Annotated in this window: 54 protein-coding genes and 1 tRNA gene (2 of these 55 only partly in view); 17 read left to right on the plus strand and 38 right to left on the minus strand. The window is 62.0% G+C overall.

Translation table 11 applies throughout. From position 1 onward, the window contains the following. From fumC to pgi, 4 genes are all read left to right on the plus strand, one after another. Positions 1–1,187, plus strand: partial view of a class II fumarate hydratase gene (gene fumC, locus WNY80_RS15920; protein WP_342888383.1) — the 3' portion only. 205 nt of this gene lie to the left of the window's left edge; 1,187 of the gene's 1,392 nt are visible here — the last part of the coding sequence; its start codon lies beyond the left edge, outside the window; its stop codon occupies positions 1,185–1,187. A 55-nt stretch (positions 1,188–1,242) separates the two neighbouring features. Next, a complete protein-coding gene (gene ppk2 / locus WNY80_RS15925) occupies positions 1,243–2,127 on the plus strand; it encodes a polyphosphate kinase 2 (protein ID WP_342888384.1) in 885 nt (294 codons plus the stop codon). A 211-nt stretch (positions 2,128–2,338) separates the two neighbouring features. Continuing rightward, on the plus strand, positions 2,339–4,021 hold the full coding sequence (locus WNY80_RS15930) for a long-chain fatty acid--CoA ligase (RefSeq protein ID WP_342888385.1): 1,683 nt from the start codon (positions 2,339–2,341) through the stop codon (positions 4,019–4,021). Positions 4,022–4,131: 110 nt separating this feature from the next. Then, a complete protein-coding gene (gene pgi / locus WNY80_RS15935) occupies positions 4,132–5,763 on the plus strand; it encodes a glucose-6-phosphate isomerase (RefSeq protein WP_342888459.1) in 1,632 nt (543 codons plus the stop codon). Here pgi and WNY80_RS15940 read toward each other — a convergent pair whose 3' ends face one another. From WNY80_RS15940 to pyrC, 3 genes are all read right to left on the minus strand, one after another. After that, positions 5,764–6,687 (minus strand): carbohydrate kinase, encoded by a 924-nt coding sequence (locus WNY80_RS15940; RefSeq protein ID WP_342888386.1) that lies wholly within the window; start codon positions 6,685–6,687, stop codon positions 5,764–5,766. A gap of 45 nt (positions 6,688–6,732) precedes the next feature. Beyond that, the gene (locus tag WNY80_RS15945; RefSeq protein ID WP_342888387.1) at positions 6,733–7,428 is read right to left on the minus strand and encodes an orotate phosphoribosyltransferase; all 696 of its coding nucleotides are present in this window, start codon (positions 7,426–7,428) and stop codon (positions 6,733–6,735) included. Positions 7,429–7,520: 92 nt separating this feature from the next. Continuing rightward, positions 7,521–8,558, minus strand: coding sequence for a dihydroorotase (gene pyrC, locus WNY80_RS15950; protein ID WP_342888388.1), 1,038 nt, complete (start codon positions 8,556–8,558; stop codon positions 7,521–7,523). 124 nt (positions 8,559–8,682) lie between these two features. On the opposite strand from pyrC, the gene WNY80_RS15955 reads away from it, so the two are divergent. After that, positions 8,683–9,471: an SDR family oxidoreductase gene (locus tag WNY80_RS15955; RefSeq protein ID WP_342888389.1), complete on the plus strand. Its 789-nt coding sequence runs from the start codon at positions 8,683–8,685 to the stop codon at positions 9,469–9,471. Between the two features lie 41 nt (positions 9,472–9,512). On the opposite strand, the gene WNY80_RS15960 is transcribed toward WNY80_RS15955, so the two are convergent. From WNY80_RS15960 to rfbF, 6 genes are all read right to left on the minus strand, one after another. Further along, positions 9,513–10,367: a D-amino-acid transaminase gene (locus tag WNY80_RS15960; RefSeq protein ID WP_342888390.1), complete on the minus strand. Its 855-nt coding sequence runs from the start codon at positions 10,365–10,367 to the stop codon at positions 9,513–9,515. A 139-nt stretch (positions 10,368–10,506) separates the two neighbouring features. Beyond that, positions 10,507–11,010, minus strand: a complete 504-nt coding sequence (locus tag WNY80_RS15965; protein WP_342888460.1) for an ATP-binding protein — start codon at positions 11,008–11,010, stop codon at positions 10,507–10,509. A gap of 319 nt (positions 11,011–11,329) precedes the next feature. Next, complete coding sequence (locus tag WNY80_RS15970; RefSeq protein ID WP_342888461.1) at positions 11,330–12,559, minus strand: class I SAM-dependent methyltransferase; 1,230 nt, start codon at positions 12,557–12,559, stop codon at positions 11,330–11,332. Further along, positions 12,559–13,128: a dTDP-4-dehydrorhamnose 3,5-epimerase gene (gene rfbC, locus WNY80_RS15975; RefSeq protein WP_342888391.1), complete on the minus strand. Its 570-nt coding sequence runs from the start codon at positions 13,126–13,128 to the stop codon at positions 12,559–12,561. Before rfbC ends, WNY80_RS15970 begins: the two co-directional genes overlap by 1 nt. Continuing rightward, the gene (gene rfbG / locus WNY80_RS15980; RefSeq protein WP_342888392.1) at positions 13,125–14,225 is read right to left on the minus strand and encodes a CDP-glucose 4,6-dehydratase; all 1,101 of its coding nucleotides are present in this window, start codon (positions 14,223–14,225) and stop codon (positions 13,125–13,127) included. Before rfbG ends, rfbC begins: the two co-directional genes overlap by 4 nt. Beyond that, positions 14,210–14,980, minus strand: coding sequence for a glucose-1-phosphate cytidylyltransferase (gene rfbF / locus WNY80_RS15985; RefSeq protein WP_342888393.1), 771 nt, complete (start codon positions 14,978–14,980; stop codon positions 14,210–14,212). Before rfbF ends, rfbG begins: the two co-directional genes overlap by 16 nt. 345 nt (positions 14,981–15,325) lie before the next feature. Between rfbF and WNY80_RS15990 the strand changes: the two genes are divergently transcribed. Next, a complete protein-coding gene (locus tag WNY80_RS15990) occupies positions 15,326–16,915 on the plus strand; it encodes a helicase HerA-like C-terminal domain-containing protein (RefSeq protein WP_342888394.1) in 1,590 nt (529 codons plus the stop codon). Between the two features lie 39 nt (positions 16,916–16,954). On the opposite strand, the gene WNY80_RS15995 is transcribed toward WNY80_RS15990, so the two are convergent. The 5 genes from WNY80_RS15995 to WNY80_RS16015 form a co-directional block, all read right to left on the minus strand. Further along, entirely contained in the window at positions 16,955–17,572 is a 618-nt protein-coding gene (locus tag WNY80_RS15995) for a M23 family metallopeptidase (RefSeq protein WP_342888395.1), read from the minus strand. Between the two features lie 172 nt (positions 17,573–17,744). After that, positions 17,745–18,515 carry a L,D-transpeptidase gene (locus WNY80_RS16000; protein ID WP_342888396.1) on the minus strand — a complete coding sequence of 257 codons (771 nt, stop codon included), beginning with the start codon at positions 18,513–18,515 and terminating at the stop codon, positions 17,745–17,747. A 196-nt stretch (positions 18,516–18,711) separates the two neighbouring features. Further along, entirely contained in the window at positions 18,712–20,121 is a 1,410-nt protein-coding gene (locus WNY80_RS16005; RefSeq protein ID WP_342888397.1) for a trehalose-6-phosphate synthase, read from the minus strand. Between the two features lie 2 nt (positions 20,122–20,123). Next, positions 20,124–20,927 (minus strand): trehalose-phosphatase, encoded by an 804-nt coding sequence (gene otsB / locus WNY80_RS16010; protein WP_342888398.1) that lies wholly within the window; start codon positions 20,925–20,927, stop codon positions 20,124–20,126. 170 nt (positions 20,928–21,097) lie between these two features. Continuing rightward, positions 21,098–21,751: a haloacid dehalogenase type II gene (locus WNY80_RS16015; RefSeq protein WP_342888399.1), complete on the minus strand. Its 654-nt coding sequence runs from the start codon at positions 21,749–21,751 to the stop codon at positions 21,098–21,100. Positions 21,752–21,991: 240 nt separating this feature from the next. Here WNY80_RS16015 and WNY80_RS16020 point away from each other — a divergent pair, with 240 nt between their 5' ends. Further along, positions 21,992–22,858 (plus strand): branched-chain amino acid aminotransferase, encoded by an 867-nt coding sequence (locus WNY80_RS16020; RefSeq protein ID WP_342888400.1) that lies wholly within the window; start codon positions 21,992–21,994, stop codon positions 22,856–22,858. Between the two features lie 30 nt (positions 22,859–22,888). Then, positions 22,889–23,272: a RidA family protein gene (locus WNY80_RS16025; RefSeq protein WP_342888401.1), complete on the plus strand. Its 384-nt coding sequence runs from the start codon at positions 22,889–22,891 to the stop codon at positions 23,270–23,272. A 13-nt stretch (positions 23,273–23,285) separates the two neighbouring features. Here the strand turns inward: WNY80_RS16025 and denD are convergent, their stop codons facing one another. Continuing rightward, positions 23,286–24,275, minus strand: a complete 990-nt coding sequence (gene denD, locus WNY80_RS16030; RefSeq protein ID WP_342888402.1) for a D-erythronate dehydrogenase — start codon at positions 24,273–24,275, stop codon at positions 23,286–23,288. 395 nt (positions 24,276–24,670) lie between these two features. Here denD and WNY80_RS16035 point away from each other — a divergent pair, with 395 nt between their 5' ends. Next, positions 24,671–25,555 (plus strand): DMT family transporter, encoded by an 885-nt coding sequence (locus tag WNY80_RS16035; RefSeq protein WP_342888403.1) that lies wholly within the window; start codon positions 24,671–24,673, stop codon positions 25,553–25,555. Between the two features lie 30 nt (positions 25,556–25,585). Here the strand turns inward: WNY80_RS16035 and WNY80_RS16040 are convergent. The 3 genes from WNY80_RS16040 to WNY80_RS16050 form a co-directional block, all read right to left on the minus strand. After that, positions 25,586–25,661 (minus strand) — tRNA-Thr (locus WNY80_RS16040). Positions 25,662–25,859: 198 nt separating this feature from the next. Continuing rightward, positions 25,860–26,240: a DUF805 domain-containing protein gene (locus WNY80_RS16045; RefSeq protein WP_342888404.1), complete on the minus strand. Its 381-nt coding sequence runs from the start codon at positions 26,238–26,240 to the stop codon at positions 25,860–25,862. 155 nt (positions 26,241–26,395) lie between these two features. After that, positions 26,396–27,355 carry a nitronate monooxygenase family protein gene (locus WNY80_RS16050; RefSeq protein WP_342888405.1) on the minus strand — a complete coding sequence of 320 codons (960 nt, stop codon included), beginning with the start codon at positions 27,353–27,355 and terminating at the stop codon, positions 26,396–26,398. A gap of 293 nt (positions 27,356–27,648) precedes the next feature. On the opposite strand from WNY80_RS16050, the gene WNY80_RS16055 reads away from it, so the two are divergent. Continuing rightward, positions 27,649–28,959, plus strand: a complete 1,311-nt coding sequence (locus WNY80_RS16055) for a hypothetical protein (RefSeq protein ID WP_342888406.1) — start codon at positions 27,649–27,651, stop codon at positions 28,957–28,959. Positions 28,960–29,050: 91 nt separating this feature from the next. Here the strand turns inward: WNY80_RS16055 and WNY80_RS16060 are convergent, their stop codons facing one another. The 9 genes from WNY80_RS16060 to WNY80_RS16100 form a co-directional block, all read right to left on the minus strand. Beyond that, positions 29,051–29,680 (minus strand): peroxiredoxin, encoded by a 630-nt coding sequence (locus WNY80_RS16060; protein WP_342888407.1) that lies wholly within the window; start codon positions 29,678–29,680, stop codon positions 29,051–29,053. Next, a complete protein-coding gene (gene sulP, locus WNY80_RS16065; protein WP_342888408.1) occupies positions 29,677–31,464 on the minus strand; it encodes a sulfate permease in 1,788 nt (595 codons plus the stop codon). The genes WNY80_RS16060 and sulP overlap by 4 nt, the downstream gene beginning before the upstream one ends. A gap of 193 nt (positions 31,465–31,657) precedes the next feature. Beyond that, entirely contained in the window at positions 31,658–32,542 is an 885-nt protein-coding gene (locus WNY80_RS16070) for an MBL fold metallo-hydrolase (RefSeq protein ID WP_342888409.1), read from the minus strand. 102 nt (positions 32,543–32,644) lie between these two features. Further along, entirely contained in the window at positions 32,645–33,085 is a 441-nt protein-coding gene (locus WNY80_RS16075; RefSeq protein ID WP_342888410.1) for a DUF6691 family protein, read from the minus strand. A 3-nt stretch (positions 33,086–33,088) separates the two neighbouring features. Further along, positions 33,089–33,514 carry a YeeE/YedE family protein gene (locus tag WNY80_RS16080; RefSeq protein ID WP_342888411.1) on the minus strand — a complete coding sequence of 142 codons (426 nt, stop codon included), beginning with the start codon at positions 33,512–33,514 and terminating at the stop codon, positions 33,089–33,091. 157 nt (positions 33,515–33,671) lie between these two features. Further along, positions 33,672–34,676 carry a polyphosphate kinase 2 gene (gene ppk2 / locus WNY80_RS16085; protein ID WP_342888412.1) on the minus strand — a complete coding sequence of 335 codons (1,005 nt, stop codon included), beginning with the start codon at positions 34,674–34,676 and terminating at the stop codon, positions 33,672–33,674. A 109-nt stretch (positions 34,677–34,785) separates the two neighbouring features. Beyond that, a complete protein-coding gene (locus WNY80_RS16090) occupies positions 34,786–35,931 on the minus strand; it encodes a benzoate/H(+) symporter BenE family transporter (protein ID WP_342888413.1) in 1,146 nt (381 codons plus the stop codon). A 58-nt stretch (positions 35,932–35,989) separates the two neighbouring features. Continuing rightward, complete coding sequence (aroQ, locus tag WNY80_RS16095; protein WP_342888414.1) at positions 35,990–36,436, minus strand: type II 3-dehydroquinate dehydratase; 447 nt, start codon at positions 36,434–36,436, stop codon at positions 35,990–35,992. 101 nt (positions 36,437–36,537) lie between these two features. Further along, entirely contained in the window at positions 36,538–37,980 is a 1,443-nt protein-coding gene (locus WNY80_RS16100; protein ID WP_342888415.1) for a short-chain fatty acyl-CoA regulator family protein, read from the minus strand. A gap of 134 nt (positions 37,981–38,114) precedes the next feature. Between WNY80_RS16100 and WNY80_RS16105 the strand changes: the two genes are divergently transcribed. The 7 genes from WNY80_RS16105 to scpA all read left to right on the plus strand — a co-directional run bounded on the left by WNY80_RS16105 (position 38,115) and on the right by scpA (position 46,352). After that, positions 38,115–38,693, plus strand: a complete 579-nt coding sequence (locus WNY80_RS16105; protein ID WP_342888416.1) for a biotin transporter BioY — start codon at positions 38,115–38,117, stop codon at positions 38,691–38,693. Further along, positions 38,693–40,225, plus strand: coding sequence for an acyl-CoA carboxylase subunit beta (locus WNY80_RS16110; RefSeq protein ID WP_342888417.1), 1,533 nt, complete (start codon positions 38,693–38,695; stop codon positions 40,223–40,225). The genes WNY80_RS16105 and WNY80_RS16110 overlap by 1 nt, the downstream gene beginning before the upstream one ends. Positions 40,226–40,253: 28 nt before the next feature. Then, positions 40,254–40,649: a cupin domain-containing protein gene (locus WNY80_RS16115; protein ID WP_342888418.1), complete on the plus strand. Its 396-nt coding sequence runs from the start codon at positions 40,254–40,256 to the stop codon at positions 40,647–40,649. A 125-nt stretch (positions 40,650–40,774) separates the two neighbouring features. Then, entirely contained in the window at positions 40,775–41,695 is a 921-nt protein-coding gene (gene yghU / locus WNY80_RS16120) for a glutathione-dependent disulfide-bond oxidoreductase (protein ID WP_342888419.1), read from the plus strand. Further along, positions 41,695–42,072, plus strand: a complete 378-nt coding sequence (locus WNY80_RS16125) for a hypothetical protein (protein WP_342888420.1) — start codon at positions 41,695–41,697, stop codon at positions 42,070–42,072. Before yghU ends, WNY80_RS16125 begins: the two co-directional genes overlap by 1 nt. A gap of 138 nt (positions 42,073–42,210) precedes the next feature. Continuing rightward, positions 42,211–44,217: an acetyl/propionyl/methylcrotonyl-CoA carboxylase subunit alpha gene (locus WNY80_RS16130; protein WP_342888421.1), complete on the plus strand. Its 2,007-nt coding sequence runs from the start codon at positions 42,211–42,213 to the stop codon at positions 44,215–44,217. Then, positions 44,214–46,352: a methylmalonyl-CoA mutase gene (scpA, locus tag WNY80_RS16135; protein WP_342888422.1), complete on the plus strand. Its 2,139-nt coding sequence runs from the start codon at positions 44,214–44,216 to the stop codon at positions 46,350–46,352. The genes WNY80_RS16130 and scpA overlap by 4 nt, the downstream gene beginning before the upstream one ends. Before the next feature lie 92 nt (positions 46,353–46,444). Here the strand turns inward: scpA and WNY80_RS16140 are convergent, their stop codons facing one another. The 11 genes from WNY80_RS16140 to WNY80_RS16190 form a co-directional block, all read right to left on the minus strand. Beyond that, positions 46,445–47,509 (minus strand): dipeptidase, encoded by a 1,065-nt coding sequence (locus WNY80_RS16140; RefSeq protein WP_342888423.1) that lies wholly within the window; start codon positions 47,507–47,509, stop codon positions 46,445–46,447. An 11-nt stretch (positions 47,510–47,520) separates the two neighbouring features. Further along, the gene (locus WNY80_RS16145; protein ID WP_342888424.1) at positions 47,521–48,291 is read right to left on the minus strand and encodes an ABC transporter ATP-binding protein; all 771 of its coding nucleotides are present in this window, start codon (positions 48,289–48,291) and stop codon (positions 47,521–47,523) included. Between the two features lie 10 nt (positions 48,292–48,301). Continuing rightward, positions 48,302–49,129, minus strand: coding sequence for an ABC transporter ATP-binding protein (locus WNY80_RS16150; RefSeq protein ID WP_342888425.1), 828 nt, complete (start codon positions 49,127–49,129; stop codon positions 48,302–48,304). After that, positions 49,126–50,049, minus strand: a complete 924-nt coding sequence (locus WNY80_RS16155) for an ABC transporter permease (RefSeq protein WP_342888426.1) — start codon at positions 50,047–50,049, stop codon at positions 49,126–49,128. Before WNY80_RS16155 ends, WNY80_RS16150 begins: the two co-directional genes overlap by 4 nt. Then, the gene (locus WNY80_RS16160; RefSeq protein WP_342888462.1) at positions 50,046–51,038 is read right to left on the minus strand and encodes an ABC transporter permease; all 993 of its coding nucleotides are present in this window, start codon (positions 51,036–51,038) and stop codon (positions 50,046–50,048) included. The genes WNY80_RS16155 and WNY80_RS16160 overlap by 4 nt, the downstream gene beginning before the upstream one ends. A 72-nt stretch (positions 51,039–51,110) precedes the next feature. Next, positions 51,111–52,706, minus strand: coding sequence for an ABC transporter substrate-binding protein (locus tag WNY80_RS16165; RefSeq protein ID WP_342888427.1), 1,596 nt, complete (start codon positions 52,704–52,706; stop codon positions 51,111–51,113). A gap of 264 nt (positions 52,707–52,970) precedes the next feature. Next, positions 52,971–53,975 carry a putative sulfate exporter family transporter gene (locus WNY80_RS16170; RefSeq protein WP_342888428.1) on the minus strand — a complete coding sequence of 335 codons (1,005 nt, stop codon included), beginning with the start codon at positions 53,973–53,975 and terminating at the stop codon, positions 52,971–52,973. Between the two features lie 207 nt (positions 53,976–54,182). Then, positions 54,183–55,178: an alcohol dehydrogenase catalytic domain-containing protein gene (locus tag WNY80_RS16175; protein WP_342888429.1), complete on the minus strand. Its 996-nt coding sequence runs from the start codon at positions 55,176–55,178 to the stop codon at positions 54,183–54,185. After that, complete coding sequence (locus tag WNY80_RS16180) at positions 55,175–55,933, minus strand: SDR family oxidoreductase (protein WP_342888430.1); 759 nt, start codon at positions 55,931–55,933, stop codon at positions 55,175–55,177. The genes WNY80_RS16175 and WNY80_RS16180 overlap by 4 nt, the downstream gene beginning before the upstream one ends. A gap of 10 nt (positions 55,934–55,943) precedes the next feature. Then, positions 55,944–57,251 carry a histidinol dehydrogenase gene (hisD, locus tag WNY80_RS16185; protein WP_342888431.1) on the minus strand — a complete coding sequence of 436 codons (1,308 nt, stop codon included), beginning with the start codon at positions 57,249–57,251 and terminating at the stop codon, positions 55,944–55,946. A gap of 13 nt (positions 57,252–57,264) precedes the next feature. Next, positions 57,265–57,671 carry the 3' portion of a TRAP transporter large permease gene (locus WNY80_RS16190; RefSeq protein ID WP_342888432.1) on the minus strand. Its footprint extends 922 nt past the window's final position, so the window shows 407 of its 1,329 coding nt (coding positions 923–1,329); its start codon lies beyond the right edge, outside the window; it ends in the stop codon at positions 57,265–57,267.

The raw sequence follows: 57,671 nt of genomic DNA on the forward strand, positions 1-57,671 counted from the left end.
TCGGCGCCGCCATCGTGGCCGCGGCGCAGGAAGTGATCGACGGCAAGCTCGATGCGCATTTTCCGCTGGTTGTCTGGCAGACAGGATCGGGCACCCAGTCCAACATGAATGCCAACGAGGTGATCTCCAACCGCGCGATCGAGATGATGGGGGGCGAAATGGGATCGAAGAAACCGGTCCACCCCAACGACCACGTCAATATGAGCCAGTCGTCCAACGACACCTATCCGACGGCCATGCACATCGCCTGCGCCGAACAGATTGTCCGCGTGCTGTTGCCGGCGTTGAAGCATTTGCACGAAGCGCTCGACAACAAGGCAAAATCGTTTGCCAAGATCATCAAGATCGGCCGGACCCACACGCAGGACGCGACGCCGCTGACGCTGGGCCAGGAGTTCAGCGGTTACGCCGCGCAGGTGGCCTCATCGATCAAGCGGATCGAAACGACGTTGCCCGGCCTTTACGAACTGGCGCAGGGCGGCACAGCGGTCGGCACCGGCCTGAATGCGCCTGTCGGGTTTGCCGAGAAGGTTGCCAAGCATATTGCCGGGATCACCGAGTTGCCCTTTGTCACGGCTCCGAACAAGTTCGAGGCGCTTGCAGCCCATGACGCGATGGTGTTTTCGCATGGCGCCATCAATGCTGCCGCGGCGGCGCTGTTCAAGATTGCCAACGACATCCGCTTCCTCGGGTCAGGCCCGCGATCCGGTCTGGGCGAGCTGGCCCTGCCCGAAAACGAGCCGGGCTCCTCGATCATGCCGGGCAAGGTCAACCCGACCCAGTGCGAGGCGATGACGCAGGTCTGCGTACAGGTGTTCGGCAACAATGCGGCCTTGAGCTTCGCCGGCAGCCAGGGACATTTCGAGCTCAATGTCTACAACCCGGTGATGGCCTACAATTTCCTGCAATCGGTGCAATTGCTGGCCGACGCCTCGATCTCGTTTACCGACAATTGCGTTGCCGGCATCGAGGCCCGCGAGGACAACATCAAGGCGGCACTGAACCGCTCGCTGATGCTGGTGACGGCGCTTGCGCCGACCATCGGGTATGACAACGCCGCGGCGATTGCCAAGAAGGCGCACACGAACGGCACCACCTTGCGCGAAGAGGCGCTGAAGAGCGGCCTCGTGACAGCAGAGGATTACGACCGTATTGTCCGTCCTGAAGAGATGACCCATCCCGGTTGAACTGTCGTGACAGCGGGCATTCTTGAGATGAAGACAGTATCCAGAGGACATGATGATGGACACCGATAAAACCAGCCGGGCTGTCGAGCTTGACGTCAACGGCAAGCTGAGAACCTTCGACATTGACGATCCCAAGCTCCCCGACTGGGTGGATGACAATGCCTTCACGTCGGACAACTACCCCTACAAGAAGAAGCTCGACCGCGACGACTACGAGGACACGCTCAAAGCGCTGCAGGTCGAACTGGTCAAGGTCCAGACATGGCTTGGCGAGACCGGCAATCGTGTGATCTCGGTGTTCGAAGGCCGGGATGCCGCCGGCAAGGGCGGATCAATCGGCGCCACACGGGCTTACATGAACCCGCGGTCGGCCCGCATCGTGGCCTTGCCCAAGCCAACCGAGACCGAGCGCGGGCAATGGTACTATCAGCGCTATGTCGATCATTTCCCGACCTCCGGCGAGTTCGTGATGTTCGACCGGTCCTGGTACAATCGTGCCGGGGTCGAACCGGTGATGGGATTTTGCACGCCGGAACAGCATGCGCATTTTCTCGAGGAGACACCGCACTTCGAGCGCATGCCGGTGAAGGCCGGCATCCACCTGTTCAAGTTCTGGCTCAATATCGGCCGCGAAATGCAGTTCAAGCGGTTCCACGACCGCCGGCACAGCAAGCTCAAATCCTGGAAACTGTCGCCGATGGATATCGCCAGCCTGAACAAATGGGACGACTACACCGAAATGCGTGACCTGATGCTTGAGGAAACCCATACCGACCATGCGCCGTGGACGGTGGTGCGCGCCAACGACAAGCGCCGCGCCCGGATCAATGTTATCCGGACGATACTGACGGAACTGCCCTACACCGGCAAGGACAAGGGGGCGATCGGTGAAATCGACGAGGCCATCGTCGGCATGGGCGCCGATGCAATCCGCAAGTGAATTCGACTGCTGCCGGTGCAGGAATCCGGCACAGCGCCAGTATCGACCAGCCGCGACGAAATAATGCAGGGAATTTTGACGTTTACGTCAAGGGAAGGCATTGCAACCGACATCGCGGCAAACTAAATCTTGGAGAGGCCGGGTGAGGGAGAGGGGAAGTGCCAGTTCAAAGCGTGCACCCGCATCCGGAAAGAAAAGGGAGTGAGACATCATGAATACGACTGCTGCCAATGACCGCATCTGGCTGGCGTCCTACCCGCCAAACACTGCCGCTGATATCGGCCCGCTGCCACATTCGTCGGTCGCAGGCTTGCTCGAGGATTCATTCAAGCGCTTTGCCGACCGGCCGGCTTACACCTGCATGGGCAAGACCATCACCTATGGGGAGACGGAACGCCTGTCATCGGCCATCGGCGCCTGGCTGCAGTCGCTCGGACTTCAAAAGGGTGACCGGGTTGCGGTGATGATGCCGAACATCCTGCAGATGCCGGTGACAATGGCCGCCGTGCTGCGCGCCGGCTATACGGTCGTCAACGTCAACCCGCTCTACACTCCTCGCGAACTTGAACACCAGCTCAAGGATTCAGGCGCGAAAGCGATCATCATTCTCGAGAACTTTGCCGTCACCTTGCAGCAGGTCGTTGCCCGCACCGACGTCAAGCACGTCTGTGTCGCGAGCATGGGCGACCTCATGGGGTTGAAGGGGCACCTGGTCAACTTCGTCGTCCGCAAGGTCAAGAAAATGGTTCCGGCCTGGTCGCTGCCCGGCCATGTCAGCTTCAAGGCTGCGCTGTCTGCCGGACAGGGCATGACGCTCAAGGCCACGGACATCAAACCCGATGACGTGGCGTTCCTGCAATATACCGGCGGCACCACCGGCGTATCGAAGGGCGCAACGCTAACCAATTCGAACGTGCTCTCGAACGTCGCGCAAAACGACCTCTGGCTTCCTGCCGCCTTCATCAAGAAGCAGAAGCCCGAGGTTCTGCTCTATGTCTGCGCGCTGCCGCTTTATCATATCTTTGCACTGACGGTGAACGCGCTGATGGGGATGTCACAGGGCGCGCACAATCTGCTGATCCCCAACCCGCGTGACATTCCGGGCTTCGTCAAGGAACTGGGCAAGTACGAATTCCACGTCTTCCCGGGGCTGAATACGCTTTTCAACGCGCTGCTGAACAATGAAGACTTCCAGAAGCTGAACTTCAAGCCGCTGCTGTTGTCGCTCGGTGGCGGAATGGCGGTACAGCGGCCGGTGGCGGAACGCTGGAAGGAACTGACCGGCTGCGTGATTTCGGAAGGTTACGGCCTGTCGGAAACATCTCCGGTGGCCACAGCCAACCGGTTTGACGCCGACGAGTTTTCCGGAACCATCGGCCTGCCGCTGCCCTCAACCTTCATCGACATCCGCGACGAGGATGGCAAGTCGATGCCATTGGGCGAAGTCGGCGAGATCTGCATCAAGGGCCCGCAGGTGATGGCGGGATACTGGAACCGATCCGACGAGACGGCCAAGGTGATGACCGAGGACGGCTATTTCCGCTCCGGCGACATGGGCATCATGGACGAGGCGGGATACACCAAGATCGTCGACCGCAAGAAGGACATGATCCTGGTCTCGGGCTTCAATGTCTATCCCAACGAGGTCGAGGAATTCGCAGTCTCGCATCCGGGAATTGTTGAAGCGGCAGCGGTTGCGATGCCGGATGAACATTCGGGTGAAGCGGTGAAGCTGTTCGTGGTGCGCAAGGACCCCAACCTCACCGAGGCCGACGTCAAGGCGCACTGCGCCACCGGACTGACCAACTACAAGCGGCCCAAGGTGGTTGTGTTCAAGGACGAGTTGCCGAAGACAAATGTCGGCAAGATCCTGCGCCGCGAGTTGCGCGACTAGAGCCTTGCAGCCAGATTGAACCAGAGAGGCCCGCGGAAAACTTGATTTCCCGCGGGCCTCTCTGCATAGGTGGGTATCCCAACACGGAGGCCCATACCTTGTCGAAGACCATTCCCCAGGCTTTGTCAGATCTCAAATCCCATCGGGACAGCGGCGCTGTCGGCTCGCTTCGGGCCGCCTTTGCCGCCGATTCCGCTCGCGCCGGCCGCTATACAGCGGCACTTGAAGACCTGAAAATGGATTTCTCCAAGTGTGCGGTGAATGACGAGACGCTGGCGCTGCTTTCCGGACTGGCAACGGCCGCAAGCGTCGAGACCCAACGTGACCGGATGTTTGCCGGTGAGGCAATCAACACCACCGAAGGCCGGGCAGTCCTGCACACCGCTTTGCGGGCAGCAGCGGACGCCGACATTCGTGTCGATGGAGAGAACGTGGTACCGCAGGTTCACGCGGTGCTTGACGCCATGGGCGCGTTTTCGGACGGGCTGCGCGACGGATCGATTTGCGGCGCGACCGGCAAGGCCTTCACCGATGTGGTCAATATTGGCATCGGTGGCTCGGACCTCGGCCCGGTGATGGCGACACTGGCGCTGGCGCCCTACCATGACGGACCGCGGCTGCATTTCGTTTCCAATGTCGATGGCGCCCATATTTCCGATACGCTGTCAGGGCTTGATCCGGAAACCACGCTGATCATCGTCGCTTCGAAGACCTTCACCACGATCGAGACGATGACCAACGCCGCAACCGCGCGGGATTTCATTGTCTCGAAGCTGGGGGAAGCCGCGGTAGCGCAACATTTCGCGGCACTTTCCACGGCGCTCGACAAGGTGGCCAAGTTCGGTCTCGACGAGAACCGCGTCTTCGGTTTCTGGGACTGGGTTGGTGGCCGCTATTCGCTGTGGTCGGCCATCGGGCTGCCGCTGATGATTGCCATTGGCAAGACGAATTTCGCGGAGTTTCTTGCCGGCGCGCGCGCCATGGACGACCATTTCAAGTCCGCGCCCGTCGCGCAGAACCTGCCCATGCTGCTGGGGCTGCTGGGCATCTGGCACCGGCTGGTGTGCGGATACCCGAGCCGGGCGATCATTCCCTATGACCAGCGGCTGTCGCGGTTTCCGGCCTATCTGCAACAGCTCGACATGGAATCAAACGGCAAGTCGGTCGGCCTGGATGGCAAGCCGCTGAACACCGCATCGGGGCCGATCGTCTGGGGCGAGCCGGGCACCAATGGCCAGCACGCCTTCTTCCAGCTCTTGCACCAGGGCACCGACGTGATCCCGGTCGAGTTCATGATCGCCGCCAACGGGCATGAACCGCATCTGGCGCATCAGCATCAGCTGCTGATCGCCAATTGCCTGGCGCAGTCGGAAGCGCTGATGCGCGGCCGCACTACGGAAGAAGCACGGGCGCAGTTGATCGCCGCGGGTGCTTCGGAAGCTGAAGCCGACCGGCTTGCGCCGCACAAGACATTTCCGGGCAACCGGCCGTCGATCACCCTGGTTTATGACAAGCTGACGCCGTTTGCGCTCGGGCGGCTGATTGCGCTTTACGAGCACCGGGTGTTCGTCGAGGCGCAGATTTTCGGCATCAACGCGTTTGACCAGTGGGGCGTGGAACTGGGCAAGGAACTGGCGACCGCGCTGTTGCCGGTGGTCAAGGGCGAGAACAGTGGCGAAGGCCATGACAGCTCGACGCTGATGCTGGCCGGAACGATCCGCCAGATGCGCGGCGAGAGCTGATCAGAAGCCGATTTCGCTGGCCCAGGGCGGATTGGCGCCGGGCCGCGAGACGGTGACGGCGGCCGCCTTGGCGCCAAGCCGCAACGCATTGCCGACGGCATCCGCCGACAGGGTCTTCATCGCCTCTTTGGTCAGCAGATTGTCCCGCTTCAGCGAGGCGAGAATGCCGGCATTGAAGGTGTCGCCTGCGCCCACCGTATCGGCGACCGTGACAGGCACGCCGTCAACCTCGACCGTGTGATCGGCGGTAAAACCGATGGCACCCTTTGCGCCGCGGGTGAACACCACCAGGCTGGGGCCCTGCGCGAGCCAGGTTCGGGCAGCGGTTTCCATGTCGGGCTGGCCAAACCACTCGAGGTCTTCGTCCGACATCTTGACGATATCGCTCATGGCGATCATCCGGTCGATGCGGGCGCGGTGCTTTGCGGTATCGGTGATAAAGCTGGGGCGGATATTGGGATCGAGCGAGATCACCCGCGAGGCATGTTCGCGCCGCATCAGGCTTTCATAGGTGGCGCCACAGGGATCGGGAATCAGGCTGATCGCACCGAAGTGCAAGGCTTCCACATCGTCGCCGAGATCCGGCAGATGTTCTTCTGTGATCATCCGGCCTGCGGTGTTCTCGTCGAAGAATGCGTAACTTGCCTGACCATTGACCAGCCGGACGAAAGCCAGCGTGGTGTTGAGATCAAGCGTTGCGCAAGGGCTGTGGTCGACGCCGCTGGCGGTCAGCGCCTCACGCAGAATATCGCCGAACATGTCGCTCGACAGGCCGGTGAAAAAGCTGGTGTCCAGTCCGAGACGGCCAAGCGCCAGAGCCGTGTTGAACACCGCACCACCGGCATAGGGCGCGAACGCATCCTCGCCCGCGGTCGTGGTGCGCGGCAGCATGTCGATCAGCGCTTCGCCACAACAGATGATCATCGGGTGTCCTCCACTTGCTGCCCAAGCGGACAGGATTGCCTGATATTATGCCGGAAGTTCGGAAACGCCACCATGCTGTGCCGACCATTGCAGCGGCGCATCGAGAAATGCCTCCACCGATTTGAGGGTCGCCGGATCGAAGGCCTGCTGCCGGGTTGCCGCGGCCAGCACATCGCGCCAGGTGGCGAGATAATGCAATTCGACATTGCCGTTGGCGAAGCGCTTTCCGGCCTCTTCAAAAATGCCGTAGTAGAACAGCGCGATGCCATGATCGACTGTGCATCCGGCTTCGCGGATGGCGTCGATGAAGGTGAACATCGATCCGCCCGCGGTGGTCAGATCCTCGATGACCAGCACCCGCGAACCTTCCGGCAATTCGCCCTCGATCTGGGCGTTGCGGCCGTGGCCCTTGGGCTTCTTGCGCACATAGATCATCGGCAGGCCAAGGCGTTCTGCCAGAAATGCCGCGAAGGGAATGCCGGCCGTCTCGCCACCGGCGATGCAGTCGAACTGCTCGAAGCCGGCTTCCGACAGGATCGTGGCGGCTGCGAAGTCCATCACGGCAGAGCGGATGCGCGGATAGGAGATCAGCTTGCGGCAATCGATGTAGACCGGGCTCATCATCCCGGAGGCAAGCTTGTAAGGCTCGGTGGCATTGAAATGCACCGCCTTGATTTCGAGAAGCTGGCTGGCGACAAGTTCGGCGATCTTCGCCTTGTCGGGAAACGTGTTGGAAAACATCGGCGTCGCCTCCGGGGGCTGGCCCGGACAATTTGCCCGGCAAGGGTTTCGCGGACCCGAATACCAGTTCGGCCCCGCGGATTAAAGAGCGCTCAGGCAACTTCCCAGTGGATGGGCACCAGCGGGTCAAACACCGTCACCGGTCCGTCACCGGTCTCGATCCTTTCAGGCCAGGCCACCGGTTCGTCGCGCCGCACCAGCGTCACCGTCTCTGTGTTGACCGGCAATCCATACCAGGCCGGCCCGTTCAGGCTGGCAAATCCGGCGAGCTTGTCGAGTGCGCCGTCCTGCTCGAAGACATGAGCGAGACATGCCAGCGTGTTGATCGAGGTGAAAATGCCGGCGCAGCCGCAAGCGCATTCCTTCAACGGGTCAACATGGGGGGCAGAATCGGTGCCGAGAAAGAACCGCCTGTCGCCGGACGTTGCCGCCTTGCGCAGCGCCAGCCGGTGGCTTTCGCGCTTGGCAACCGGCAGGCAGTAGTAATGCGGCTTGATGCCGCCGGCGAGAATGGCGTTGCGGTTGATCATCAAATGATGCGTGGTGATGCTACCAGCCAGGTTGGAGTCCGCATCCATGACGTAATCGATGCCATTGGAGGTCGTGACATGCTCAAGCGTGATCTTGAGTTCAGGCAACCTGCGGCGCAGCGGATCGAGCACGGTTTCGATGAAGACGGCTTCGCGGTCGAAGATATCCACTGCCGGATCGGTGACTTCGCCGTGGATGCACAGCGGCATGCCGATCCCGGCCATCTTTTCCAGTACCGGCATGACCTTGGAAAGATCGCGCACACCGGAATGGGAATTTGTGGTGGCACCGGCGGGATAAAGCTTCACCGCCGTTACCAGCCCCGAGGCATGGGCGCTGACGACATCGGCAGGATCGGTGCCTTCAGTCAGATAAAGCGTCATCAAGGGGGTAAAATCCAGGCCGGTGGGCAAGGCCGCCATGATGCGGTCGCGATAGGCTTTCGCATCGGCACTGGTGACCACCGGCGGCACCAGATTGGGCATGATGATGGCACGGGCGAAATCACGCGCACTATAGGGCAGAACACCTTCGAGCATTGCGCCATCGCGCAAATGCAGGTGCCAATCATCAGGCTTCGGAATGGTAATCTCGACCACGCTGGGGTTCTCCCTGGATTAGGCCGCCCTATCTGCCGCGATTGCGGGGTTGACCTTTTCGGCCTCGGGCGGCAACTGATATGGCAAGCCTTTAGCAGGCAACAGGCAAACAGGGAAAGACTTCATGGATCTCGGATTGACAGGAAAACGGGCTTTGGTGCTGGCGTCATCGCGCGGACTGGGCCTCGGCATTGCAGAAGCGATTGCCGCAGAGGGCGGAGATGTGCTGATCACCGGGCGCGATGGCGCCCGTCTTGAAGCCGCAGTTCAGGCCATCAATGCGCGCGGTGCGGGCAAGGCGCGGTTCGTGGTCTCCGACCTGTCGGACAAGGACACGCCGGCGCTGCTTGAGGAAACCGTCAAGCGCGAATTCGGCGGCCTCGACATTCTGGTCAACAACACGGGCGGGCCGCCCCCCGGCCTGATGAGCGAGGCCGATCTGTCGGTCGTTCACCGCCAGTTCGAAATCATGGTGATGAGCGTGATGGACATCACCGCGCGCTTCCTGCCGGGAATGCGGGCGCAGGGTTGGGGCCGGGTGCTGACGGTGGCCTCTTCCGGGGTGATCCAGCCGATCCCGAACCTGGGGCTTTCCAATGCGCTGCGGGCCACGCTCGTCGGCTGGTCGAAATCGATGGCCAACGAAGTCGCCGGCGATGGCGTCACCTTCAACATGCTGCTGCCGGGCAGGATCGACACCGATCGGCTGAAGCAGCTCGACGCCGCGAACGCAAAGCGCTCAGGCCGGGATGTTGCCGATGTCGCCAAGGCAGCGCAGAAGGATATCCCGGTCGGACGCTACGGTGCGGTTGAAGAGTTTGCCAACACGGCTGCGTTCATCGTCAGCGCCCGGGCGAGCTATATCAACGGATCGATGATCCGTTGCGATGGCGGCGCGATCAAGTCTGTCTGAGACGGACGTTGCGAACCGGGCCTTTGCGGCCCGGTTCAGCTTCAAACAGCGCGCTTGAGACTTTCCTCGATATAGGTCTTGCGCAAGCCGAGTGTCACCGGTCCGGGCTTGCCGCCCGAAAGCTCGACGCCATCAATCGAGACCACCGGGCCGACGAAGACAGAGGCCGAGGTGATGAAGGCCTCGGCAGCGTCCCTGGCTTCCTCGATGGTGAATTCGCGCTCCTCGATCTTCGTGCCGTTGGCTTCCGTATAGGCCATCAGGGCTGCGCGGGTGATACCGGGCAGGATCGAGTGCGACAAGGGCCGGGTGACAATCGCGCCGTCGCGGGTGACGATGAAGGCATTGTTCGACGTGCCTTCCGTGACCACGCCATCGCGCACCAGCCAGGCATCATCGGCACCGCGGGACTTGGCTTCCATCTTGCCAAGCGAGGGATAAAGCAGCTGCACCGTCTTGATGTCACAGCGGCCCCAGCGCAGATCCGGGATCGAGACAATCTTCATGCCGTTTTTTGCCACGCCCGTATCGATCAGCGGGCGGCTCTGGGTGAACAGAACCAGTGTCGGCGTCAGCTTTTCGGTGTCGAACAGGAAATCGCGGTCGACGGCGCCGCGGGTCATCTGCAGATAGACCACACCCTCTTCGACATTGTTGCGGGCCACCAGTTCGCGGTGGATCGCCAGCAGATCATCATCGCTGACAGTAAAGCGCATGCCCAGTTCGTTGGCAGAACGATGCAGCCGGGCGATGTGGGCAGGAAAATCAATCAGCTTGCCACCAAGCACAGAGGCAACTTCATAGATGCCGTCACCGAACAGGAAACCCCGGTCAAACACCGAGACCTTGGCCTCGTTTTCCGGCACATAGCTTCCGTTGACATAAACCGTACGCATGGCAAACCTCTCAATTATGGACCTTAGTCTCATGCCAAATTTGCTGCAGTCCGCCAACAGCTATTTTGTCCGAACGCTATTCCCGACACGGCAGAGCAGCTGCGCGTGGACTGGCAATGCACCGGTGATACGGGCCTGACTAGGCTTCATCATCCAGACGGTGCGTCACGATGTTGAAGCCCTCTTCGGCCGTCGGAGCAACAAAATGCCGAGAGATTTGCAGGAATTGTTCGTCTGTTAACGCAAACGGATGCTCGCCGCTTTCATTTCGGGCGCGCAATCTCGCTTTGCAAACCTCGTCCGGGACATCGAGAAAATGCAGCCTGTGGGTCGCATTCGTTACATCGATGATGGCGCGCATCCACATTCGGTTGGCGACCGTGTTTGCCGGAAAATCCAGCACCACAGACACACCTGCATTCAACAAAGAGACGATATGAGGCCCCATGATCGCCTGCAGTTTTGCCGAACACCGAACGTAATCGGAGATCGAGGCCATTTCGTCGGAGTAAAGCGTGGCCAGCCAGTCATCCTCGGCAAGGACAACCGTTTTCGGCATGTCGCCAAGTTTGGCAGTCAGCGTGGATTTTCCGGAGGCTATTTTGCCGCATACGAGATGCAGCGTTGGTGATGTCGATGGCATGGGAACAACTTTGATGTGCGCGGGCCGCGCTTGTTTCGTCGAGATACCAGCTACCCGGCCCGGCAAATCAGGCCGGGCAGATAATTCGGGCTCTCTTGCTGCCACCGAGCTTTTCAACGAACGTGTTCATGGACAATTTGTGGCACGGACATGCATTGAAATCCATGACCGGCATGGAAAATGCGGGTGCGCTGTGATGCCGTTGTCGCGCGGCGCGAAAACGCATTGGTCAAAACGTACAATCAAGCGTTTGATTTTCGGGCCGTGTCAGGCTTGACCCGGCCTTTCTTGCCGGTCAGCTCGATCTCGACCGTGTCGCCTACGCCCTGATCCGCAGCTTCGGGATCGCGGTCACGAACTGTCCACCCCAATCGCTGATACAGGTAAGCTGGGTCCTGATTTCTGTCTCGATGTTCCATGGCAGTATTACCACCCTGTGTGGTTGGTCGGAGGCAAGTCGGTCCTCGCTGACGATCGGAATGTGCGAGCCGGGCATGTAACGCCCCTGCTTGGCCGGGTTCCGGTCAACAACGAAGGCGATATCACCGGCATCGGCGCCGGCGAAATTGAGAAGCGTGTTGCCCTTGGCGGCGGCGCCATAGGCAGCCACTTTCAGGCCGTTGGCGCGACAATCGGCAAGGAAGGCCCGAAAATCGTCGCGGGCGGTCTCGGCGGTGACCTGAAAACCGGCATAGAAGGCCTGGCTGTTCATTCCGGCGCGCCGCTCGGTTTCGAGCATGGCGCCCACCGCCGGAGTTATGCGATGCGCAGCCTGGTCGCTGCGGCAGGCAAACACCCTGAGGCTGCCGCCGTGGTGCGGCGTGGTTTCGATATCGAAGACCGTCAGACCGTTGGCGCTGAAAATGCGGTCGACGGCAAGCAGCGAGAGGTAGGAATAGTGCTCGTGATAGGCGGTGTCGAACTGGTTGCCCCGAACCATTTCATAAAGATGCGGAAACTCGAAGGTGGCAACGCCCGACGGTTTGAGGAGCCGTGCGAAACCGCCAACGAAATCGTTGATGTCGGGGACGTGGGCCAGCACATTGTTCGCGGCGATGAGGTCCGCCTGCTGTCCCTCTGCCGCCAGTTTGCCGGCCAGGTCCCGACCGAAAAAATCCTCGACGATCTCGATGCCTTTCGACCGCGCCGCTTCGGCGGTGCTGCGCGTCGGCTCGATGCCGTAGCAGGGAATGCCAAGCTCTTTGACATATTGCAGCAGGTAGCCGTCATTGGCAGCGACCTCGGCGACCAGACTGCCGGCGCCAAGGCCAAACCGGTCGCGCATTGCCCCGACATAGGATCTGGCATGATCGAGCCAGGTTCTGGAAAATGACGAGAAATAGGCATAGTCGCCGGAAAAGAATTCCTCCCGGTCGGCAAAATCCTCGGTCTGGGTCAGCCAGCATTCCGTGCAGGTGCGGATGACCAGCGGATAGCGCTTTTCCGGCCGCGACAGGTCAGCCTCGTCGAGATAGGAATTGGATGGTGGCGCCTCGCCCAGATCGAGGAAGGGAATGAATTCGGTTCCGCCGCAATGTCTGCAATGCATCATGAGAGCGGCCTCCCGGCATCGATCATCGGATGGGCGGCATCGCGTGCGGAAAGCCCGGTGACGGGCAAGGGCCAGGCAATGCCGAGCACCGGATCATCGTGCCGCAGCCCGGCTTCGTGTTCCCTGTTATAGGCGACGGAATGAATGTAGATGAGTTCCACCTCGTCGGTGAGTGCCTGAAACCCGTGCGCAAAACCTTCGGGAATATAGATGGCAGTGCCGGCTTCCGCTGACAGCTCGACGCCGACATGTGCGTGCTGCGACGAGCTGTCCTGGCGGACGTCGACGGCAACATCATGGACCGCGCCGCGGATACAGACGACGAGCTTGGCTTCTGCGTGGGGCGGGCGCTGATAATGCATGCCGCGCAGTGTGCCTGCCTTTTCGGTGCGGCTGTGATTGATCTGCGCCACCGGCCCGGGCCAGCCGATTCCGGCGAGCGCTTCGGCGCAGAAAATGCGTGCGAAAGCGCCGCGCTCGTCGGCAAACGGTGCGCGCCGCACCAGCACCGGGCCATCGTTCCGGCCCGGCATCAGCGGCGTCAATTCAAACGGAGAAGCACTCACCGGACGCACGCCATGGATGCGCGCTTGACGGCGTCGAGATAGGCGCAGCAATCAGCCTCGCACAATTCCCGCGCCCGGCTGCCGGCCAGGAAATTGCGATACCATTGCGCGGTCAGCGTCACTGTCCGGTCCAGACCCCAAAGACCCGAGACCCCGAGACCGGTTTCGGCCAGCGTGGGATCGAGGGCCAGGGCCTGTGCCTCGGCAGGGCCTTCCGGGGTATCGGCAAATTCGGTTCGCACATCGCCAAATTCGGCAGCTGCAAGCGACAGCACCTTGCGCACGGTCGCACTTTCGGTCCGCGGGCCGAAATTGTAGGCCGGAGCCACATCGGCGCCGGATGCAAGCCTTTCAGCAAGCAGCAGATATCCGCGCAGCGGTTCGAGAACATGTTGCCAGGGCCGCGTTGCCTCCGGCCGCCGGACCTTGAGCACCTCACCCGACGACCAGGCCTTGACCGCGTCGGGAACCAGACGGTCTTCCGCCCAGTCTCCGCCGCCAATCACATTTCCGGCCCGCGCCGTTGCAATGCCGCATCCCTCGGCCGCAAACCGGCTGCGCCATCCGTCAACCACCATTTCGCAGGCCGCCTTGCTGGCGGAATAGGGATCGTGACCGCCGAGCGGATCGGTCTCGACGAATGCGCGACCGTCATCCGAATTCCGGTACACCTTGTCGGTGGTCGTGACGACAATGGCGAGAGCGGTGTTCACCTGCGCCAGGGCCTGCAGGAGATTGTTGGTTCCGTGAACATTGGTGGCAAACGTGCCATGCGGATCGCTGTATCCGCGGCGCACCAGCGACTGGGCCGCGAGGTGGAAAACGATTTCGGGCCGCGCGCGGGCGACCAGGCCGGCGACATCTTCCGGATTGCGGATATCGACAAGTTCGCTCGCCAGCCGTTCCGGTGCATGCAGGTGCGAAAACAGCGCTTGAGGCTGCTCCGGCGCCAGCGAGCACCCGGTGACCCGCGCCCCCATGGCTTCGAGCCAGAACAGCATCCAGGCGCCCTTGAACCCGGTATGACCGGTGAGAAGCACCCTGCGCCCGCGCCAGAAATCGCGATTGGGAAGTCCCTGGATCACCAGCTTTTCCAAGGCGCGTTCCCTTCCGTCCAGAGCGCCTCGAGCATGGTCTTGTCGCGCAATGTGTCCATTGGCCGCCAGAAGCCACGGTGAAAGAAGGCGCGCAGTTCGCCTGTCTCGGCGAGTTGTGTCAGCGGCTCGCCCTCGAAACTGGTCTGATCGTTCTCGATGAGATCAAGCACCGGGTTGGAGAGCACGAAAAAACCGCCATTGATAAAACCGCCCTCGCCTTCCGGTTTCTCGATAAACCCCTGAACCTTGTCGCCATCGAGCTTGAGCGCGCCAAAGCGCGCCGGCGGCCGCACAGCCGTGACGGTGGCATGCCGGCCATGTGATTTGTGAAAGTCGATAGTCGCCGAAATATCAACGTCCGACAGCCCGTCCCCATAGGTGCAGCAGAAACTTTCTTCGCCCTCGAGATAAGGCGCCACGCGTTTCAGCCGGCCACCGGTCTGGGTGTTTTCGCCGGTATCGACAAGCGTCACCCGCCAGTCCTCGGCGCTCTGGCGATGGAAATGGACGGTGTTGTCGGACATGTCGAACGACAGGTCCGACATGTGGAGCGCATAGTTGGCGAAATATTCCTTGATCACGTAGCCGCGAAAGCCGCAGCAGATGATGAAGTCACGCAAGCCGTGGGTATGGTAGAGCTTCATGATGTGCCAGAGGATCGGCCGGCCGCCAATCTCCACCATGGGCTTGGGCCGCAGGTGGGTTTCCTCCGAGAGCCGTGAGCCCAGTCCGCCGGCGAGAATCACAACCTTCATGGCGTTACTCCCCGGCTCATCCGGCCACAGCCGCGACCATCCGCCAGCCCCGACGGCAAGCAGATGGTTTCAGGCTTCATTGTTGCCCCATGCTTCATGGTGCCCGATATTCCCCTGACAATCAGCCTCTGAAAGCTAGCGGCACAAGCTTTCCCGAGGCTGTAGCAAGACCGGACTGTAAGACGAGATGGACAGATATGGAAAGCCTGTAGCTTCCAGCCTCCCGTATGAAGCTGATCAGAAGCATTGTTCCGGGGACAGGGCTTGCCTATAAGTGGTCGGTGATGCTTGCGCGCTGCGCATGCGAAAGCCCAACCGCCATGACCGGCGCAGCACGAGGACGTTATGCTAGAAGAAGGCAAGCTTTATGTCGGCACCAGCCGCAATCCCGACGACAGCATCAACAAGGGTGAATATCTCGACCTCAAATATGCCAACCGCCACGGGCTGATTACCGGCGCCACCGGCACCGGCAAGACCGTGACGCTGCAGATTCTGGCCGAGAGTTTCTCCAATGCCGGCGTTCCGGTGTTCTGCGCCGATGTCAAAGGCGACCTTTCAGGCATCGCCGCGATCGGCGAATACAAGGATTTCCTGGAAAAACGAGCCACAACGATCGGGCTGGATCCATACGAGTTCCAGGAATTCCCGGTCATCTTCTGGGACCTGTTCGGGGAAAAGGGCCACCGTGTCCGCACCACGATTTCGGAGATGGGGCCGCTGCTTCTGGCGCGGCTGATGGACATGTCGGATGCGCAGGAAGGCGTGCTCAACATCGCCTTCAAGCTGGCCGACGAAAACGGACTGCCGCTGCTCGATCTCAAGGATTTGCGCTCGTTGCTGAATTACATGGCAGGCGAGACGGAAAAGCTCTCGGCGATGTACGGCAACATCACCAAGCAGTCGCTGTCCACGATCCAGCGCGGGCTGCTGGTGCTTGAGCAGCAGGGCGCGGAAAACTTCTTCGGCGAACCGGCGCTGAAAATCTCAGACATCATGCGCACCACCAATGACGGTCGCGGCGCGATCTCGGTGCTGGCCGCCGACAAGCTGATGATGAACCCGCGGCTTTATGGCACGTTCCTGTTGTGGCTGTTGTCGGAGCTGTTCGAAGAACTTCCCGAAGTCGGCGATTCCGACAAGCCGCGGCTGGTGTTCTTCTTCGACGAGGCGCATCTGTTGTTCGATGAGGCACCGAAGATCCTGATCGACCGCGTCGAGCAGGTGGTCCGGCTGATCCGCTCCAAGGGCGTCGGGGTGTATTTCGTCACCCAGAACCCGCTTGACGTTCCAGAATCAGTGCTCTCGCAACTCGGCAACCGCATCCAGCACGCGCTCCGGGCCTATACGCCGCGCGAACAAAAGGCGGTGAAGGTGGCGGCGGAAACATTCCGGCCCAACCCCGCCTTCGATTGCTTCGAAGCGATCACGCAGCTTGGTGTCGGCGAGGCGCTGGTTTCCACACTGGGCGCAAAGGGCGTGCCCTCGATGGTCGAACGGACGCTGGTCCGCCCACCCGCCTCGCGGCTTGGCCCGATCACCGAGCCCGAGCGGCAAAAGGTGATGGCGGTCAGCCCGGTGGCCGGGCAGTACGATACCGATCTTGACCGCGACAGCGCCTTCGAGATGCTGGCACGGCGTGCCGAGGAAGCGGCGAAGGCGGAAGAGGACGAGCGCCGCCGCGAGGAAGAGAAGGAACAGGAGCGGCCCGAAAGCAGGCGCTGGACCCTGCCCGGATATGGCGACGATGATGACGAGGACGAGCGCGGCCGCGCCAAATCCTCCAGGCGCAAGAAATCAAGCCGGTCACGCCCGGGCTACCAGCGTCAGACGGTCACTGAAACCGTGATCAAATCTGTTGCGAGGTCAGCGGCGACCTCGCTCGGCCGTGCGCTGGTGCGGGGCATTCTCGGCTCGCTCAAAAAGGGCTTCTGAGCAAACAGATCCATCTGGTCCGGTTTGCCCGTGCCGCCTTTAGCGGCAGGGCACCGGATAGGTGGTGCCAAAGCCATCCGGCTCGTCCGCTGTGGCGGGATCAAAGCAGCTGACCTGCCCAACACCGCCGGCCCAGACCTTGTGCGGGTCGATTGCCCTGAAGACCTTCGGCCTGACTTCCCGGCGCACTTCGAAATGCAGATGCGGAATGCCGCCGGCCAGTGCGCCGGTGTTGCCCAGCGTTGCGATCTGCTGGCCGCGCTCGACGCGGTCGCCTGACGACACTGCCCGGCTGTTGAGGTGCTTGTAGACGGTGGTGGTCCTCAAGCCGTTGGAACTCAACCCGTGGTCGATGGTGATCCGGTTGCCATAGGCCGGTTCGAAATAGGAATCGGTCACCTGGCCACCGGCCGCAGCAAGAACCGGCGTTCCGATCCCGTTGATGACATCGATGCCGAGATGGCCCGACCCGGCCGGGTCGCGGTAGAATTGCTGCGAGATCGACGGGGCACCCTGCGGCATTGCCACAACGAGTTTGTCTTCGTGCTTCGGCAGGTAGGACGAAGCCCAACCGGATTCATGCTGCACGCAACCTGCAGAGAGCAAAAGCCCCGACACGGCTGCGATTGCTGAGAGCATGCGAATACCGTGTCGCATTCCTGTTTCCCGGGCCAGCGCACCGGGGTCATTGGCCCCGGCGCAGATTTAGTCGTCATTGGCGATACCACGGACGGCCTGTCGTTCTCAACTGCCGGTGTTCAGCTCCCTGCCACGGGGTTGAAAAGGAAACAGCCCTGCGTGCCCGGATCATTCTGACCGGGTTCAGCGGTTAGATCACCAGAATCGGTGTGCGGGTTGGCACCCGATCATAGAGGTCGCAGATATCCTGATTGATCAGCCTTACGCAGCCCGACGACACAGCCTTGCCGATGGACTTGTATTCGGGGCTGCCATGCAGGCGGTAAAGCGTGTCTTCGCCATTCTGGAAAATGTAGAGCGCACGGGCGCCAAGCGGATTGTCGAGACCGGGCGGCATGCCGCCATTTGCGGCCGAATAGCGTTCAAGCTCCGGCTGCCGCGCGATCATTTCCTGAGGCGGAGTCCATTTGGGCCATTTCTGCTTCCACTGCACGATGGCGCGGCCTGACCAGGAAAACCCGTCCCGGCCGATGCCGACGCCGTAGCGCATGGCCCTGCCATTTTCCCGCACCAGGTAGAGAAAACGCTGAGAGGTGTCGACAACCAGTGTTCCCGGCCGCTCGCCCGTCGGATCAGCAACCTCCTGGCGCAGAAACGCCGGATCAATTTCCTGATACGGAATGGCCGGCAACGGGAATGGCTCGTCGAGCTTGGGGCCGTACATGGTGTCGTAATAGGACGAAGTGGCAGCCAGACCGGAGCCGCGGTTGTCCGTGGCACGGAAGACCGGCGCGGTCTCGGCCATGAATTGGCGGGTGGTCTGCGGTGCGGCGCAGCCGGCCAGCGTGGCGGTCGCCGCAGAGCCAAGCGCCAGGAAACTGCGCCGCGAAAGGGTGCCTGATGTCCGTTCACGTCCCGCAATGCCGGTCGAGTTCAGATCTTTGTGATTTGGTCCGGTCATGTCGCGGAAAGTCCTCAAGTCTCAAGAATATGGAAGTCGTCGCCGATATCCGTCCGGTAAAGTCCCCGGCCCGACTCAACGCGCTGGGGCACATTTGAGTTCCGATTGTGACTTTCCCACGCCTGGCTTGTGGCGAACTTGCCACAGGCTCTGCTTATGGTGTGACAATGTCGTGATCAGGCGCCCGGTAACCGGTTCAGCCGGCTTTCGCCCTCATTTGCAGTTCGGGAAAAAGCGCCAGCCATTCCGGGCCGATTTTCTCCACCGACCCGAGCCGCTTGAGGAAAGTCGAGCTCCAGTGGGCGATATCGTGCTTATCCAGATGAGCGTAGAGCGCGCGGTGCCGTTCGACACGCTCGCCCAAGGGCATTTCGAGCGCGGTCCTGATCGCTTCCGCGACATCCTGCGGATCATGCGGATTGACGATCAGCGCCTGTGACATTTCCTCGGCCGCGCCTGCAAACTGGGACAGGACCAGCACCCCCGGATCGTTTTGATCCTGGGCTGCGACATATTCCTTTGCCACCAGGTTCATGCCGTCAAACAACGGGGTCACCAGACCGACCCTGGAAAGACGGAACAGTACCGCCAGTTCGTCGCGCGGCAACGCGCGGTGGATATATTGCACAGGGGTCCAGTCGACGGTGCCGAAACGGCCGTTGATGCGACCAGCCAGTTGTTCAAGCTCCGACCGTATCGCCCTGTAGGCCTCGACATCATCCCGGGTCGGCGGGGCGATCTGCAGCAGGCCAACCTTGTTGTGGAACCCGGGGTACCTGCTCAGGAATGTCTCATAGCCTGCGAGCCGTTGCGGCAGGCCCTTGGAGTAATCCAGCCGGTCAACGCCAATCAACCGCGGCAGGGCTGGCGGCGGAACATTGACCGAGCCTTCCTCGGCCAACCGCCGGAAGCCCTTGACGTCAATGGAGATCGGGAAACACCCTATCACCACCTCACGGCCGTCGATCCCCATATTGCCGTTGGCGCGCAGTTCGCCGCGCAGGATGTGGCGGAAAATGTTGATCATGTGACCGAGATCACGCTGCGTCTGCACGCCGACGAGATCATATTCGGCCAGACAGCCTGCAAGGTCCTGCCAATCCGGAATGGCCTTGAAGGTTTGCAGGTCGGGGAGTGGAACGTGCAGGAAGAAGCCGATGCGGCTCATCACTCCCAGCGCCTTGAGTTCGTGCGCAAGCGGGATGAGGTGGTAATCGTGCACCCAGATCATGTCATCGGCGGAGACTTCATCGGCGATCAGCCGGGCCAGCCGCCGGACAACCTTGCGGTAAGCCTTGGCATAGCGGGGCTGCACATCGATCAGGTCGACCCGGCCGTGCAGCGCCGGCCAGAGCACAGAATTCGAGTAGCCCAGGTAGTAGTCACGGTAGAGATTGGGCTCCAGCTCGAACAGGGCGATGTCGAATTCCGGCCGATGATGAAACACAAGAGATGCGGCAGGAGTGTCGGTCTGTTCCGGCGCACAGCCGATCCACAGGCCACCGTTCCTGGCCAGCGCATCCTTGAGCGCCACAACGAGTCCGCCGGAGTCGTTCGCCCCGTCAACGGACGGCGCCCTGTTTGAAACAATGACAAGACGCCCCATCCCTAGGACTCCATCATCTTGGTCTGGGTGCGGAGCCAGTCCTTGAAAGCGGAGGGGCTGTGGGTCCTGTAGTGCGCACAGGTCGGCCCCTCGCCTATCTTGATGGTGATGCCGTCCTGTTCATTGACCCAGGAAAAGGCAGATTCGTCGGTCTCGTCGTCACCTGCGAAAAGAATGCGGCGGCCTGCGAATTCATCAAACCCGGTGATCCGCTTTACCGCATCAGCCTTGGAGATGCCCTTTGGCTTGATCTCAACCGCCATTTTTGCGGACTGAAGTTCGAATTCATCATCACTGCCGATCAGGCTGGAGAGGAATTCGCGTACCTTGCTTTCCATATCCGGGTGCTGACGAAAGTGCAGCACGACCCCGAACCTCTTGTCCTCGGCAATCACGCGCGGCTCCAGCACGGCGAATTCCCTTGCCGCTTTCTTGATGTGACCGAGGCGCGCGAGGTCACATTCGATGACCGGCAGATGCCCCGACGCGTGCCGGATTTCCGCTCCGTGTCCTCCGGAAATCGTCCCGGCAAAGCCGTCAAGACGGTCGGAGATCTCCTGCAGGTTGCGCCCGGAGACAATCGAGACCGCACCCTTGTGCTCCCGTACCAGATCATTGAGCAATGACCTCACGGACGCATCGACCTTTATCGTGTCGGGGGTCGGCGCGATATCGACGAGTGTCCCGTCGAAATCAAGAAACAGAGCGGTTTCATCTGCGTTGATGGACAGCCGCTCAAGGTCTTCGGGCGGATCTGTTTCGGGCACAAACCCGACCATACTGTAGTAGTCCCACTGGTTTGACATGGCTGAAAAGCTCTCTCCAGATATGCTTTACAACGGTAAAATCTGACAAAACAACGGCAAAACCGGACGAATGTTCCACTTCATTCCAAAAACTGCATCCGGTCGCGCATCGACAGGCAGTTGTACAACTCAGGCTCTTCCGGCTTGCGGAAGAACATCCATGACCGCCGCTATTCGACGCCATTGAGATCCGGCAGAATCAGTGACGGAGACAGGTCGCGATACTCATCGGGCATCCTGGCCCGGTTGATCCAGACCGTGCGAAATCCGAACTTGGTGGCGCCGGCGACATCCCAGCGGTTGGACGACTGGAACGACACCGCGCCCGGGTAGAGCCGGTAGGCGGTCGTGACCATGTCATAGACTGCCGGGTCGGTCTTGAAAGTCTGGAGTTCGTCGACGGAGAAGACATCGTCGATGACGGTGTCGAGCGCGGCGTTCCTGACAGCCGAATCCAGCATCTTCACGGACCCGTTGGACAGAATTGCCACGCGCGCACCGGTGGCTTTCAGCGCCTTCAGCACGGCAGGAACCTCCGGATAACAATCAAGCTTGAAATAGGCGTCGAGCAATTGCGGCCTGAGGCTCTTGTCGGCACTCGGGACCCGTTCGAAAGCATGATCGAGCGCTTCTTCGGTCAAGGCCCAGAAGTCGCGCCACTGCCCCATCAGCGCCCGCGTCCAGGAATATTCCAGCTGTTTGGCACGCCAGATCTCCGACAGGAGCTGGCCGTCCGGCCCGACAGCCTCCGCATGGCGACGCACCGCGGAGTGGACATCAAACAGGGTTCCATAGGCATCAAAAACGTATGCGGCATAGGACATGTCATTATTCCTCTTGCAAGGTCCCTACGATGCCCGTGTTGCACTGCAACAGTCAAGCATCAACCGGCTGCTTCGGGCTGAACAACTGCCGGGTCCAAAAATTTCCTGCCGCGGCCACCATGCGCAAGGATCGTGCGATTGACCGCACGCTGCCTGCTTGTCGCGCGGCGATGACTTGACGGCAGGGGCAGCGGCGGTCGAATGTCGGTTCATACATAACGTCACCGGCAGGAGGAAATCATGGCCGTCAACACACAAGCCCGCACCAAGACCTGGACCTATGTCGATGGCGAGTGGCTTGAAGGCAATCCGCCGCTGATCGGGCCTGTCAGCCATGCCATGTGGCTGGGTTCGACGGTGTTTGACGGTGCACGCTGGTTTGATGGCGTTGCTCCCGATCTCGACCTGCACTGTGCGCGGGTCAACCGCTCGGCCAATGCGCTGGGAATGCGCGCCACCATGGAAGCCGACGCGATCGAAGCGCTGGCACGTGAAGGGCTGAAAAAATTCGACGGCAAGACTGCCGTCTACATCAAGCCGATGTACTGGGCCGAACACGGCGGCTACATGTCGGTACCGGCCGATCCGGACTCGACGCGGTTCTGCCTGTGCCTGTTCGAAAGCCCGATGATCGCCTCCTCCGGATTTTCGGTGACTGTCTCGCCGTTCCGGCGGCCGACCTACGAGACCGCACCGACCAATGCCAAGGCGGGCTGCCTCTACCCCAACAACGGCCGGGCGGTGATGGAAGCCAAGTCACGCGGCTTCGACAATGCGCTGGTGCTCGACATGCTGGGCAATGTTGCCGAGACCGGCACATCCAACATCTTCATGGTCAAGGACGGCGTGGTGTTCACGCCGGCGCCGAACGGCACGTTCCTGACCGGCATCACCCGGTCGCGCACCATGAACCTTCTGCGCGAGGCAGGCACGGAAGTGATCGAGAAAACGCTCAGCGTTGCCGATTTCATGGATGCCGACGAGATCTTTACGACCGGCAACCACTCCAAGGTGGTTCCGGTGATCCGTATCGAGGATCGCGAACTGCAAGCCGGACCGACCGGCCGCAAGGCCAGGGAACTCTACATGGACTGGGCCCACGGCTGAGACGCCGGGCCGGAAGACAGGAAGATCAGCATGAGCGACAGACGCAAGCATTCCACCGGATCGCCGTTCGAGAAGGCGGCGGCCTATTCCCGCGCTGTCAGGCAGGGGCCGTTCATTCACGTGGCGGGCACCACTGGCTATGATTACGAGGCGATGGAGATGCCGGCCAATGTCGCCGACCAGGCGCGCAACTGCTTTACCACCATCGCCGCATCGCTGGCGGCTCTCGATGCCAGCCTGAGCGATGTGGTCCGGGTGAGATACTATGTCACCAAGCCCGAATATTTCGAAGCGGTAGCGCCGGTGCTGGCCGAACATCTGGGCGGCATCGACCCGGCGGCAACGATGATTGTCTGCCAGTTGATCCGTCCGGAAATGCTGATCGAGATCGAGGTCACCGCGCAGGTGGCGTGAGAGCGGGAGCGGGTCAGACCCGGATCTCGCCGCCCATCTCGTCCTCGATATGAATACGAATGATCTCGTCGAATGAGGATTCGGCCCTGAACCCGAGTGCCAGGGCCCTTTCCGCTGCAAAGCCGCGCGGCCAGTTGGAGACAATGCGCAGGATTTCGGGGGCAGGCTCGTGGCGAATGAGCGCCACCGCCTTGTCGCCGGCAATCGCCCGCAGCGCCTCGATCTGTTCTGCCACGGTGGCGGATATTCCGGGCATGTTGAGCGCCCGCCGGTGGCCGACGGGGCCGGTGTCCATGGTTGCTGCGTGGGTGAGGAAGCCCACTGCCGCGCGCGGACTTGCATGCCAGTGACGGACGGTATCGGGAACCGGCAAGATTGCGGGCTTGCCGGCCAGCGGTTCGCGCAGGATGCCGGAGAAAAAGCCGGATGCCGCCGCGTTGGGCAGGCCCGGACGGATGCAAATGGTCGGCAGGCGGATTGCCATGCCGTCGAAAAAACCGCGGCGGGTATAGTCCTGCAGCAACAGCTCGCCGATTACCTTCTGCGTCCCATAACTGGTCAGCGGCGCATTCAGGAACGTGTCGTCAATCTCGTCGGGCAGCGGCGCGCCAAAGGCGGCAACCGAGGAGGCAAACACCAGCCGCGGGCGATAGGCGCTTGTCTGTGAAAGATGCCGGACGGCATCGAACAGGTAGCGGGTGCCATCGAGGTTGATCCGGTAGCCCTTGTCGAAATCCTGCTCCGCCTCACCCGAGACGATGGCTGCCAGGTGGACGATCACATCAGGCCGTCCGGAAACCAGTTGCGGGGCCGAACGGGGATCGGAAATGTCGAGCGCCAGGCTCGCAACCTCGCCGGAGAAGCCGGCCGGGGTTTCCGGTTCAACCGTGTCGGCCAGCGTCAGCTTGCTCACGTTGTGAGCGCCCAACGCTCCCGAGCGCGCGATCGCATCCGTAAATTTGCGGCCAATCATTCCTGCCGCACCGATTACCAGGACATGCATTCAAACTCTCCCCCACGGCTTGCTGCGGCCGGAACGGTAGGGCTTCAAGCAGCCGAGCGCAAATGCAGAAATCAGCATGACAGCAAGCCGCACAAAGGCAGGCGCGGCTCGACCGGGATTGCCCGTCACCACGGACGGCTGGAAATGCGGTCGCGATCGAGGCAACGCCAGAGACCACGTGGCGGCCACGCCGGGGGAGCATACCCGGCATGCTGCAGGGCATGCAGCCACCCGGGCGGGTGAAACCTTGCGAGCCGGTTGCATTGCCTGAGCGAATCCCGTTGATTGCGGTCCGGGGTAATTGTCGCCATGGCGAAGTTGACCTCGCCCACTCCCTGATCAGACAGGCTTCCACGCAGGTCTGAGCCTGCCTGACTCAATGGAGAGCCGCGCACATGCCCCAAACCTACCGGCCGCTCCAGGCAGCACTTTGGATGTGCGGCTCGATCACATCGTTTTCGGCGATGGCGGTTGCGGGCCGCTATGTCTCCCAGGTTCACTCGACTTTCGAGATCATGGCATTCCGGTCGCTTGTCGGCCTTTTCATTGTGCTGGCGCTCGGCGCGGCCAGCCGCAGGCTTGGCGAGATCCGGCGCGAGCGGCTGAAGCAGCATTTCTTCAGGAACCTGTTCCACTTCACCGGACAGAACCTCTGGTTCTTCGCCCTGGCGTCAATTCCGCTGGCGCAAGTGTTCGCGCTTGAATTCACCACGCCGATCTGGGTGATCGTTCTGAGTTTCGTCTTTCTCGGCGAGAGGCTGACCGGCTCGAGAATCCTTGCCGCCGGCCTGGGCTTCCTCGGCATCCTGGTGGTCGCCAGACCGGACTTCGGCGCACTGGAGCCCGGATTGATCACGGCGGCAATCGCGGCGGTGTTCTTTGCCGCGACCATCATCATGACCAAGGCCCTGACCCGGCACGAAAGCATCGTGTCGATCCTGTTCTGGCTGACCGGCTTTCAGCTTTGCTTCGGTGTTGTCGCCCTGGTGCTGGCGGGATCGGTGACCTGGCCGACGGTGACCACCCTTCCCTGGCTCATGGTGATCGGCGCCACGGGCCTGATGGCGCATTACTGCCTGACCACTGCGCTGTCGCTGGCGCCGGCGAGCTTCGTCATGCCGATCGACTTTGCCCGGCTGCCGCTGATTGTCATCGTCGGCGCAATCCTGTTCGGCGAAAAGGCCGACGCCTTCATCCTGCTCGGCGGCGGCATCATCATCCTGGCCAACTGGATCAACCTGCGCCGCGGAAAGCCCGTGGCGGCAGCGACGACGACATAGAAGCTGGAAGCTGCGGGAAAAGGTGGGAAATGGTGCCGCTTACGTGACTCGAACACGTGACCCCGTCATTACGAATGACGTGCTCTACCAACTGAGCTAAAGCGGCATACCAGTTCACTGCGGGATTGGCGGTTGAGGTCCGTTCCCGCGGAATGGTGCGCAGATACCGTGATTGCCGCGCGATTTCAAGTCGGCATGACCATCGCGGTGTTCTTTTTGATGCTCAGGGGTAACGCGGGCTTTCGGCCCCGTCCTTGATCAGGCCGCAAAACCTCGTTTCCCCATCACCTGTACGGTTCGCTGCTTAACGCGGCACCGGGGCAGGCTCACCCGCCAGCGGGTCGGGGCCGAACTCGTTGCTGCCATCCGTGCCTTTCTGGACAAACCACCAGAGCAGGACCAGAAAGCCGATCAGCGGGATAACAATCAGCAGCAGCCACCAGGCCGAACGGCCGGTGTCGTGAAGCCGCCGGCCCGCGACACAGACGGACGGGACAAGCGTGGCGAGACCGAAGATCCCGGAAAGGACCTGAGCGGATCCGAACACGATCTGGTCAACCAGTCCGAGAACAACGTTTCCGGCAAAGATGAACAGGACGAACCACCAGTACTCCGACCGCCGGGCGCGGCCCGCGATCGTTGCGTATTTCTGGAAGCAGGTTCTGACGGCGGTTTGAAAATCCATGGCGGCCCCCTTCGGCAATCTCAACATCCGGAGTTGAAACCAAAGTGCCGCTTCTGTCCAGTCACCGGGCGCCGGTCACTGGACACAGGGCAAGACCGGATGCCGCCATTCGACGACGGAAGCATCCGGGAACCCGTTACAAGACCGGGCGCAGGCTAGAGTGCCAGGCGCTTGCGGGTTGCCTGGTATTCGCTTTCGAGCCGGTCGACGAGATCGGACACCGGGCCGATCTTCTTGACTGCGCCGATGCCCTGGCCGCAGCCCCAAATTTCCTTCCAGGCCTTGGGGCCGGAGGTGGCGCTGTCGAAATTCATCTTGCTCGGATCGGCTTCCGGCAGATTGTCCGGGTCCAGACCGGATGCGGCGATGGAGGGCTTGAGGTAGTTGCCGTGAATGCCGGTGAAATAGTTGGAGTAGACAATGTCCTTGGCGGCGCTGTCGACGATCATCTGCTTGTACTCGTCGACCGCACGGGCCTCTTCGGTGGCGATGAAGGGCGAGCCGATATAGGCCATGTCGGCCCCCATGGCCTGGGCAGCAAGCACCGCGCCGCCGGTCGCGATCGATCCCGACAGCAGCAACGGGCCATCGAACCACTCGCGGATTTCCTGGACCAGCGCAAACGGCGAAAGCGGGCCGGCATGGCCGCCGGCGCCGGCGGCAACAGCGATCAGGCCATCGGCGCCCTTGTTGATGGCCGAATGGGCGTGACGGTTGTTGATGATGTCATGCAGCACGATGCCGCCATAGGAGTGGATCGCGGCGTTGACCTCGGGCACGGCACCGAGCGAGGAAATCACCACCGGCACCTTGTATTTGACGCACATCGACAGATCGTGCTCGAGCCGGGTGTTGGAGCGGTGAACAATCTGGTTGACGGCAAAAGGGGCCGCCGGGCGGTCCGGGTTCTTGGCGTTGTGATCGGCAAGACCTTCGGTGATCTCGGCCAGCCATTCGTCCAGCTGGGCTTCGGGGCGGGCGTTGAGCGCGGGAAACGACCCCATGATGCCCGCCTTGCACTGGGCCATGACCAGCGGAGGATGGGAAATGATGAACAGAGGGGCGGCAACGACTGGAAGCCGGAAATTGTTCTGGAGAACGGCAGGAAGGGTCATAAGGCCTCGCAAATCACAATGACGTTTACGCAAACGTCAATTTTCATAGCAGAGCGACGGTAACCTGAAAAGACTTGACTTGCGGCTCCAATTCCACACACGGACAGCCCCTGCTTCTGCAGCAAGCTTGAGTTTTACCGGCTTAGCGGATACGCACAGGTTAACGGCACGGGCCGGCGGCTTGCCGCCTGACGGCTGCATCCTGCCAGGTTGCAGCCAGATTGGCCCGAGAGCGCCAGAACCGACAGATCCGGACAGGTGACAACCAGTCCACGCGGCACGGAGACAGACCATTGACCGGCATGGAAGCGGCTATTCGCGGGGCCTTGGACAAGGCCGGGATTCCGGGTGCGCAGGCCCGTCGCCGGATCTATGATTCCGCCCGTGCCGCGCTCGACCGCAGCCTCGAGCGTCAAGGCATCATCGAGCCCGAACGGGTTGACGAGCACCGGCACAAGCTCGAAGTCCTGATCGCCAGCATCGAGGCAGAGTGGACCCCGCCAAGCGAGGAGCAACCTGCACCTGTTGCCGCAGCTCCGGCTGTCAGCCCAACACCGCCGGTCGCAGCTCCCCGCGAGCCCGCACCGGTCGAGCCCGAAGCACAGGCGCCGTTGCGGCCTGTCTATGACGTGCAGGCAGCACTGGGGCCTGAACATGACATTCCTTCCGGCCATGCCCCGTCGCTCGACGAGATGGCGCGGCCGGCGAAAACGCCCCACCAGCCGGCTCCGGCTGTTACCGCGGTCCCGCAGGACACCCCCGCCCGGGCAGCTTTCGTTGCAGGCGCAGACCTTGATTTCGCCCCGGACGCGGGCGACCACACTGCAGCACAGGCCCCTGTCCCGGACATGGCGGGCGAACGGCCACCGCACATCGAAGCCCCCGTCGCCGCATCGTCAAAGCCTGCCAAACCGGCGAAAAAGGCGAAGACCTCGAAGCCGCGCAAGCAAAAGCGCCGGCGCGGCGTTTTTGCCTCGATGTTCTCGGCTGCGGTGATGCTGTCGTTTCTCGGCATCGGCGTCTGGTGGCTGATTGATAGCGGCGCACTCAAGAGTGCGGCGGAACGCGACACCAGCGTGCCCAATCCGCCGCCTTCGCTCAGCCGCGACGATTTTGCCGGCGGGCCGCAGCAGCTCGCTCCCGGCTCCGGATTTTCCGGGGAATGGTCGAATGTGTTCACGCCGGGGCGCGACGGCACGGCCGAGGCTCGCGGCAACGCCAGCGCCGAGGTGATCGAGGAGGCCGAAGGCAATGTGCTGCGGATCACGTCAGGCACCGGCGGCACCGACGGCGAGGTTCTGGTCCCGCTTGGCGCGGAAGTCATGCAGGCGCTGGCCGGACGAAAATCCGTGATGGCGCTTACCGTCCGCTCGGCGTCGCCTGAACCAACGCAGATCTATGTCAAATGCGAATTCTCGGTTCTCGGCGATTGCGGCCGCCGCCGCTTTGACGTGACCTATGACACCACCGACATCCTGTTCAGCCTTGATTACGACCGGGCGCTGGCGCCCAATGATGGCGGCTACCTGGTGATCAACAGCGACATTTCCGGCGCGGGAAAAGGCATCGATCTGCTCGCCGTGCGGATCCGGCCACTGAGCTGATCCTGGCGGGACAGACCTGCGCCCGAATTGCTTGAGCTGATAAAAAGCCGCCCGCTGCAAAGCGGGCGGTTTTCATTATCATGCGGACCGGTCAGTTGACGTCGGTCACGCGCAGGTAGGGGCGGATTTCTTCCCACCCCTGCGGGAAGATGCCCTTGGCCTCTTCATCGGAGATCGACGGCGGGATGATGACCTTGCCGCCCGGACGCCAGTCGGCCGGGGTGGCAACCTTCTTGGCGTCAGCCAGCTGCAGCGCATCGATAACCCGCAGGATTTCGTCGAAGTTGCGTCCGACATTCATCGGGTAGGTCATCGTCAGGCGGATTTTCTTGTTCGGGTCGATGATGAAGACCGAACGCACGGCCGCGGTGGTGCTTTCGTTGGGATGGATCATCTCGTAAAGCTGAGCCACCTTGAGATCCTTGTCGGCAACGATCGGAAAGGTCAGGTTGGTGTGTTGGGTGTCGTTGACATCCTTGATCCAGGCCATGTGCTCTTCGACGCCATCAGTCGACAGGCCGATCGGCTTGACGTTGCGGGCGGCGAACTGATCGGACAGCTGCGAGGTGCGGCCCATTTCGGTGGTGCAGACCGGGGTAAAATCGGCCGGATGGCTGAAGAAGAACGCCCAGGACGAGCCGATCCACTCGTGGAAATCAATCGGACCGTTGGTGGTTTCGGCCTTGAAGTTCGGGGCGGTATCACCGATGCGAATACTCATAGGGAAGTCCTTTCCTGGGGTTGTAAACTTGAGACTCTTATGTGTGGATTTTCTCCGCTGAGTTCAACGGCTGCCTGGTGCTGGCTGAGGAATACCTTGCCGCTGAGATGGCTGAGAAAATCGCCCCGGCGAAGCCTGTCCATCACCGGACCTTTGACCTCGCTGAGATTGAATGTGACACCCATCGCCTTGAGCCGCTCATTGATCGCCTCAAGCGATTCCAGCGCACTCATGTCGATTTCGTTGACCGCCGGGCACATCAGCACCACGTGCTTGAGCTTTGGCCGGGCGGCAACCATGTCGTAGAGGCTGTCCTCGAGATAGCGCGCGTTGGCAAAATAGAGGCTCTCGTCGACACGCAGCGTGAGCACCGTGTCGTCGATCTCGACCTTGTGACGCTTGACGTTGCGGAAATGCTCGGTGCCCGGAACCCGGCCGACCACGGCCATGTGCGGACGGGAGGACTTGTAGAGATGAATGAGGATCGAGATCAGTACGCCTGCGGTGACGCCGACCTCGACGCCGAAACCGAGCGTCAGCAGGATGGTGACGCAGACCGCAATGAAATCGGCGCGGGAATAGACCCAGGTCTTTTTGAGAATCGAGAAATCCACCAGTGACAGCACGGCCACGATGATGGTGGCTGCCAGCGTTGCCTGCGGCAAATGATAGATCAGCGGCGTCAGCAGCAGCGCTGCCAGCATCAGGCCAACGGCGGTGTAGGCGCCTGCGGCAGGGGTTTCCGCGCCGGCGTCAAAATTGACCACGGAGCGGGCAAAGCCGCCGGTCACCGGATAGCCGCCGGTGAATGCCGCGCCGACATTGGCAGCACCCAGGCCGATGAGTTCCTGGTCGGGGACGATCCGCTGGCGCTTGCGCGCGGCAAGCGTCTGGGCGACCGACACCGATTCGACAAAACCGATGATCGAAATCAGCACTGCCGGGCCGATCAGCATGCCCAGGAGATCGGGAGAGAAGGAAGGCATGGTCAGCGGCGGCAGGCCTTGCGGCACATCGCCGACCACCCGCACACCAGCCGTTTCGCTCAGATTGAATATCCAGGTGACAAAGGTGGTGAGAACCACGGCCGCCACCGGCCCGGCCTTGGCGAGTACACCGGCCAGCTTGGGTTTCATGCCGGTCGACAGCAGCAACGGCATAAGTCCCTTGCGCACCCAGAACAGGAACGCCGTGGCGCTTGCACCGATGGCAAACGTGATCCAGTTGACCTCGCCCAGATGCTCGAACAATGACCGCAGCAATTCCGGCAGGTTGGCGCCGCCGGCGGAAATTCCGAGCACATGGCGCAACTGGCTCATGGCGATGAGAATGCCCGACGCGGTGATGAAACCGGCAATCACCGGGTGCGACAGGAAGTTGGCGAGAAAACCAAGCCGGAAGATGCCGAGCAGGATCAGAAAGGCCCCGGACAGGAAGGCCAGGGTGACGGCGGCAACGAGCAGTTCTGGCGATCCGGGCTCGGCCAGATTGCCGATTGCAGCTGCGGTCATCAGCGATACAACCGCGACCGGACCGACGGCCAGCACACGGCTGGTGCCGAAGATGGCATACAGAATGATCGGTGCGATCGAGGCGTAGATCCCGGTCTCGGCAGGCAGGCCGGCGAGAAGCGCATAGGCCAGCGACTGCGGGATCAGCATGATGGTGACGATCACGGCGGCGACAAGATCATTGCCGAACGCATCGCGATCGTAACGGCGGCCCCAGTCGAAGACCGGCATGACGCGGGCGAGACGATTGATGAGGACGGGGGCTTTCAGCATGTCGATGTCCTTACCGCGCAAACAGCGTCAGCGTCTTGATATACCGCAAACCGCGAACGCCCATTCCGGCGCGCCAGCCCGATATTGTCTCAGAAAATTATCGTCAGCTCGGCCGACGATTTCAGGCCCGGTCATCCGGAGGCGGGATCTCCCCCGCCTTCCCGGCAAATGCCCCGGGGCAACCCACCGGCACTCAAAGTGCGTTGATGGGGACCTTCAGCATTGCACGCCCGTCCTTGTCGGTCGGGATGTCGCCGGCGCGCATGTTGACCTGCAGCGACGGGATGATCAGCCTTGGCATGGCCAGCTGGGCATCACGCTCGGTGCGGAACTTGATGAAATCCGCACGGGTCTTGCCGCCGCCGACATGGATGTTGTGCGCCTTCTCGTCGCCAACGGTGGTTTCCCACTGGATGTCGCGACCGTTCGGGCCGTAATCGTGGCACATGAACAGGCGCATATCGTCGGGCAGCGCCAGCACCTTCTGGATGGAATCGTAGAGCGTGCCGGCATCGCCGCCGGGGAAATCGGCGCGGGCCGATCCGCCATCGGGCATGAACAAGGTGTCGCCGGTAAAGGCGGCATTGCCCATCACGTGGACCATGCAGGCGGGCGTGTGGCCGGGCGTGTACATGGCGAAGCCCTGCATCGTGCCGATCTGGTAGGTGTCACCATCCTTGAACAGGGCATCGAACTGCGACCCGTCGCGCTGGAACTCGGTGCCTTCATTGAAGATCTTGCCGAAGGTGTCCTGCACGACCATGATCTTGTCACCGATGCCGATCTTGCCGCCGAGCTTGTCCTGAATATAGGGGGCGGCGGAGAGATGGTCGGCATGGACATGGGTCTCGATGATCCATTCGAGCGTCAGGCCGTTCTGCTTGATGTACTCGATCATCTTGTCGGCATGGCCGTAGGTAATCCGGCCGGCCGCATAATCGATGTCCATGACGGAATCGACGACAGCGCAAGACTTCGAGGCAGGGTCCTTGACCACATAGCTGATGGTGTTGGTGTCGGGATCAAAGAAGGCTTTGACTTCGGGTGTGACCGACATGTCCACTGGATAGTTCGACATTGTATCATCTCCTCTTTTCGCAAGGTCTGCTTTGCGCGCCGCCTTGCATTGCGACGATTGGGTTAAAATGTCCGGGCCATTTTTCATGGCCCGGAGCTTCATTCAGAATGCCTTGGCAGGCTTGTGGCGCAGTCCGTCGAGCGTACGGGCCAGAACGATGCCGATGACCATGGCGCCGACGAAGGCCAAGACGTGCAAGCCACCGAAACCGAGCGCGGGGATGGCGCCACCGGGACAGAAGCCGGCAATGCCCCAGCCAATCCCGAACAAGGCCGAACCGCCAAGCAATCTCGCGTCGACGGTCTTGTTGATCGGCAGGTGGAATTCCGCGTCGAATACCGGTTTCCGGCGTGCCCCGAACACCACCATGTAGCCGATCGCCGTGGTGATCAGTGCGCCGCCCATGACAAAGATCAGGCTTGGATCCCAGCTGCCGGCGACGTCGAAGAAATTGAGAACCTTGGCCGGGTTGGCCATGCCGGAAATGGCAATGCCAAGACCGAAGACCGCGCCTATCAGGCCGGAGACAATGAGTTTCTGCATGGCTCAGATCTCCGCGATGTGGCGGACGACATAGACTGTCAGCCCGGTGAAAATCATGAAGGTGAGCGTTGCCGCAATCGACCGCGGCGACAGCCGCGCCATGCCGCAGACGCCATGGCCCGAGGTGCAGCCGGCGCCGTAATAGACGCCAACACCGACAATCAGGCCGCCAAGCGCCAGCAAGGGCAGTGACACGGGAACCGCATAGGGGATCGTCCCGCCAAATGCCAGGAACAGCACCGGGCCGATCACTGCGCCGGCCAGAAAGGCAATGCGCCAGGCCCAATCGCTCGACACCGGCGGTATGATGCCGGTGACAATTCCGGTCATGCCGGCGATGCGGCCATTGAACATCATCAGCAGGATTGCCGAGAGGCCTATGAGGATACCGCCTGCCAGCGACATCCAAGGCGTGAATTCTGTTTCCATCGTTGCTTCCCTCCTGGATCAGACCGACTTCCGGCCGCGGCGTCGTTGCGCCTGACCTACATATATATAAGCGATAATCCATATTCAATAGGTTATATGTATCTGCAGGTCCTGAATGTCCAGGCAAGGAAGCAAGGCAAATGGCTGCCGCTCCGGCTCAGCCCGCAGGCAACTTCGGCTTGCGGATGTCGGGGTGCAGGGTCTTGCCAAGAATGTGGTCATCGGCGCCGATGACATGGCTGCTCGAACCAACAATCAGCTTGTCGGGGTGATGCACGATCAGATGGTCCTTGTTGGGATAGGGCAGGCTCGACAGGAAATGCTTCATGCAGTTGATCCGGGCGCGCTTCTTGCAGTCGGACTTGACGATGGTCCAGGGCGCATCGGCGGTGTCGGTGTAGAAGAACATCGCCTCCTTGGCCTCGGTGTAATCATCCCACTTGTCGAGCGACGCCTTGTCGATGGGAGACAGTTTCCACTGCTTGAGCGGATCCTTCTCGCGCTGGCCGAAACGCTTGAGCTGCTCGCCTTGCGTGACCGAAAACCAGTATTTGAACAAAAGGATACCGGAGCGGGTGAGCATGCGCTCGATCTCCGGCGCTTCTCGCATGAATTCGAGATACTCGGTGGGTGTGCAGAAGCCCATGACCCGTTCGACACCGGCGCGATTGTACCAGGAGCGGTCAAACAGCACCATTTCCCCGGAGGCCGGCAGATGCTCGATATAGCGCTGGAAGTACCATTGCGAGCGCTCGCGATCGGTTGGCTTGGAGAGGGCCACGACGCGGGCCATGCGCGGGTTGAGGTGTTCCATGAAGCGCTTGATGGTGCCGCCCTTGCCGGCCGCGTCACGGCCTTCAAACAGCAGCACCACTTTCTGGCCGGTCTCCTCGATCCAGCGCTGGGCCTTCAGCAGTTCGACCTGCAGCTTGGCCTTTTCATGCTCGTAAGCGGCACGGCGCATCCTGGTCTTGTAGGGATAAACGCCCTGCTCGAACAATTGCGCAATCGCCGCATCATCCTTGCGGATTTCCGCCGTGTTCAATTGTTCAGGTCTTGCAGCCTCGCCGGTCTGCCCGGCGTCGTCATTGCCATCGGCCACGTCCGGGCCGGTTGTTGCGCCATTGGATTTCGTCTCGAGTTCGCTCTCGGCATCAGCCATTGCAGCCCCTTTCCGGTTAGGGGAACAGTCTGATCCCAAAACCCTCTGCCGGCTTTGACTCGTGTCAATTCTGCGCAAACAAACATCCTGGCGGTGACGGCGATACGGATCAGCGGGGCTTGATGTGGTCCATAACATGGATCGCAAGGCCAGCAAGCAGGCCCCAGAACGCAGCCCCGATGCCGAAGGCCGAAACACCGGAAGCGGTGACGGCGAAAGTGGCCGCAGCGGCGAAGCGTGTTGCAGGCAGTTCAAAAGCGGAGACCAGCGCGCCGATCAATGGCGGGATCAGGGCAAGGCCCGCGACCACGGCGATGATTTCAGGCGGCATGGCGAGGATGGCCGGAACGATAACCGGACCGGACAAGCCGAGCATGATCCAGACCAGCGCGTAGGCAAGCCCCACCTTCCAGCGCCGGCTCCTGTCAGGATGAACATCATCGCCAAGACAGATGGCGGCGGTGATTGCGGCCATGTTGATGGTGTGGGCGCCGAAGAGCGCGAAAAAGGCGGAGAGCAAACCGGTGACGCCGAGTGCCTCGGTCACCGGCGGCTCGTATCCGTTGGCGCGCAGTACGGCGAAACCGGGAAGGTTCTGCGAGGCCATGGTGACAAGATAGAGCGGCACGCCAAGGCCGAGAAGCACGGCGGGATCAAATTCGGGCCGGATGAAGGTCAGCGAGGTCCAGTCGACATCGGTGGAAGGAAGCGGTGCCCCGCCAACGGTAAACGCGATCACCAGACCGGCGATCAGTGCGGCCAGAACCGCCATCAGCGGATTGAAAAGGCGCACGATCAGAAACACCGCGATCAGCGGCAGCACCAGCGCCGCCTCGCTGGCCGCATGAAGAGCCACCGCCATGGTGAACGGCAGCAGCACGCCCGCCAGCATGCCCGACGCAACACCGGTGGGAATGGCGTTGACGGCGCGGTTGAGCGGGCGGATGGCCGCGGTCAGCGCGATCAACAGACCGGCAAAGACAAAGGCGCCGACCGCCTGGTGGATGTCGACCCCGGTGGACGCGGCAATCAGTGCCGCACCCGGGGTTGACCAGGCCAGCACCACCGGCACCTTTTTCCAGGAACTCAGCAGCGCCGAACCGATGGCCTTGGAAAAACACACGGCCGCCACCCAGGAGGCGGTCTGGCCGGCATCCGCGCCGACGGCTGCGGCTGCGGCGAGCACCAGCGCGATGGTCGAGCCATACCCAACAAGAGCTGCCACCAGGGCCGCAGAGATCATCGAAACAGGCACTTGAGCACTCCGTGACATCGAGGGCAGAAGACTGGTTCAGACCGGCTTCGGGAGCCGGTCAGTTGGCGGCGGCTGTCAGACGAGCGACGCGGTCGATCGCCAGCAGGTAGCCTTGCGTGCCGCAGCCGGCGATGACGCCATCGGCGCGCAGCGAGACGAAGGAATGCTGACGGAATTCCTCGCGCTTGTGCACGTTGGAAATATGGACCTCGATCACCGGGCCCTCGAAGGTATTGAGCGCATCAAGGATTGCCACCGAGGTGTGGGTATAGGCGGCAGGATTGATGACGATGGCCGCAGCCTCTTCGCGGGCTTCATGGATCCAGTCGATGAGCTGATACTCGGCGTTGGATTGCAGGAAGCGGACCGCGAGGCCGTAGCTTTCCGCCTGGCTCATGCATGCCGCTTCGACATCGGCGAGAGTTTCCCTGCCGTAGATTTCCGGCTGGCGCTTGCCCAGAAGATTGAGGTTCGGTCCGTTGAGAACATAGATCGTGCCGGTCACCGGGTCTGCCTTTCGCTGAGAGTCAGGTCACTTGGCCCCGAGAACCGGGGCGATGCAAATTCCTAGCCTGACAGCATGGTTCCGGCAAGTGTCGGCAAGGCTTACTCGAGACCGTAGGGCACCGTCCTGCGGGTATTGGGATCGACCACCAGGCGGCGCTTGAGCGGCGGCACCGCGCGCTGATGGCAGTTGCGGCGTTCACAGATCCGACAAGACACACCGATCGGCTCGAAGGCCTCGGCGCGGGCAACATCCAGGTCATCGGCATAGACCAGTTCACCGGCATGGGCGACTTCGCAACCGAGCGCCAGCGCATAGGACTGCACCGGATCGCGCCAGCCGCCCGACGGTTTGGAAACAGCGGTGGCAAGACAGAGATAGCGCACGCCGTCCGGCGTTTCGGCCAGTTGCCTTATGATCCGGTTCGGGGTCTCGAAGGCCGAGTGGGCGTTCCACAATGGACAGGCCGAACCGAAACGGGCGAACTGCAGCTTGGTGGCCGAGTGGCGCTTGGTGATATTGCCGGCCTTGTCGACGCGGGCGAAAAAGAACGGCACACCCTTCTGGCCCGGCCGCTGCAGGGTCGACAGCCGGTGCGCCACCTGCTCGAGGCTGGTCGAGAAGCGGTCGGCCAGAAGCACCAGATCATGGCGCAGTTCACGCGCTGCGGCAGAGAAAGCCCCGTAGGGCAGAATCGCAGCGCCGGCGAAATAATTGGCAAGGCCGATGCGGCAGATACCGGCTGCGTCGGCGGAGCGGAAGCGCGCCTCCTCGATGATCCGGGTCATCGCCGCATCATGCTCGATCAGCGCGATCTGGCAGGCAATCTGGAAAGCTTGCGTCGAGGCGGGCGTGCGCGGATTGAGCCAGAGCACGCGGGAGACCGGATCGAAACGGCGCAGGCCGCCGCGATCGCTATCGCCCTGCCCTGATCCCGGCTCACCGCCATCGCCAATCGCCACGCGCACCCGGTGGCGGCGTTCGATGTGGTCGGCCAGCGCCTTCAAGCTGACGCCGCGGCTTTTCGCCAGATCCCTGCTCAGCGCCTCGCCGGCGAGATCGAGCTCGTGGATGTAGTTGTCGACATAATGGAAGAAATCGCGGACCTCTTCATAAGGCGTCGGCTCGTTCAGGGCGCCTGAGCGTTCGAGCGTCTCGTCAAGCTCGGCCAGCTGGTCGCCGGAGCGGCGCATGGCCTGGTGCAGCGACAGGAAGGCGCGGGCGAAGGATGGCGCGTTCTGCACCACCAGCTTGACGTCGGTCAGCGACGGCTGGGCGCCCCCCGAGACCGGATCGGCCAGCGCTTCGGCGACATCGGCGAGCAGCCGGTCGGTGTCCTGATCCGACAGCGTTGTGATGTCGACCGAGAAGGCTTCGGCCAGCGCCAGCAGCACCGAGGCACTGACATGGCGCTGGTTGTTCTCGATCTGGTTGAGATAGCTGGTCGAAATACCAAGCTTCTGGGCGAAGCCGGCCTGGGTCAGGCCGTGCTCGCCACGGATGGCGCGGATCTTGCCGCCGACGAAGAGTTTGCGTGTTCGCATGAATGTTCGCAATTTTGCAAATATGCAGTTGCAAACATTGCTAGTGCAACATGCTTACCTTTTCAACCCTGTTGCGGAAGCTCCATTCGCGCTACCACCGGTCAATCAATTCCCGGTTTCATGGAGTGCCCGCCTTGACCCTTTATGCCGCCCTGACCGCTTCCCGGCCCGAAAAGCTGGCCATTGCCACGCTAGTCACCATTGCCGGATCGATCCTGCTGACGCTGTCGGCCAGGATCTCCATTCCGTTCTACCCGGTGCCGCTGACCATGACGACCTTCGTGGTTATCGGGCTTGGCCTTGCGCTGGGTCCCCGGCTCGGCACTGCCGCGGTGGCGCTGTACCTGGTTCATGGCGCACTGGGCCTGCCGGTGTTTGCCGGTACGCCTGAGAAGGGCATCGGGTTTGCCTACATGATGGGACCGACCGGCGGCTACCTGCTCGGCTATCTGCTGGCAGCTTTCGTGGCAGGCACATTGGCTGAACGCGGCATGGACCGCTCACCGCTGACCGCGTTCGTTGCAGCACTCATCGCCAGCGCCGTCATCTACGTGCCCGGCGTCCTGTGGCTCGGGGCACTGTTTGGCTGGGATCAGCCGATCCTGGCCTGGGGGCTGACGCCTTTCATTCTGGGGGATGCGACCAAAGCAGCCTTGGCAGCGATCGTATTTCCGGCAACATGGGCGATGATTGCCAAAAAGGGAGGCCTGTGATGCGCGATATTATCGAAGAGGTTGAACACAAGCGCGAACAGGCGCGGCTCGGCGGCGGCCAGCACCGGATCGATGCGCAGCATGCCAAGGGCAAGCTGACGGCGCGCGAGCGGCTGGAAGTGCTGCTCGACGAAGGCTCGTTCGAAGAATACGACATGTACAAGACCCACCGCTGCACCGATTTCGGCATGGAAGCCCAGGTGTTTCCCGGCGACGGCGTGATCACCGGCTGGGGCACCATCAATGGCCGCCCGGTCTACGTCTTCTCCCAGGACTTCACCGTTTTCGGCGGTTCGCTGTCGGAGACGCACGCGGAGAAGATCTGCAAGGTGATGGATCTGGCAGTACAGAACGGTGCCCCGCTGATCGGGCTGAATGATTCCGGCGGCGCCCGCATCCAGGAGGGCGTGGCCTCGCTCGGCGGCTATGCCGAAGTGTTCTGGCGCAACGTGCAGGCCTCGGGCGTGATCCCGCAGATCTCGGTGATCATGGGACCGTGCGCGGGCGGCGCGGTCTACTCGCCGGCGATGACCGACTTCATCTTCATGGTGAAAGACACGAGCTACATGTTTGTCACTGGCCCGGACGTGGTCAAAACCGTGACCAACGAGATCGTGACGGCGGAAGAACTCGGCGGCGCCTCGACCCACACCAAGAAATCCTCCGTCGCCGACGGCGCTTACGACAATGATGTCGAGGCCCTGATCGAAATTCGCCGCATGTTCGATTTCCTGCCGCTGTCGAGCCGCGAGACCCCGCCGGTGATCCCCACCGCTGATGCTCCGGACCGGATCGAGAATGCGCTCGACACGCTGATCCCGGACAATCCGAACAAGCCCTACGACATGCGCGAAGTCATCGCCCGGGTCGGCGACGAGGGCGACTTCTTCGAGATCCAGGGCAATCACGCCAAGAACATTCTCTGCGGCTTCATCCGCCTGAACGGCTCGACCGTCGGCGTTGTCGCCAACCAGCCGATGGTGCTGGCCGGCTGCCTCGATATCGACTCATCGAAGAAGGCCGCGCGGTTCGTGCGCTTCTGCGACGCCTTCAACATTCCGATCCTGACGCTGGTCGACGTGCCGGGCTTCCTGCCGGGTGTCAGCCAGGAATACAACGGCATCATCAAGCACGGCGCCAAGCTGTTGTTTGCCTATGCCGAAGCCACCGTTCCGAAGGTGACGGTGATCACCCGGAAGGCCTATGGCGGCGCCTACGACGTGATGGCGTCGAAACACATCCGCGCCGATGTCAATTATGCCTGGCCGACGGCGCAGATCGCGGTGATGGGCGCCAAGGGCGCGACCGAGATCCTCTACCGCTCCGAACTTGGCGATCCGGACAAGATCGCACAGCGCACCGCCGATTACGAAGACCGCTTCGCCAACCCGTTCGTCGCTGCCCAGCGCGGCTTCATCGACGAGGTGATCATGCCGCATTCAACCCGGCGGCGCGTGGTGCGGGCGTTCGAGATGCTGAAGACCAAGAAAGTGACCCAGCCCTTGCGCAAGCACGACAACATTCCGTTGTGAGCCGTTCCGTCACCCAAAGGACCACACCATGAAGATTACACGCGCGGGCGCGACGCCTTCAGCCAAAGGGCCGGAAGATTATTTCTCCGGCACGGTGCGGCTTGACAAGCTGTTTGCGGCCGAGGAACCCGGGCGGGTTCAGGGCGCGTCGGTGACGTTCGAGCCGGGCGCGCGGACCGCATGGCACACGCATCCGCTGGGGCAGACCATCATCGTTACCTCCGGCGTTGGCCGGGCACAGCGCGTGGGTGGGCCGGTGGAGGAAATCCGGCCAGGTGATGTGGTCTGGTTCGCAGCAGATGAGAAGCACTGGCATGGGGCTTCACCTGAGGTGGCGATGACGCATATTGCCATTCAGGAAGCGCTTGATGGCGTGGCGGTGGACTGGCTCGAGAAGGTGGAAGATGCCGATTATCTTGGCTGAAGCAACAGATGGCGCGCACTCACGTCATTTTGACCGGATGTCCGGGACGGGGAGCGGCTGCAATTGTCCGACTTTCGGCCTATATGCTGCGGTGAGACATTTCTCGCCAACAAGGACCAGATTTAATGACTGATGACACCACATTCCCGCCCGAGAAGAATTTTCCCGCCGGCTATCAGCCTGCCAAGGTGTGGGAATGGAAGAAGGGCAATGGCGGCCGTTTCGCCAATATCAACCGGCCTGTCTCCGGCCCGACCCATGACAAGGAACTGCCGGTCGGCAAGCATCCGCTGCAGCTTTACTCGCTGGCGACACCGAACGGCGTCAAGGTGACCGTGATGCTCGAGGAACTGCTGGCGGCCGGTCATTCCGGCGCGGAGTATGACGCTTGGCTGATCAATATCGGCGAAGGCGACCAGTTCGGATCGGGCTTTGTCGAGATCAATCCGAACTCGAAGATCCCGGCAATGGTCGACCATTCGACACCGAAGCCGACGCGGCTGTTCGAAAGCGGCTCGATCCTGCTCTATCTGGCCGAGAAATTCGGCGCATTCCTGCCCAAGGAGCACCATGCGCGCACCGAAGCGCTGAACTGGCTGTTCTGGCAGATGGGTTCCGGCCCGTTCCTCGGCGGCGGTTTCGGGCATTTCTATGCCTATGCGCCGATGAAGATCGAATATGCCATCGACCGCTTCGCCATGGAGGTCAAGCGCCAGCTGGACGTGCTCGACAAGCGCCTGGCCGACAATGAATTCATGGCCGGCGACGAGTACTCGATTGCCGACATGGCGATCTGGCCCTGGTACGGCACGCTGATGCAGGGCAACGTCTACAACGACGCAGCGACCTATCTCGACACCGCGAGTTACACCAACCTGAAGCGCTGGACCGACCAGATCGCCGCTCGCCCCGCTGTCAAGCGTGGCCGCATGGTCAACCGCGCCTTCGGCGAACCGTCCGAGCAGCTGCGCGAGCGTCATGACGCCAGCGACTTCGAGCTCAGGACCCAGGACAAGCTCGACGCACAGAACGAAAGCAAGGACTGATGGCAAAACTGCCTGAAATGACCAAGCACCGCGGAATCCCGTCCGGCCTGCCCGGCACGGGGTTCCAGTTCACCATCCGCCGCGCGAATCCGCGCGGCGTGACGGCGATCATCAACCGCCGCCGGATGGCGGACAGGACACCAACGGAAAAGCTCGCCGACGCGGCATTCCTGCATGCATTGTGGCACCGGTTCGGCGACGAGCCGTTCGAGCGCGGCAATCTCGATGCGGGGCGGATCAGCTGGCTGTTCGGACGCGAAATCGTGCCGGCGGAAGAGCCTTTTGACACGCAGTCCTACCAGGCGTTGCTCAGGATTGACGAGCGCGTGGGGCGGGCAAGCTACCCCGCCGCATTCGAGGATGTGCTGGAAGTGTGAGGATTGGCTCTCCCCTTTTGCGAGGGGAGAGCCGCCAACAGGCAACCGGACAGCGGATGCCTGCAATACCCCGGGTACGGCCCGGGCGAAACGACTGGAAGCCATGGACCTGAGGTCCGTCAGTGGGGGTAGAAGTGCATGTTTTCCAAGATCCTGATCGCCAATCGCGGTGAAATTGCCTGCCGGGTCATCAAGTCCGCACGGGCCATGGGCATCAAGACCGTGGCCGTCTATTCCGACGCTGACCGCGATGCGGTGCATGTGGCGATGGCCGACGAGGCCGTGCATATCGGCCCGCCGCCTGCCAACCAGTCCTACCTGATCCCCGAAAAGATCATCGAGGCCTGCAAGCAGACCGGCGCTCAGGCCGTGCATCCGGGTTACGGGTTCCTGTCCGAGCGGGCCTCGTTCTGCGAGGCGCTGGAGAAGGAAGGCATCGCCTTCATCGGGCCGAAGGTCAAAGCCATCGAGGCGATGGGCGACAAGATCACTTCGAAGAAGATTGCAGCCGAAGCTGGCGTCTCGACAGTGCCCGGTCATATGGGCCTGATCGATGACGAGGCGCACGCGGCCAAGATCGCCGCCGAGATCGGCTACCCGGTGATGATCAAGGCTTCCGCCGGCGGCGGTGGCAAGGGCATGCGGATTGCCTGGAACGACGCCGAGGCGCGCGAAGGGTTTTCCCGCTCGAAATCGGAAGCGGCGAGCTCGTTTGGCGATGACCGGATCTTCATCGAGAAATTCATCGAGGAACCGCGGCATATCGAGATCCAGCTGATCGGCGACAGCCACGGCAATGTCATCTACCTGGGCGAACGCGAATGCTCGATCCAACGGCGGAACCAGAAGGTGGTGGAGGAAGCGCCCTCGCCTTTCCTCGACGCTGAAACCCGCAAGGCCATGGGCGAGCAGTCGGTGGCGCTGGCGAAAGCGGTTGATTACCAGTCGGCCGGCACGGTGGAATTCATCGTCGACAAGAACCGCAAGTTCTACTTCCTCGAGATGAACACACGGCTGCAGGTCGAACACCCGGTGACGGAGCTGATCACCGGCGTCGACCTGGTCGAACAGATGATCCGCGTTGCTGCCGGCGAAAAGCTCGCTTTCTCACAAGCCGATGTGAAGCTCACGGGCTGGGCGGTTGAAAGCCGGCTCTATGCCGAAGATCCCTACCGCAACTTCCTGCCCTCGATCGGGCGGCTGACCCGCTACCGGCCGCCGCAGGAAGGCACCATCGACGGCATCACCATCCGCAACGACACCGGCGTCACCGAAGGTTCGGAGATCTCGATGTTTTACGACCCGATGGTGGCCAAGCTCTGCACCCATGCGCCGACGCGGATGGAAGCCGTTGACGCCATGTCCGACGCACTGGACCGGTTCGAGGTCGAGGGCATCGGCCACAATTTGCCGTTCCTGTCCGCGCTGATGCAGCACCCGCGCTGGCGCGAGGGCCGGCTGTCGACCGGCTTCATCGCCGAGGAATATCCCGACGGCTTCGGCCCGGTGCCGCCCAATGAGGCGACCGTCGAGCGCTTCGCCATCGCCGCGCTGCTGCTCAGCCACATCCAAGGCGAACGCAATGCGCAAATTTCCGGCGCGCGCTTCAGCCAGGCGGACAAGCGGGCGCATGAGGACAAGGTGGTGCGGATCGCCGGTCAGGAGATCACCGGGCATATCGACGACACCGATGATGTGTTCATGGTGCGCCTGCCCGGCCGTGAACCGATGGCGGTTGCGACCGACTGGATGCCGGGGGCCAAGCTGGCAATTTTCGACATCGACGGCGTGACGCACGCAATCAAGGTTGAACCAGCCGACGCCGGATGGCGGCTGCGGCAACTGGGCGTCGATGTCCGCGCTCAGGTGTTCAGCCCGCGCGTGGCCGAGCTCGCCCGGTTGATGAAGGAAAAGGTGGCACCGGACACCTCCAGCCTGCTGCTCTGCCCGATGCCGGGGCTGATCGTCTCGATTGCGGTCAATGAGGGCGACGAGGTGCAGGAAGGCCAGACGCTGGCGATCGTCGAGGCGATGAAGATGGAGAACGTGCTGAAGGCCGAACGCAAGGGCGTGGTCTCGCGCATTCCGGTCAAGGCCGGGGACAGCCTCGCCGTCGACGAGATCATCATGGAGTTTGCGAAATGAGCAAGACCACCCGCGACTGGCTCGATCTTGCCACCAAGGATCTCAAGGGCAAGCCGATCGAGAGCCTGAACACCGAGACCCCGGAAGGCATCACGCTGAAGCCGCTCTACACGGCCGAGGACCTGCCCGAGCAGGCGGCCACCGAGCTGCCGGGCTTCGCGCCGTTTACCCGCGGCGTGCGGGCGACGATGTACACCGGCCAGCCGTGGACGATCCGGCAATATGCCGGGTTTTCAACGGCGGAGGAATCGAACGCGTTTTACCGCAAGAACCTCGCAGCAGGGCAGAAGGGCCTGTCGGTCGCCTTCGACCTGGCCACCCACCGGGGCTATGATTCCGATCACCCGCGGGTAACCGGCGATGTCGGCAAGGCCGGCGTTGCGATCGATTCTGTCGAGGACATGAAGATCCTGTTCGACGGCATTCCGCTCGGAGAGATGAGCGTGTCGATGACCATGAACGGTGCCATCATCCCGGTGCTGGCGATGTTCATCGTGGCCGGCGAGGAACAGGGCGTCGAGCGCGCCAAGCTGACCGGCACGGTGCAGAACGACATTCTCAAGGAGTTCATGGTCCGCAACACCTACATCTACCCGCCCGAGCCCTCGATGCGGATCGTTGCCGACATCATCGAGTTCACGGCCAGGGAAATGCCGAAGTTCAACTCGATCTCGATTTCCGGCTACCACATGCAGGAAGCCGGCGCGACGCTGGCGCAGGAGCTGGCCTACACGCTGGCCGACGGCATGGAATATGTCCGTGCGGCACAGGCCAAGGGGCTCGACGTCGACGCCTTTGCCGGCCGGCTGTCGTTCTTCTTCTGCATCGGCATGAACGTGTTCATGGAAGCGGCGAAACTGCGCGCGGCGCGGGCGATGTGGTCGAAGATCATGACCGATTTCGGCGCCAAGTCCGAGCGCTCGAAGATGCTCAGAACCCATTGCCAGACATCGGGCGTGTCGCTGACCGAACAGGACCCTTACAACAATGTGGTCCGCACCGCGTTTGAGGCCATGGCCGCGGTGCTTGGCGGCACCCAGTCGCTGCACACAAACTCGTTCGACGAGGCAATCGCGCTGCCGACAGAGTTTTCGGCCCGCATCGCCCGCAACACCCAGCTGATCCTCGCGCACGAGACCGGCATTACCAATGTCGTCGATCCGCTTGGCGGCTCCTACTATGTCGAGAAGCTGACCGCCGACCTGGCCGAGAAAGCCTGGGAGCTGATTGCCGAGGTCGAGGCACTGGGCGGCATGACCAAGGCTGTCGAACAGGGCCTGCCGAAAATGCGCATCGAGGAAGCCGCAGCCCGGCGGCAGGCGCGGATCGACCGCGGCGAGGACGTCATCGTCGGGGTCAACCGCTTCCGGCTGGCCGACGAGCCGCAGGTCGACATTCTCGACATCGACACCGACAAGGTGCGCGCCGGCCAGGTGGCACGGCTCAACAAGATGCGCGCCAGCCGCGACCCGAAGGCGCATGAAGCAGCCATTGCGGCGCTGGAACAGGTGGCCAGCTCCGGTAAGGGCAACCTGCTTGCAGCTGCCGTCGATGCGGCGCGGGCGCGGGCCTCGCTGGGCGAGATTTCCGACGCGATGGAACGCGGCTTCGGTGGCCGCCACCACGCCGTGACCAAGGTAATCGGCGGCGTCTATGAAGACGTCTATCACGACGATCCCGAGTACCAGGCAATCCGCTCGCGCATCGCGGACTACACCGCTGACAAGGGCCGTGCACCGCATGTGCTGGTGGCAAAGATGGGCCAGGACGGCCACGATCGCGGCGCCAAGGTGATCGCCACGGCGTTTGCCGACATGGGTTTCAAGGTCGATCTGACCGACATGTTCGAGACCCCGGCGGAAGTCACCGACAAGGCGATAGCGCTCGGCGTCGACGTAGTCGGCGTCTCGTCGCTGGCTGCTGGGCACAAATCACTGGTGCCTGAACTGATCACCCGTCTGAAAGACAAGAACCGCGCCGACGTCCAGGTGGTGGTCGGCGGCGTCATCCCGGAACAGGATTATGCGTTTTTGCGTGAGGCGGGCGTCGCCGAAATTTTCGGACCGGGCTCGAATGTGCTGGATGCCGCGAATGCCGTGCTGGCGCGGATTTCGGGATTGAAGCGAAATATGTGAGGAAGACCTTCCTTCTCCCCCTGTGGGAGAAGGTGGATACGGGCGTTCCGTGAACGACCGGAGACGGATGAGGGGAAGATGCGCCGGCTGAGTCAGTGTCCCCACGTCCGCTCCAGCAGCGCGACCCAGTTCTTGCGGGCGATCTTCTCGATCAGCTCTTCGCCATACTGCCGCTCCCGCATCTGTTCGATCAGCGCCTGGACGCCGGTGACGTCGCCGATGACGTCGGGGAGATCGGCGCCGTCGAAATCGGAGCCGAAGCCGACATGGTCTTCGCCGAGCTTTTCGACCAGGTAATCGAGGTGGCGCATCACCGGGTCCCAGCCGCAATCGGTTGCCTTGCGGCCATCGGCACGCAGGAACACGGTGGCGTAGTTGAGGCCGACCATGCCGCCCGACTCGCGGATCATCGCCAGTTGCCGGTCGGTGAGGTTGCGGGTTGAAGCGGTGACTGCGTGGGCGTTGGAATGGGTGGCGACCAGCGGTGCATCGGAGAGGCTGGCAACATCATTGAAGCCTTTCTCGTTGAGATGCGACAGGTCGATCATGATCCTGAGCTCGTTGCAGGCCTTGACCAGATCCTTGCCGGCATCGGTCAGGCCCGGGCCGGTGTCGGGATCGCCGGGGAAGCGGAACGGAACGCCGTGGCCAAACACCGTCGGCCTGCTCCACACCGGTCCGAGCGAGCGCAGGCCCATGGCGTGAAAGGCATAGAGTGCGTCAAGGTCGGGATCGATCGCCTCGGCGCCCTCCATGTGCATGATCGCTGCAATGGTGCCGTCCGCCATGCAGGCGTTGAGGTCGGCCGCGGTGCGGCAGATCCTGAGTGCGCCTTTCGATGCCCGTTCCATCCACATCAGGTGTCCCGCCATCTGCAGAGCGGTGGCCTGGGTTTCGTCGGCAGTCATCAGGTCCGGAAGCGGCAGATCATAGGGCGGAGAGTCCATCATCGCTTGGTAATCGGGCGCGTTTTCCTCGTGCGGTGACGGAATGTAGATGGCGAAAAATCCGCCGGCAAAACCGGCCTGCTTCATTCGCGGCAGATCAAGATGGCCTTCCAGGCCCTCTTGCAGCCACATCGCCTGACGGCGTTCAGGTTGGCGCAGCAGGCGCAGCAGGAAATCATTGTGACCATCGATAAATGGCATCGTCGCCATGGCAGGCTCCATCAGCGCTGACGTGCGGGATCGCGGGTGAAGCCCTCGCTCGCCGTCAGCAGGTTGCGGGTGTAGTCCTTGGTTGTTGCGTGGTCCTGCAGCGCTTCGCGGGTCAGTTCCTCGACCACCTCGCCCGACTGCATGACCACCAGCCGGTCGCACATGTGCGAGACGACGGCCAGATCGTGGCTGACCAGCACATAGGTGAGGCCGCGTTCGGCGCGCAGCCGGTCGAGCAGGTTGAGCACCTCGGCCTGGATCGAGGCATCAAGCGCCGATGTCGGCTCGTCCAGCAGGATGATCCGTGGTTCGAGGATCAGGGCGCGGGCGATGGCCACGCGCTGACGCTGGCCGCCGGAAAGCTGGTGCGGATAGCGGAAGCGGAAACCCGCGCCGAGACCGACGTCATCGAGCGCCTGCTCGACCCGCTCTTCGGCGCGGTCGAAGCCGTGGATGGCGAGCGGTTCGGAAAGTACCCGGTCAACGGTGTGGCGCGGATGCAGCGAGGCGTAGGGATCCTGAAACACCATCTGGACGCGGCGGTAGAAAGCCTGGTCGCGTGGTGTCTGTACCGGCTCGCCGCGCACGCTGAGCCGGCCGCCGGTAACAGGCGTCAGGCCGCACAGCGCCCGCAACACGGTGGACTTGCCGGAGCCGCTCTCGCCGACGATGCCGAAGCTTTCCTCTTCCTCGACGGCAAGCGACACGCCCTTGAGCGCACGCACCTGGCGGCCGCCGCCTTCAAAAGTGACTTCGAGATTTTCGATGTCGATATAAGCCATCGGTGGTTCCTTACTCGAGCCAGGCATCGTCGCGCGCCAGCACCGGCAACGGGCGGCTGTCGCCGGTAATCGTCGGCAGGCAGTTGAGCAGCCCCCTGGTGTAGGGATGGCTGGCCTCGCTCATGCGGCGGGCGTCGAGTTCCTCGACCACCCGGCCGGCATACATGACCAGCACCCGGTCGCAGAAGGTCGAAACCAGCCTGAGATCGTGGCTGATGAAGATCAGGCCCATACCGCGCTCGGTGACAAGGCGGTCGAGAATGCGCAAGACCTCGATCTGCACGGTCACATCGAGCGCCGAAGTGGGTTCGTCGGCGATCAGCAGATCCGGCTCGGTAACCAGCATCATGGCGATCATGGCGCGCTGGCCCATGCCGCCGGAGAGTTCATGCGGGTAAGCCGCCATCACCCGTTCGGGATCGCGGATCTGCACCGCCTCGAGCATGGCGATGGATTTGTCGCGGGCCTCCGACTTGCCGCCGTGCAGCTTGACCGCCTCCATCAGCTGCTTGCCGATGGTCATCACCGGATTGAGCGAGAATTTCGGATCCTGCATGACCATGGACATGCGGGCACCGCGCAATCCCCGCCATTGCCTTGGCGTTGCGTTGCGCAAATCAATGCCGTCAAATTCCAGCTTGTCGGCGGTGGCGGTTCCGGTGACCGGCGTGAGACCGAGAATGGCGCGGCCGGTCTGGGATTTGCCCGATCCGCTTTCGCCGACGATGCCCAGCCGTTCGCGGCCGAGACTGAAACTGACGCCACGCACAACCTCGACCGGCCCATGGCGCGAGGGAAAGGCAATGCGCAGGTTCTCGACGGATAGCAGCGGGCTCATTTCTCGGCCTTCGGGTCAAGCACGTCGCGCAGGCCATCGCCGAGCAGGTTGAAGCCGAGCGAGACGGTGAAGATGGCAATGCCGGGCATGGTCGCGACCCACCAGTAATCGATGATGAAGCGGCGACCGCCGGCAATCATCGCGCCCCATTCGGGCTGTGGCGGCTGTGCGCCCAGACCCAGAAAGCCGAGGCCGGCAGCCGTGAGGATAATGCCTGCCATGTCGAGGGTGACACGGATGATCACCGAGGAGAGGCACAGCGGCACCACGTGGCCCCAGATGATGCGCCCCGAGGACGCGCCCTGCAGGCGGATGGCATCAATGTGCTCGGCATTGCGGATGGTCAGCGTCTCGGCCCGCGCCAGCCGGGCATAGGGCGGCCAGGAGGTAATGGCGATGGCGATGATGGCGTTTTCGATGCCCGGTCCCAGGGCGGCGACAAAGGCCAGTGCCAGGATCAGCCGCGGAAAGGCCAGGAAGATGTCGGTGATGCGCATCAGCACGGTGTCGACCCAACCGCCGTAATACCCCGAGACGGTGCCAACCAGCAGGCCGATGGGCGTGGCGATGATGGCGACCAGCGCCACCACCAGCAATGTCAGCCGCGCGCCGTGAATGACGCGGCTGAAGATGTCGCGGGCCAGATCATCGGTGCCCATCAGGTGGGCCATCGACGGCGGCAGCAGCCGTTCCGTGCGCAGATCTCCGCCAAGCACCGGGTCGTAAGGCGCAATCACATTGGCAAAGATGGCAACCAGCACCAGCAGCACGACAATGCCGAGACCGATCATGCCAAGCCGGTTGCCGGTGAACAGGACCCAGGTTCGCCAGGCCTGACCGAGGCGTGCCTGGCGGCGCGAGGCCGGTTGCTCGCTCTGCAGCCATTCGCTGAGGCTTTGACGGGGTGCGCCGGTGGTCATGCACGTCTCCTGACCCGGGGGTCGAGCACGGTGTAAAGGAAATCAGAGAGCAGATTGAGGCCGACAAATATGATGCCGATCAGCAGTGTTCCGCCAAGAACCGCGTTCATGTCGGCGTTCTGCAGCGAGTTGGTCAGGTACTGGCCGAGGCCGGGCCAGGCGAAGACGGTTTCGGTCAGAACCGAGCCTTCCAGCAGGCTGGCATAGGACAGGGTCACGACCGTGACCAGCGGCACGGCGGCATTCCTTAGGGCGTGCACCCAGATGATGCGCCATTCGGCGACACCCTTGACCCGCGCGGTGACAATATATTCCTGCGCCAGCTCGTTGAGCATGAAGCTGCGGGTCATGCGGGCGATATAGGCCATCGAGAAATAGCCGAGCAGCGCTGCGGGCAAGGCTATGTGCGAGACCACATTGCGAAATGCAGCCCATTGCCCCTGCACCGCTGTATCGATGAGGAACAGCCCGGTGGTGGGCGTGAACGCATATTCGTAGGAAATATCGATGCGGCCCGGACCGGCGACGATGCCCCATTTGGCGTAGAATATCAGAAGCCCTAGCAGGCCAAGCCAGAAAATCGGCGCGGAATAGCCCATCAGGCCGACAATGCGCACCACCTGATCGACCAGCCTGCCCTGCCGGACGGCGGCCCAGACGCCGAACGGAATGCCGAACAGCGTGCCTATGAGGATGGCGACGGTCGCCAGTTCAAGCGTTGCGGGGAAAGCCCGGGCAATGTCGTCGATGATCGGTTTCTTGGTCAGCAGGCTTTCGCCGAAATCGCCGGTCACCGCCTTTTCGACATAGATGGCGAACTGCACATAGAGCGGGCGGTCGAGGCCGAGTTCGACATAGACCTTGTCGTAGGTCGACTGCGAGGCACGGTCGCCGACAACGGAAAGCACCGGATCAACCGGGACCACACGGCCGATCAGGAAGGTGACAACGAGCAGGCCGAAAATGGTAACGGCAATGGTGGCAAGCAGCCGGGCGGTCTTGCCGAGGAATGCCGGAAGGGCGCGTGAGCGCCCTTCCGCGAGAGCGGATGTTGCAGACAATTACTTGGTCACTGCCTTGAACGAGTTGTCGTTGAACGACGGGCCGATGATGAAGCCCTCGACGTTCTTGCGGCGCGCCAGAACCTCGATCTCCTGGAACATGATGACAAACGGCGAGGTTTGCTGATGCTCGGTCTGAAGATCGACATACATCTGGGCCCGCTTGGCTGCATCGGCTTCGAGGATGGCCGCATCGGCCTTCAGCGTCATTTCCGGGATATCCCAGGCATTGCGCCAGGCCAGCGGCTTGGAAGCGGCATCATCGGAGTTGTCGGGGTTGCGGGCAAAGGTATCGGCATTGGTATGCGGATCCTGGTAGTCCGGGCCCCAGCGGCCGATATAGATGTCGTGATTGCGGGCACGGTACTTGGTCAGCGTCTGCTGGCCATCGCCCGGAATCAGTTCCATCTTGATGCCGGCCATCGCCATGGTCTGCTGGATGGCCTGACCCATTGCCGTGATTTCAGGCGTGTTGCGGGTGTCCATGGTGACGGTGAAACCATCGGGCAGGCCTGCTTCGGCAAGCAGTTCCTTGGCCTTGTCGACATTGAGCGAGAACGGCGTGTCTTCCAGTGCGCCCAGGAAACCGCGCGGCAGGAAGGCCTGATGCGGGATCACCTTGCCCTTCATGATGGTGTCGGAGATGGTGGCGTAGTCGACCAGATACTTCATCGCCTGGCGAACCTCGGGCTTGGCCAGGATTTCGTTCTTCTGGTTGAGACCGAGATAGTAGATCGATCCCTTCACACCGCTTTCGATGACGATGTCGGCATTGGTCGACATGGCGGTGATTTCCTCGGCGCTGACATTGCGGGCAATGTCGATGTCGCCCTGCTCAAGCAGCAAGCGTTGGGTCGCGGTTTCGGGAATGTGCCGGTAGATGGAGCGGACCATCGGCGGCGTCTTGCCGGAATAATTGTCGTTGCGCTCAAGCACGACGGCCTCGTTGGCGCGCCAGTCACGAATGGTGAAAGCGCCGGAACCAGCATAATTGGTCTTGAGCCAGTTGTAGCCGAAATCACCATCAACTTCGTGGCTCTTGACCAGTTCGCTGTCGACAATGAAGCCCACCGTTGCGGTCAGGCAATAGAGCACCAGGGTCGGCGCATAGGGCTTGTCCATCTCGAATTCGAAGGTCATGTCGCCGGTCTTGCGGATCATCGCATCGACATTGTCGGCATTGAAGCCGAACTGGGTGAGGATGAAAGCCGGCGACTTGTCGAGCTTGATGACGCGCTGCAGCGTGTAGACCGCATCTTCGGCGGTGATCGGATTGCCGGAAGCGAACTTCATGTCCGGGCGAATGGTGAAGGTGAAGGTCTTGCCGTCTTCGGAGATCTCCCATTTTTCGGCGATGACGCCGAAAATCTCAGAGACGTCGTTGACGTTGTAGCCGACCAGTCCCTGATAGGCATTGCCAAGAATTTCGGAGGCCGAGAACTCGAACACTTCGGCGGGGTCGAGGGTGATGATGTCGTCGATCGCCCAGGCCTGAATCAGCGTGTCGGCTGGCGTCTCGGCGTTCGCCGTGCCCGGCGCAAAGGCTGCAGCCGTGCACATCAGCGCCACCGCCACAAATTTTTGAATGTGTTTCACGTTAAAGCTCCCGGTTAAAAGTCTTCCCTTTGGCATGCTGGAGGGCGCGGGAATTTGACCCTTGTCACCCTTCGGAAGCAGCAATCAGGTCACAGCCCCATGGGCCTGTCAAGCGCCACGGGAAAGTCCTTGTATGGCCTGCGACCGAACCGAAGCGGAACTGGCCGAAAACGCCGCAATTCCGAAAGAAAAAATTGCACCAGGATAATCAAGCCATCGGAATATATGAGATATTTGGCTTTCGGCTGCCTGCCTCGCCCGAGTTCACACCCCTGCCAGACCGAATGAAACCGCCCCCCAAGCCAGCGCCAGAAGGAACAGTGTTTCCAGCACGATCACCGCCACGTGCCGCCACCCCAGATCCATCATGGCCTTCATGTTGGTGCGCACGCCAAGCGCCGAGATGGCAATGACCAGCAGCCAGGAGGATGCATCGACCAGCAAGACCGCCACGGTTGCCGGGATCAGCCCGATGCTGTTGGCGATGGTGACCACGCCGAAGCCAACCACGAAAAGCGGCAGGCGCACCTGCGAAAAACCGCTTTCGCGGCGCGCCGTCGACAGGGCAACAATGATCAGCACTACCGGCAGCAGCGTGACCCGCAGCAATTTGACGATGGTCGCTGTGTCGCCGGCTTCGGTCGAGATCGAGTAACCGGCGCCGACAACCTGCGCCACATCATGCACCGTCGCGCCGATGAGGAAGCCGCTCTGCTGATCGTTCAGACCGGCGAGACCGAACAGCACCGGGTAGATGATCATGGCGATGGTCGACAGCGTGGTGACGGCAACCACCGTGAACAGCACGTTGCGCTCGGTCTTGTCGTTGGCGGGGATCACCGCTGCCAGCGCCAGTGCGGCCGACGCTCCGCAGATGGCCACAGAACCGCCGGTGAGAATGGCAAAACGCCAGCCGCGGGAGAACAGCTTTGCGCAGATGAAACCGAAACCGATGGTCAGCGCCATCAGGCTCGCGACAGTCACCAGTCCCGAGGTTCCGATCCCGGCAATGTCGCCAAGCGTGATGCGGGCCCCGAGCAGCACGATGCCAAGCCTGAGAAGCGTTTTCGATGCAAAGACCACGCCCTCGGAGGTCCGCTCCTGATCGGCCATGAAATTGAAGGCCATGCCGATCAGCAGCGCAAACAGCATCACCGGCGCGGCATAATGCTCCGACAGAAAGCGTGCCGCAGCGGCGATGGTCAAAGCCAGCAGCAAACCGGGAAACAGGCTTCGTGCGCGCGCCGGCAGATTGGGTAGAGAGGCCATTGGTGCAGCTCCGCAGTTCAAAACGTCCAGAAAACAAATGCCCGGGTGTCTGTGCCCGAGCGAGTTGCTCCGTGTCTTCCATGGAGCAGCAAGAGACCATGACACAAGGAGATCGCGCGGGCCTGTTCATATCGCCGGCATGAACAGGCCTTGCACTTAAGCCACAAGCGGTCCCGGGTTCAGGGTTCAGTGTTCAGTGTTCAGTGTTCAGGGTTTGAGAATGATCTTCGGGGCGGAAGCCCTCCCGCCCTGAATGTCGGCAAAGGCACTGGCGCCATTTTCCAGCGCACGAAGTTCCGCCCAGTCGAGCGTGCCGAGACGGCCATCAAAGATCGCCGCCGCAGTGTCGCGAAAATCTTCAGGCGTGTAGGTGTAGGCGCCGATAAAGGTGATTTCCTGCAGGGTCATTCGACGGATATCAAGACCGGCGGACGCATCCCCCAGACCGATATGGACAATGACGCCACCCGGCCGGGCTGCACGGCTGGCCGTCGCCCTCGTGGCGGCAAAACCGACACCATCAATCACCAGACCGTAACCGCCCGGATCCTCGGCCATGACATCGTCCGGTGTGGCAATCCTGAATTTGCCGGCAGACTTCAGGGCCGGAACCCGGCGCGGGTTGGCTTCGCTGATCGTAATGTCGCTGGCACCGTTGGCACCGAGCGCCAATGCCGCGCCGAGACCGATCGCCCCGCCGCCAATCACAAGGCAGCGGGCGTCCGGCAGCGGACCGTCCAGGGCCCGCGCGCCCAGCCGCATCGCATGCCAGCCGCAAGCCAGAGGCTCGGCAAGGCAGGCCTTTTCGAAGGACACATGATCCGGCATCTCGACCAGGTTTTCAGGCGGGATGGCGATGTACTCGGCAAAAGCGCCCTGGCGCGGCGCCATCGACAGGATCTGGCGCTGCGGGCACAGATTGTTGCGTCCGGCCTTGCAGGCGCGGCAGGTGCCACAGGTGGCCAGCGGATTGACGGTGACCCGCCGGCCCGGGCCGGGGCCTTCGACAACGACGCCTGCGGCTTCATGGCCGAGTATCAGCGGCGCCGGGCGGCGTTCGTCATGGCCGAGATAGGCGTGCATGTCTGACCCGCAGATGCCGACGGCTTCAACCCGGACCAGACATTCGCCGGATGGCATATCGGGTCCTGGCTCGTCGCGATAGACCAGGCTTTCAGGCGCGGTGTAGACAAGCGCTTTCATTTGGCGGTGTAGCCCCCGTCGACGAAAAGGATCTGCCCTGTCACATAGACCGAAGCCTCGGAGGCCAGAAACAACAGCGGTCCCTCGATATCGGCCATCTCGCCGTTGCGGCCAATGCAGGTGGATGCGGCATGCATGGCTGAAACTTCCGGGTTGGCGAACACCGGACCTGTCAGTTCCGTCTTGAAGAAACCGGGCGCCAGCGCATTGGCGTTGATGCCATCGCGTGACCAGGCCTCGGCCATGGCGCGGGTCATCTGCTCGACCCCGCCCTTCGACGCGCCATAGGCAATGCCGTTGGTGAATGCCCGGCGTGACTGCAGCGAGGCGAAATTGATGATCCGGCCCCAGCGCTTCTGCTGCATGCCCGGAACAAGCGCCTGGGCAAGAAAGAATGGCACCGTCAGATTGAGCGCGATCGTGCGGTCCCAGCTGTCAGGCGTTACCTGATCGGCACGCTGGCGGAAATTGAGCCCGGCAGCATTGACCAGGATATCCGGCGGGCCAAACTGTTCGCAGGCGCTTTCCGCAATGGCCGTTATGTCGGCTCCCGGGCCGAGGTCGGCGGCGAGGCCAGCGGTTTCCCCGTCCGTCTCCGCGCGCCACTGGTCAAGCGCTTCCGCTCGGCGGGCCAGGCCGACCACGCGGGCACCGGCCTGGGCCAGAAAAGTCGCCGCCGCCCGGCCAAGCCCGGAGCTTGCGCCGGTAACCAGCGCGACGTGGCCTTTCAGGCCGAACAATGCATCTTCACTCATCTCAGGTCTCCTACCCTGTGCCGGAGAGATCGAAATTCTCACCCGGGAAATATTTGCGCAAACGGATATCGGCGGTGCGGGCATGGCCTTCCATGCCCTCGAGCCGCGAGATCCGGGCTGTGGCCTCGGCAATCGGTTTGGCCCCTTCGCGGGTGGCGCGTTGCCAGGTGACGATCTTCATGAACTTGTGGACCGAGAGCCCACCGGTGTAGCGCGCCGCACCCGAAGTCGGCAACACGTGGTTGGTACCCGAAGCCTTGTCGCCAAAGGCCACCGTGGTTTCCTCGCCCAGGAACAGCGAGCCGTAACAGCCCAGACGGTGCAGCCACCAGTCCAGATCCGCCGCCTGCACGGTGAGATGTTCGGGCGCGTAGTCGTCGGAGGTGGCTGCCATTTCCTCGCGGCTGTCGCAGAGGATGACCTCGGCGAAATCGCGCCAGGCGGCCTCGGCATTGTCGCGATTGACCTCGGGCAGGGTAGCAATCAGCTTGGGAACCAATGTCATCACGGTCTCGGCCAGCGGCTTGTCATTGGTGACCAGCCAGACCGGCGAATTGTAGCCATGCTCGGCCTGACCGACCAGGTCGGCGGCAACGATTTCCGGATCGGCATGTTTGTCAGCGAGGATAAGGCTGTCGGTGGGGCCGGCGAACATGTCGATGCCGACGCGGCCAAACAGGATACGCTTGGCTTCGGCAACGAACTGGTTGCCGGGACCAACCAGGATGCCCGACGGCGGCACATCGAAAAGGCCGAAGGCCATCGAGGCCACGCCCTGCACACCGCCAAGGGCGAGAATGGTGTCGGCGCCACAGATGTCGGCGGTGTAGAGTATCGCCGGATGGACACCGACATCGGGACGCGGCGGCGAACACACCGTGATGTGCCTGCAGCCAGCCACCTTGGCGGTGGTCACGGTCATGATCGCGGAGGCGACATGGCTGTAGCGACCGCCGGGCACATAGCAGCCGGCAGCTTCGATGGGAATCGTCTTCTGTCCGGCAACCAGGCCGGGAACGATTTCGATCTCGATGTCGCTCAGGGTCTTCTTCTGGGCTTCGGCGAACTTGCGGACATTGTCGTGGGCGAAGCGGATATCGTCCTTGAGTTTTTGCGGCAGGCTTGCCGCGGCAGCCTCGATCTCATCGCGCGTGACAGAGATGTTGCCGGTGTAACGGTCGAATTTCTCGGCATAGCTGCGTGCCGCCGCCTCGCCGCCGGTTTCGATCTCGTCGAGGATCGCCTGGACTGTGTCGCGGACGGACCCGGAATCCGAAGTCGAGGTTTTGGCTGCTTTCTTGAGATAGGTACGGGACATGTCCACGGTCCTCCTATTGATAGATTGCGGGCAGCAGCGTGGTGGACAGCGCCGGAACGAAGGCGATGAACAGAACCACGATCAGCATGAAGAATACGAAGGGGATGGCCTGCCAGGCGATTTTGAGGATCGATTCACCGGTAATGCCGGATACGACAAACAGGTTGAGGCCGAGCGGCGGGGTGATGAAACCGACACCGAGTGCTGTGATCATCATGATGCAGAACTGGATCTCGTTCATGCCGATATTGTCGGCAAGCGGCTTGAGGATCGGCGCCAGGATGACAATGTTGGGCGTCGTCTCCATGACACAGCCGGCCGCGATCAGGATGAAGATCATCATGATGATGATGACCATCGGCTCCTCGCTGAACGAGGTGACTGCGGCGACGAAGCCCTGCGGCACGCCCATGATCGCCA

The organism is Hoeflea sp. AS16, from assembly GCF_038900095.1.
Taxonomy (GTDB): domain Bacteria; phylum Pseudomonadota; class Alphaproteobacteria; order Rhizobiales; family Rhizobiaceae; genus Hoeflea.

Coding starts and splice junctions, on each gene's coding strand:
- ppk2 (WP_342888412.1), bottom strand. CDS start 34,676: ATGGCTGATGCCGAGAGCGAACTCGAGACGAAATCCAATGGCGCAACA.
- hisD (WP_342888431.1), bottom strand. CDS start 57,251: ATGTCCCGTACCTATCTCAAGAAAGCAGCCAAAACCTCGACTTCGGAT.
- WNY80_RS16025 (WP_342888401.1), top strand. CDS start 22,889: ATGAGCGACAGACGCAAGCATTCCACCGGATCGCCGTTCGAGAAGGCG.
- WNY80_RS16000 (WP_342888396.1), bottom strand. CDS start 18,515: ATGACCGGACCAAATCACAAAGATCTGAACTCGACCGGCATTGCGGGA.
- WNY80_RS15970 (WP_342888461.1), bottom strand. CDS start 12,559: ATGCATTGCAGACATTGCGGCGGAACCGAATTCATTCCCTTCCTCGAT.
- WNY80_RS15990 (WP_342888394.1), top strand. CDS start 15,326: ATGCTAGAAGAAGGCAAGCTTTATGTCGGCACCAGCCGCAATCCCGAC.
- WNY80_RS16180 (WP_342888430.1), bottom strand. CDS start 55,933: ATGAGTGAAGATGCATTGTTCGGCCTGAAAGGCCACGTCGCGCTGGTT.
- WNY80_RS15955 (WP_342888389.1), top strand. CDS start 8,683: ATGGATCTCGGATTGACAGGAAAACGGGCTTTGGTGCTGGCGTCATCG.
- denD (WP_342888402.1), bottom strand. CDS start 24,275: ATGCATGTCCTGGTAATCGGTGCGGCAGGAATGATTGGCCGCAAATTT.
- WNY80_RS16125 (WP_342888420.1), top strand. CDS start 41,695: ATGGCAAAACTGCCTGAAATGACCAAGCACCGCGGAATCCCGTCCGGC.
- WNY80_RS16020 (WP_342888400.1), top strand. CDS start 21,992: ATGGCCGTCAACACACAAGCCCGCACCAAGACCTGGACCTATGTCGAT.
- WNY80_RS16140 (WP_342888423.1), bottom strand. CDS start 47,509: ATGGCGACGATGCCATTTATCGATGGTCACAATGATTTCCTGCTGCGC.
- WNY80_RS16070 (WP_342888409.1), bottom strand. CDS start 32,542: ATGTCGAACTATCCAGTGGACATGTCGGTCACACCCGAAGTCAAAGCC.
- yghU (WP_342888419.1), top strand. CDS start 40,775: ATGACTGATGACACCACATTCCCGCCCGAGAAGAATTTTCCCGCCGGC.
- WNY80_RS16050 (WP_342888405.1), bottom strand. CDS start 27,355: ATGACCCTTCCTGCCGTTCTCCAGAACAATTTCCGGCTTCCAGTCGTT.
- WNY80_RS16150 (WP_342888425.1), bottom strand. CDS start 49,129: ATGAGCCCGCTGCTATCCGTCGAGAACCTGCGCATTGCCTTTCCCTCG.
- WNY80_RS16155 (WP_342888426.1), bottom strand. CDS start 50,049: ATGACCACCGGCGCACCCCGTCAAAGCCTCAGCGAATGGCTGCAGAGC.
- WNY80_RS16130 (WP_342888421.1), top strand. CDS start 42,211: ATGTTTTCCAAGATCCTGATCGCCAATCGCGGTGAAATTGCCTGCCGG.
- WNY80_RS15930 (WP_342888385.1), top strand. CDS start 2,339: ATGAATACGACTGCTGCCAATGACCGCATCTGGCTGGCGTCCTACCCG.
- ppk2 (WP_342888384.1), top strand. CDS start 1,243: ATGGACACCGATAAAACCAGCCGGGCTGTCGAGCTTGACGTCAACGGC.
- WNY80_RS16145 (WP_342888424.1), bottom strand. CDS start 48,291: ATGGCTTATATCGACATCGAAAATCTCGAAGTCACTTTTGAAGGCGGC.
- WNY80_RS16100 (WP_342888415.1), bottom strand. CDS start 37,980: ATGCGAACACGCAAACTCTTCGTCGGCGGCAAGATCCGCGCCATCCGT.
- WNY80_RS15940 (WP_342888386.1), bottom strand. CDS start 6,687: ATGATCATCTGTTGTGGCGAAGCGCTGATCGACATGCTGCCGCGCACC.
- rfbF (WP_342888393.1), bottom strand. CDS start 14,980: ATGAAGGTTGTGATTCTCGCCGGCGGACTGGGCTCACGGCTCTCGGAG.
- WNY80_RS16110 (WP_342888417.1), top strand. CDS start 38,693: ATGCGCGATATTATCGAAGAGGTTGAACACAAGCGCGAACAGGCGCGG.
- WNY80_RS16060 (WP_342888407.1), bottom strand. CDS start 29,680: ATGAGTATTCGCATCGGTGATACCGCCCCGAACTTCAAGGCCGAAACC.
- scpA (WP_342888422.1), top strand. CDS start 44,214: ATGAGCAAGACCACCCGCGACTGGCTCGATCTTGCCACCAAGGATCTC.
- WNY80_RS16175 (WP_342888429.1), bottom strand. CDS start 55,178: ATGAAAGCGCTTGTCTACACCGCGCCTGAAAGCCTGGTCTATCGCGAC.
- WNY80_RS16015 (WP_342888399.1), bottom strand. CDS start 21,751: ATGTCCTATGCCGCATACGTTTTTGATGCCTATGGAACCCTGTTTGAT.
- WNY80_RS16045 (WP_342888404.1), bottom strand. CDS start 26,240: ATGGATTTTCAAACCGCCGTCAGAACCTGCTTCCAGAAATACGCAACG.
- WNY80_RS16080 (WP_342888411.1), bottom strand. CDS start 33,514: ATGGAAACAGAATTCACGCCTTGGATGTCGCTGGCAGGCGGTATCCTC.
- otsB (WP_342888398.1), bottom strand. CDS start 20,927: ATGTCAAACCAGTGGGACTACTACAGTATGGTCGGGTTTGTGCCCGAA.
- WNY80_RS16170 (WP_342888428.1), bottom strand. CDS start 53,975: ATGGCCTCTCTACCCAATCTGCCGGCGCGCGCACGAAGCCTGTTTCCC.
- WNY80_RS15960 (WP_342888390.1), bottom strand. CDS start 10,367: ATGCGTACGGTTTATGTCAACGGAAGCTATGTGCCGGAAAACGAGGCC.
- WNY80_RS15995 (WP_342888395.1), bottom strand. CDS start 17,572: ATGCGACACGGTATTCGCATGCTCTCAGCAATCGCAGCCGTGTCGGGG.
- WNY80_RS16005 (WP_342888397.1), bottom strand. CDS start 20,121: ATGGGGCGTCTTGTCATTGTTTCAAACAGGGCGCCGTCCGTTGACGGG.
- WNY80_RS15945 (WP_342888387.1), bottom strand. CDS start 7,428: ATGTTTTCCAACACGTTTCCCGACAAGGCGAAGATCGCCGAACTTGTC.
- WNY80_RS15965 (WP_342888460.1), bottom strand. CDS start 11,010: ATGCCATCGACATCACCAACGCTGCATCTCGTATGCGGCAAAATAGCC.
- WNY80_RS16075 (WP_342888410.1), bottom strand. CDS start 33,085: ATGCAGAAACTCATTGTCTCCGGCCTGATAGGCGCGGTCTTCGGTCTT.
- WNY80_RS16115 (WP_342888418.1), top strand. CDS start 40,254: ATGAAGATTACACGCGCGGGCGCGACGCCTTCAGCCAAAGGGCCGGAA.
- sulP (WP_342888408.1), bottom strand. CDS start 31,464: ATGCTGAAAGCCCCCGTCCTCATCAATCGTCTCGCCCGCGTCATGCCG.
- WNY80_RS16035 (WP_342888403.1), top strand. CDS start 24,671: ATGCCCCAAACCTACCGGCCGCTCCAGGCAGCACTTTGGATGTGCGGC.